Source organism: Anaerolineaceae bacterium oral taxon 439 (assembly GCA_001717545.1).
In the GTDB taxonomy this organism is placed as follows: domain Bacteria; phylum Chloroflexota; class Anaerolineae; order Anaerolineales; family Anaerolineaceae; genus Flexilinea.
Genome location: CP017039.1, coordinates 1,900,635 through 1,958,305 on the forward strand (window position 1 = coordinate 1,900,635; position 57,671 = coordinate 1,958,305).

Here is a 57,671-nt window from a genome sequence, read left to right on the forward strand (position 1 = left end):
TTTTTCCGCCGCCAGATTATCTTATGACTAACGGTCGCTCAGAGGATTTTCTTTATGAATAAGCCCCATCTGATAACAGCATACCTGAATTTTTGGGAGAATACTTGGGGACATACTCAAAACATCGATCCCATAATCCAGCCAGGCAGGAATCAGATCAATGCTTGACGCCGCCTCGCCGCAAATCCCGACCTCAATTCCGTGCCGGTGCGCAGCCTCCGCAATTGCCTTAATCAACTGCAAAACTGCCGGATTATCAGCCCGATAGAGATTTTGTACTTTTTCATTTAAACGGTCACAGGCCATTGTATACTGAATCAAATCATTCGTCCCAATACTGAAAAAATCGCAGTGTTTAGCGAATTCATCCGCCAATACAGCCGCGGCCGGAATTTCAACCATCATCCCTAATTTAATCTCTTCAGAGCAAGGAATTCCCTGATTTTTCAGCTCATGCATTGACGCATATACAATCGCTTTCGCCCGCTCAAGTTCTTCTACCGTGGATATCATTGGGAACATAATTCGGACTGGCAACCCCGCAGCCGCTCGCAAAATAGCTCGAATTTGCGTCTTGAACAGTTCAGGTTCAGCCAAAGCAATCCGTATCGCACGATAACCGAGGAATGGGTTCATCTCTTCAGGCAGGTTCAGACCAGGAACCTGTTTATCGCCGCCGATATCGAAGGTACGAAATGTAACGGGGAGATTCTTCATAGCCTGAAGAACATTCCGATAAATCTGATATTGCTGTTCTTCGTCAGGGAGAGAGGCTTGATTGTAATAGAGAAATTCCGTCCGGAAGAGGCCAATTCCCTGAGCGCCCGATTGGATCACGGAAGGAAGATCATCAGGCCCACTGATATTCGCTTCAAATCGGATACGCCTGTCATTCCTTGAACGCAGGGAGCATCCTTTTAAGGTATCAAACAGCCGCAGCGTTTCTTCGTTTCGCTTCATCTTCGCCTCAAACGAACGATAATCCTCGGCTTCCGGGTTAAGCGTTATCACGCCGTCATCCGCGTCCAGAATCAGTTCGGATCCATCTTCAATAGATTCTATTTCTTCGCCATGATCCAGAATCACCATAGGAATAGATTTAGATTTAGCCAGAATAGCAGAATGCGTTGTCCAGCTGCCATGCGCAACAATAATTCCGCAGTACTTTACAAAGTTGAAATGAATCACGTCGGAAGGATAAAGCACATTCTTAATCATAATACACTGATCCTGAATATCAGAAACAACCGGACCTTCCGCATAAAAACGAGAGGCGTGACAAACGCGCTGATCAGATTGAGCGTTTGCTAACGCCCCCATAAGCTGAGCTGATATATCACAAATATCCAATGCGCGCTCGCGTATGACTAAATTACCGGATTTTTCCAACATTCCGCATATCTTCTCCGTCTGAGATTTCAGAGCCCATTCGACACAGCAGCCCTCTTCCTCTATCATCTCGGAAACAGCTTCTATCAAAGCCGGATCCTCAAGAAGCGACAGATGAGCAGACAGAATTCCGGATTCGTCATTATTTAAAACTTCCAATGCCTTTGAATATTGCTCCTGCAAATGACTTTGAACATCCAGCACAGCCTTTTCCCAGCGGCGCTTTTCCAGGCAAACATCAGCAGCTGACTGTCTAAGAATCATCGCTGCTCGCTCTTCCATCTTAGCGGCAACACCTTTAACCAGACCGAATCCGTTCCCACGTCCACTTAGAATCCGTTTTTGAGTCCTCACGATTTCTCCCGCCAATCCAACTGATAATTTATCAGCGTTTCTTCAGCTTCACGCGCACAAGAAGTCAGCAATTTTGCTGATCGCCTCTTCTTCCCCATCGCCTTCGCAGATCAGCATAATTTGGTCGCCCTGATTTACGCCCAAAGAAAGTATCTCCAATAAACTTTTTGCGTTTGCCTGTTGCTCCTTAAACTGAATTTTTACCTTACATTTTTGCGCTTTGGCAAGCGACATTAAATCCGCGGCAGGTCGTGCATGGAGTCCGGACGCATGCTTTACAGTAACCACAACATTTTTCATGATCGGTTCTCTCTGCTTTTATTCAAATCATGGAAAGGCAGGCGACTACCTACCTTTCCATGATTTCTTTCGTATGAAAATTCCCTATCCCAGAATTCCAAGCGCCCCTAAAACAAAGGCGATAACAACGACGCCTAACATGATTTTCCATGTTTTGACGTTCCTGGTAGTCAGATAGTAGATCAGCACAGTCACAGCCAGCGGCAGAAGCGACGGCATCAATGCATCGAACAGGTTTTCCTGCAAATTAAACGGTACATTGCCAATAGTAAAAGCAAGCGCGCTTTTTACATTAACATAGTTGGGAATCAGCGCGCCCATTACCGTACAGCCAAGAATACCCGCCGCGCTGATCCAGGTTTTCATCCGACCATCAGCCAACATACCAGAAATAGCATTAGTGCCCAGCCGATAGCCGTACATCCAGGAATTATAGGCTATAACCATTAGAACGACCGGCAAAGCAATCAGGACAAAAAGAGAGCCGAATACATTGCCTTTCGTAGCCATACTGATACCGAGCGCAACCATAATCGGAATCACAACGCCCTGTACGATCGAATCGCCAATCCCTGCCATCGGGCCCATCATACCGGTTTTAAAGCTGTTAATAGCCTCATCCGTAAGCGGAGCGCCGTTCGCTCGCTGCTCTTCCATGGCAATCGTTCCGCCAAGGATGACCGCGCCAAAATTAGGATCAGTATTGAAAAATGTCAGATGGCGTTTCAAGCCAGCCGCTTTTTCGTCTGGGTCCGGATAGAGCTTTTTGATAATCGGAGCCATCGCCATAGCGACAGCCGTACCCTGCATTCTCTCATAGTTATAATTCGCGTGAGAAAAGAACTGCCAGAGCCAATATGATTTCTTTACATCTTTTTCATCCAGGCTTACGTCCTGAACTTTTCCTTCATTCTTGCTTTCCATCCTACCCTTCCTTAGCTTCTTTCAGCGACTTTTTCGTATTCGTCATAAAGACCATCGCACAAATAAGACCGATAATGCTAATTCCGATAATGGGAATATTGAAGTAAGCGGCTAAAACGAAACCCGCCAGTAAAAACGGCCACGTTTCCTGTTTCAAAATCGCCCTCAGGTTCAAGGCAATTCCAAGCGCAGGCAGTACGCCGCCCACAGCGGATAACCCTCTGAAAGCCCAGCTGCCAGCGATTGCATTCAGGAAACCGCCAACCGCTTCGCCACCCCACTTGCAGAACAAAGCGACAACAATCATTTTGAAAACAAACAGCATGATCTGTGCAGGCAGCCAGTTCATAAGCATGACGCCTCGTTCATCCCCTTTTTCAGCGTAATTATCCGCCCAATGCGCGAATATAGAGGAAATACTCATACGTCCAACCCAGACAACCGTACCGAGAATGCCAATCGGTAGAGCCAACGCCAAAGCGGCCTCCAGACTTGTATCCAAGGCCAGAGCAAAGGCTGTACCAACGTATCCAGCCAACGCCATGTCGCTCGGAATAGAACCGCCAACGCTCATATGCCCGAGGAAGATCAGGTTAATCGTTCCACCGATAATAGCCCCCTGCACAGGATTTCCCATTACCAAACCCACAAGAAATCCGCCGACTACCGGGCGCTGCAGAACATAATAGCCTTCCCCGAAGAAAAACGGAGCGTCCGCAAAGTAGTAAAGAAATGCAACAACAATTGCTTGCCACCAAGACATAATTTTCTCCTTTTAATTAATGGCCAATCAGAACTTCAAATTATCCAGATTGACAGCTTTTTCATCAGGGAACACTTGCAAATACACTCTTGTCCCCATTCTTTGAAGCTCTTTTAATTGATCCAACTCCTCCGGCGATACCTGAGTACTCCGCATAATCGGCTTACGATTCGCTCCCTGCCCCATATTCCCAACATTCAGTTCTTTAATTTCCACTCCGGATTTCGCTAAATTAAGCATCGTGCCCGGTGTTTTCGCCAAAACGATCGTCCTCGTACGCTCAGGCTCAGCTTTGATAGCTTGAATCGCATCTTCCATTGTTAGGATCTGAACTTCATAATCAGACGGAACGGCCATTTTCATAATAGAGCAAAGCATTTCATTTTTTGCAGTTTCATCATCAATACAAATAATATTTGTAGATTTGTACACCTTGCTCCATGCTGTCATGACCTGCCCATGGATCAACCGATCATCGATTCTATATAAGACTACCCCCATATCTGCCTCCTTTTTCACTAACACTCAAAACAAAACCTATTCCATTGACTTCGATTTTTGTATCCCGAACGAAACGTTGTCAACAATACCATCCTTACCGCTTTGGATTGCATTTTTAACAACTTCCGCGCTATCACACTCCTTTCTGGTCGATAATACTTCCAGCAACAGAGGCAAGTTAACACCGGAAATACAAGCTGAACCATATTTCACAACCGACATGAGCGCCGCATTAAAAGGAGTCCCATTTCGAAGATCGGTCAGAATAAGAACATTCTCCGCTTCTCCGGTCTCCTGAATAACTCGGCTGATTTTTTCGGTAAAGATTTCCAAAGACTCTCCTGGGTAGAGACCTAAGACATAAAGCTTTTCCTGATTCCCCAAGATCATTTCCGCCGCCTCGCGAAGGCCGGAGGCGTACGATCCGTGACTGGCTAAAAGCACGTGCATCATCTTGTCTTATCCCGCGCTGCCATTCAAATGAATCAGGACCCGGAACGTTTCCATGCTGAGCGCCCGGTTAAAAGCAGTTTCCGCATCAACCATATCATACTTTTCCGAAAGCAATGGATGCACGTCAATCAGCTTTTTACCCAGAAGCTGCGTTGCCTGCCAGAAAGCTTTAATAGTGGGGCTATAGGAACCGGTGATGACCTTCTCGCTGTAATGGATTCCGTTTGGACTGAATGGAATATCATTTCTGGGATGGAAAGACCCATAGTAAACAAGTCTTCCCCTGTCAGCAAGGATTTTAATATAGTCGCCAGCCAGATTTAAATTGTTTACCGTAAAAATAACCGCATGCGGTCCCCGCGATTCGGTCAACCTCCGAATTTCCGTCTCGGCGTCTTTCTCAACCGGGTTGAAAACATCATGAGCGCCTATCGATAAGGCAACTTCGCGCCTTCTTTCGTCAGGCTCAGCCAATATCACTCTTGCGCCAGACAGTTTTGCTAAAAGAACATGCAGCTGCCCCATAATTCCGCCGCCAACAATGACGACATCTTCTCCAAAACTCAACTTTGCCTGTTCCATACTATGCAGACAGCAGGCGAGCGGCTCTGCAAAAGCCGCGGCTTCAAGATCCACATGGCGCCCTGGAAGTTTAAAGATCCGATCGGACGATATCGCAATATACTCAGCCATTCCGCCCGAACCCGGAATTCCATCGTAAATTCGTTTCTTCTTTTTTCCTTTGCAAAGGTTATCCATCCCCCTGCGGCAATATTCGCATTGACCGCAGCTGTCAAACGTTTTCACAACACAGGGATCACCCACCTGAAGATCGCAGATCGTATTCTCCGGAATATAGGCGACTTCGCCCGATACTTCGTGACCGGGGACAAAAGGCAGCGGGACATCCTCCCCTTTAAAAATTCTCTGTTCCCAGGTACAAATCATACAATGGCGCAAACGAATTAATACCTCGCCGGCTTCCGGAACGGGCGCCGTCAGTTCACGAACCTCTGCGGCGCCTGCTTTCGGAATCACAATAGCTTTCATCTTATCAGGAATCATTTTCTTCTCCCAACCAGTCCAATCTCAAAGCTGAATCTCAGAGGCCTTTGCTCCATGATGAACAAGGTCTGCCAGGGCTTTTACAACCTTCTCTGGATTTTCATGGTTCCATACGTTCCGTCCAATCGCAACGCCCGCGGCTCCGACTGAACAGGCTTCTTCGATACAGGTAAAGAGACCACCTAATTCTTTGCTTTTAGCGCCGCCGAGGATAACGACCGGCGCATAAGCAGCCTTAATGATACGCGCATACTCTTCCGGAGTACCCGCGTAGCTCGTTTTAATAATATCGGCCCCATATTCACAGCCAGTCCTGGCAGAGAGCACCAGATTGTCAATATTCCACGGTATTTTTCCGCTGAAACCGCCGGGGAGCATTTCCGCCATAACCGGGAACCCCCATTCATGCGCGGAAGTCGTAATTTTCGCCAGATTTTTCAGGCTCTTCTCTTCTCCCGCTGAACCGGGGAAACCCATGCACGCAACGGCGTCCGCCCCAATCTTGATCGCGTCTTCAACTCTAAACAACAATTCAGGTTCGCATCCAGGGCCTAAACAGGAATTGCCGCCATCCAAGCGCACAATCAACGCAATATCCTGCAGAAGATCGGCATAACGTTTAGCGACGCCATAAGTCGTCAGGAGCGCATCCGCGCCGCCGCGCACAATTGCCGTTAGAATTTTTTCCATATTATCAAGAGCTGGATTAACCGGCAGCCCCATACCATGATCCATTGCAACAATAACAGTTTTCTTATCTTCTCTAAAGATACGATTCAAACGTTTCATATATCTGCTCCTTGGAAACCAAGTATTTGTTAACTTATAATACAAGAGTCCGCCCAGCAGGTCAACGTAAAAAAATAACAACAAACCCGCTTTTTTTTGTGAAACAACACTAAACAGATGTAATAAAAAGACTGGCTGAGCTATGCCTGATAATCTTCAGAAGATTTTCCAAAAAGCCGCTTTAATTCAAATGCAAGCCGAAGGTTGAATTGAGCCTCGCCGGAACGAATTGAAAAACCAAGAATCCTCTCAATTCGTTCCAGACGATAAGTAATCGTATTATAGTGAGTAAATAAAGCTTCCGCTGTTTCTTTAACGCTTGAGTTATTCATCAAATAAGTGTATAAAGTCTGGCATAATTGCGACCTCTGGTTCTTGTCATACTGGACAAGAGGGTCAAGAAACCGTTTCACATATCTGCCCGCGGTTTTACATTTTCTTAATGGGAATAGGATTGAAAGCGTACCAAGATCCTTTTCCTGAATCAGACTTCTCTGAATATCGCAAATACGCGAAATCTCAGCTATCGTCAGTGCCTGCTGATACAGTTCAGGAATATCCGAAAGATTTCCCGGATCTGAAACGCACATACGGAAGCGATCCGTGTTCAACGCTGTGGATAACTGCGCCTTCAAGCTGGCGAGAATAACCTGCGGAGGGAGCTCCGCCGCTTCATCAAATAAAATAATCGTCAACTTCCCTGCATAGGTCGTATAGAGCCAACGCTCTTGAATATTATCATGACCGTTGCTCAATTCCTCCGAAGAAAAAGATGAATACTGTAAATACTCCGAAGTCTCAAAATAATCGACTACAATAATCCAATATGTTTTATCTGTGGGCAAGTACAGATCATGCGTCCGGGCCGAGAAAGAAATATCCGAGCCGCTGCCGTATTTCCCAGTTAAGCAATTGATAATAAACTTGTCTTCATATTTCTTTTGAAGCCGCCTGATTTCCGTCATATTCTGATACTCAAGTGTCAGAATTCGTCCGACTCTTTCCAACGCAGAAATTTTTGACCAATTCAAAGGAATATCTTGAATGACTGCAATTGAATAAGCCTCTTCCTCCAGCCTGTAGACAGGCAACAGAATCATACGCATTCTCTGATCCTGGTATGGAATAATAAATCCATGGGAATCCGGATGAGAGCTTTGAAGATCTTCGGCCAAGCTATCCTCCGCTATCTTTTTTTTTCGCAGCAATTTTTCCATCTCTTTATAAATACGAGAACGGATCAGCTGAACGCCTCGATCACCGAATTGATCAAGAAAAAGACGCGTAGACTCACTGAAGTATAAGCCGTGCCCCTTATGAACAAATATTATTTTATGCTCAAGGATTCTTTCGATTCCTGCTAATTTTTCATCGATTTTACCAGGACGTTGGAGCGCTTCAATTAATTCTTCAGTACATAACTGAAGCTGTTTAAAATGATCCGCTTTTTTGCGCAAAAGCGTACTGGTAATATCATATATGATATTACTAAAAATTGACGATAGAGGCAGCTTGATAAGAGCGAAATTCTCCTGATTACAGAGATCAAGCACCTTTGGCGGAACTACGAAATTTTTACTCGTTTTGATACATAGCGCCGCAGCGTTTTGCTTCGCAAGGCTTTGAACCGCTGATAGAAGCGTCATAGGACCACCTCGAAAAGGGTAATCCGTCACAATTACGACTTCGTTTTCGCTCGCCCAGTTCCCTAAATCAGGCATATCAATCACTGTAGCGCCGTCAACCGGATGACTTAATCCGTCTTGTCCCGCTATTACGTAGCTTTCTTTCATTGAATCCAGCGCAAGAAGGCTTTCTACAGTTAGTCCTTCCAAATTATGCCCCTTTATTTGCAGGTTTTTTGCTGTTCCCAAAGTTCATGGCTCATCAATTTGAGTTGCTGCAATGTTGTCCGCCTCATTTGGTCGTTATTTTTATCGCTGTTATAGACCATATTTCCAGCAATAAAAACATGCTTTATGAACTCTTTCTTCCCATATACAACAATCTGATCATAAATATTATCCCTGGTGATCTCGGTTGGCCAAAGATCGGCCATGACGATAAAATCTGCCGCCGCGCCTTCATTCAACGTTCCGCCATGATATCCCATGCACCTGGCGCCCATCTCCGTCGCCATCTTGAAAACCAACCTGGCAGGCATGACGGTAGTTGATTCTAAATGCGCTTTATGAATCAGAAACGCAGCGCGCATAACGGAAAAGAAATCGTTTACATACCCATCGCTTCCCAGTCCAACGGGAATCCCTGCATCGAGCATTTTAGGAACAGGGGCTATACCGCCGCCCACCTCACAGTTACTGATCGGCATATGCGAAACGCAGGTATTCGTTTTCGCTAACAGTTCAATTTCCTTCTCGTTCACCTTGACGCATTGGGACGCCAGAGTCCGATCGTATAGTGCGCCCAACCGGCAGTAAAGCTCTGCGGGCAGGACCTGGCGCCGGGACTTCAGAACATCAGGCTCAAACGAGCTCTCTGAAAGGTGAAAATGGAAAATTGCGTCTTCCCCTTTCGCCGTCATCACAGCTTCTTCAATAAAAGAATCGCTGCAGCTAAAGGTCGTATGCGCGCTGACCGCGCCTCGAATCAGGCGGGAGTTTTCCTGAAAATAGCGGATCGCGCCCTTGTTTTCAGAAAGACATCTCCTCCCATTGTCCGACGAAATGCGTTCAGAAGACTCAAGCGAAACAATCGCTCTCATCCCCATTTTCTCAAGAACCTTACCCTGTTCGATGAGAACGCCCTCTTCAGCCAGCGGCGCTTCAAGAACATCGAAAATCGAAACCACGCCCGATTCCAATGATTCCATTGCTGTATAAAACGTCGTAGCCAACACATGTTTAAGTGACACTTTGTTTTCCATATCCGGCCACCAATAATCTTCAAGAAAAGATTCGAAATTCCGGATCGTTATCTTGGGCGTCATACCATGAGAAAGGACGCCATATTGATGCATATGCGAATTGACGAAACCAGGGCAAACGACCTGATCCCGATAATCGAAAATCTCGTATTGATTTTCCTTCGCCAGACGCAGGATTTCATCGTTCGGCAGAACCTGATTTATTTTTCCCCCAGCAAACAAAAAACCATGCTCGCTCTCCGCGCAAGCAGAATCAACCACAAGCCAGCCAGCCAACACCGCAAACATGATTTACCACTCCTCCTTTTATAATACCTCAGAGAAAAGCCGCACAGAATCTATATATTCTCCACTCATATGTATATGAGGCGTTTATGTGAGATTTGCTCATCCATATCCTCCATAAGCTATCGCGAAACCTCGTTCATAAGATCGAAGTCAGTTTTCGCCGCAGGTATTTCCCCCGCCTGCCATACTGGACGCCATTATTAATCACGAACGAACCGGATGCCATGACTTTTTCAATCTTAACCTGAACTTCCGTATCCTGATAAATCGATTGATCCTGATTCGAGTGATTGGGCAGCTTATACCGCGCGCACGAATCATCAAAAAAAACAAGATCTGCATCGCTATCGATTTGCAGGCTGCCCTTCTGAGGATAAAGGCCATGCAAAACAGCTGGATTTCTGGTATAGCGTTCGATGACTTCTTCACCAAATAGCTGATACATCAATATAAAAGAATGCTCTACGCCGCCTACACCCATCGGCATTTCAGATATTTTTTTATTCTTCTTTTCATATGTCATAAATGGACAATGATCGGTTGCAAAAACAGAAAGCAAACGCCAATTCTCCTTGAGTATTCTCTGCTCCGCTAATGATTTTAAAGGAGGCGTCATGCTATAGCGAAAAGCTTCTGAACCTTGATAGACAGAGTCATCAAAATAAAAGTAATGCGGAGCTGACTCAAGAAAAAGTCTCCTGTTCAGAATATCTCCATACTCAGCGGAAAGTCTTTGAATCGTCGTTCCGCTGCTGACATGGACAATATAAGCGTTTCCCTGATGTTTCCGGACAAATTCCGCAATCTTCAATACCTGCGCTACCTCAACCTCTGCTGGCCTTGCTTTACTTAGTTGCGCAATCTCTTGTAGATCAAAACGAATCAGATCGTCATCCTCCGCGTGACATAATATGCGAATATCGTTCTCAGCGGAGCGCCTGATCATTTTTTCAACAGTTTCGTCGGAAGAATAGGCGGCAGGTTTATACGTTGTATATAGCTTAATCGTAGGCGATCCAATCGTAAGCGCCGCGCTGGCAATATCCCCTGCCGTATCCTGCAGCTCACAGATCGCTGCGTGAAAACTATAATCGACGATGCTGTTTTGAGCTAATTTTCTTTTCCGCTCAAATTCCTTTTGAATCCCCTCGCCTGTCGGTCTTTCATCAAGGAAATCAATATAGGTCGTGACTCCACCCCAGGCGGCCGCTATACTGCCGCTATAAAAATCGTCAGCAGAAGTATACGGACCGCTTCCCATCGCAAGGTGAACATGCGGATCGATGATTCCGGGAATAATCTTGAGCCCATCTGCATCAACATGCTTCACCGCAGGAAGGAGCTCGTCGCTGATATTCGCAATCCGGCCAGCCGTAACATAAAGGTTCGTCTGCACCCATTGCCTATCGAGATATGCCTTTCCCCCGCAAATTCTTAAGTCGTACATTTTTCTCCTTCAGCCAATTTCTCATTATCGTTTTTCCTATGCGAATTTTCAACTTTCCCGAATCTCCCGATCAAAATCCGCGGACAAAGCTGCTTTCTTTCTCTCCCTGTCAGACTGCTCCGCCCAGGCTGCTGTAAGCGCACCGGTTGGGCATATATCAACGCACATACCGCAATCACGGCAGCGTTTTGAATCGACCTGCATCTGAGGGAAATCCAACTTGCGCGCGTCGTAGCAGCAGACCTGCTCGCAGCGTTTGCATTGAATACATTTGGGAGAACCGTCTGCTTTATAAGGTTCAAAGTGGAAGTCGTAATGCCTGATCCGCTCGGTTCCCGGAAAATTACTCAAAGCGGCCCGATATGCCGACTGAATATCGGGATATCCTAATACATCAAGCATTTTAATCAACTGATGATTCAGCTGACGGATGAATTCCACACCCTTAAGAATACCGGCTGAGCAGATTCCCGTGCCCATCGCGCCGGCCATGACATATTCCAAAGCGTTTTCAGCCGACATGATTCCCCCTGATCCATAGATATTCTTATAATCAGGGAAACGCATGGCGATCTCAGCTACAATCCTAAGAGCAATCGGTCGTATCGCTTCGCCCGTCAACCAGCCATAACCATCATTTCCAAACATAACTGGTCGCGCTTTACGAATGTCGATCTTCAGAACTGGGCCAATCGAATCGATCGCACAGATCCCATCCGCGCCATGCTCGATACACTTTTTAGCCGATTCAATCGGATCGTCCCAGTTCCCCGACAATTTGCAGATAACGGGAATGCTGACATGCGCCTTTGTAAAATCCAACATCGGAAGCAAAGTCTCTTCACGATAAGAAACCAGTTCGATCATATGCGAACCGGCTTTTTCGACCTCCCCAACAATGGCTTTTGCTTCCTTTAACGTATGCCCCACACTGGCAATAACTGTAGCGCCTGAAGCAACTGTCCGGGGAATTTCGACTTCACACCACTGTTCGGACGGAATATCAGCCCATTTCTCAGCATTCAGCAAACTATTTTGACCAAATCTGGCGATATGCCCTATCGGATTTATAGCAGGACTTAGCCGTATCGTCTTCGTAACGACAGCGCCCGCGCCAGCCTGATGCCCTTTGATCATTCCCTCGGCGCTGTAGCATAACGGTCCGGAAGTTAAAATAAAGGGACTTTGCAGCTTCCGCTTACAAAACTCGATCTCAATCCGATTTCCGTTAACTTCATTGTCCTTCATTTCCCTTCCCTCCAGAAAGTTCGCATACTTCAGGCTTACTAAAAGGTTCCCAAGGTAACGGCCTGCCGCCGGAATCGGAGACCATACCCCTATCCCTTCTCTCAGGCTCAGCTTGATTCGCATGCTGAGCTACATCATAGATAGCGTCTATGATTTGCTTATAACCCGTACAACGACAGAGATTCCCCGATAACGCAGTTTTGATCTCGTCGTAGGTCGGGTTGGGATTTTCCTTCAGCAGCGCGGTCGCGCTCATCACAAACCCTGGCGTACAAAATCCGCACTGAATCGCCTGATGCTCTATGATTGCCCGCTGCACAGGGCTTAGAGAGTCCGGAGAAGATATCCCTTCAATCGTCACCACTTCGCGCCCCTCACAGCTGCCGATCAACATCAGACAGGAAGTTACGGCTTTATTATCCACAATAACCGTACAAGCACCGCACTCGCCCACAGAACATCCTTCTTTAGTACCCGTCAGATGAAAATCATCACGCAGTACATCCAGAAGCCTTCGGTTAGCTTTTGTCAATACTGTCACGTCTTCACCGTTCAGCCGGAAACGAACTTCAATTTTTTCACTCATGATTGGTCCTCCGCGTCATAAACAGCCGCGCACAGCGCACGTTCAGCCAAAACAGTCAAGGCTGGCTCTTTATATGCAGAAGACCATCTCCTGCCATTCTCCTCCAGCATCTGCTCAGAGACCTGAGCTGCCGTCTTGCTGATCAGGGCTCTGGACGGCTTCTGCCCGCAAAGCAAGCGTTCCGCCCGCTGATAGCGCTTCACACGTCTCCCGACACACCCAGGAACAATCATGGCGTTTTGTATACTGCCGTCCCGTTGAAAATCAAGAACCACGGCTACGGAAAGTCTCGATATGGCGAGAGCTCTCCTTCTCCCCAGCTTCACGAATGACGATCTTTCGCTCGGCAATAATTTCCGGACTTCAACCGCTATTACAAACTCCCCTGCATCAAGTCTCGGGACACCCATATCATCGTAAAAATCAGAAAGGCGCATCCTTCGTTCACACTTATACCCATGAATCAGCAGTTCAGCATCCCCAGCCAGCAAAGGAGGCAGAGGATCGGATGCCGGCGATGCATTACAGATAGCACCGCCAACAGTTCCCATATTCCTGATCTGAGGAGATCCCACTAATGAGCAAGCTTTTGATAAAAAAGGAAAGTACTGACGAACAAGAGAAGAACACTCAATCATCGTATGCGTACATAAAGCGCCTATCCTTAATGCATTTCCAACGTCCTCAATTCGAGACAATTCCGCCTGAAAAGGATGCAGATCGACGACGGCTTCCAGCTCATCCCACCGCCTGTTTTTTTCATGCAGCTGAACCAAAAGATCCGTCCCGCCAGCGAGAATACAGGCATGTGGATGATGAACAAACAGCACCCGGCTGACCTCTTCCAAATTTTGAGCTTTGATAAAAGTGAAATCTTTCATTCTGGCCTGAGATTATTTAATGGGTTTCCTCAATTTCCGTCCTAACAGAATCGTCTCCAAATCACATGGATTCTCTCTGACCCGGCGGCCGGTAGCGTTGTAAACCGCATTGGCAATCGCCGCGGCAACCCCTTCCGTTGCGGGCTCGCCAACGCTCTTAGCCCCATAAGCGCCGTTCGGATCCTCGCATTCAAAAATATTAACCTTCATTTCCGGAATATCCATCGCGGTAGGGATCAGGTAAGTATCGAGATTTTCAGATGTAACTTTTCCGCGATCCAGCGTTACTTCTTCCATAACGCCATAGCCCTGACCCATTACAATACCACCAAAAACCTGTCCTTGAATTAATGCCGGATTGATAGCCGTACCGACATCATGGCTAGACGTTACTTTTTGAACCTCGACGTAACCCGTCCGCATATCCACTTCAACTTCCGCAACAATACAACCATAAGCAAAAGTCGGGAAAGCTTTCCCCTGTCCGGTTTCATGGTCCTGCGTCATATCATCCGGCTGAAACCAGTTATAAACTGAAAGCTGACGCCCTGCCCAAAGACAAGGGAGCGTTACCTCCTGAATATCAAATTTAACGCCCGGATATCGCGTAAAATAAAACATACTGTTTTGTAGTTCGATATCGTCAACTGTAAAATCCTGATATGTGAGCGAACAATGGGGAAGTCCTGTTTCTTCCTCAACTTTTCTTAAAGACAGGAGTTTCATATCGTATGCATGACGGATCAGGAGTTTTTTCATCTCCTGCCCCGCGCGTTTAACGGACTGAGAGCCCATTATTGTACCGCGAGAAGCAACGGTCATGCCGCAGTCCGGAATAGAATGGCTGTCAACTCCGTAAAAAGAAATACTATCAAATTTCAATCCGGATGCTTCTGCTGCAATTTGGACAAATGCGGTTTTTAATCCCTGACCATTTTCCGCCAACCCTGAATTAATCGTTGCGGAACCGTCTTCATTAACGATGAAAAAACAGCCGCCTGCGTCGGGCGATTCTCCGCCAAGGCCACAGCCCCGATGAGTAATCGCCATTCCGATTCCTTTTTTATATTCAGCGTCCGCTTCCTGCCGCATGTAAGCGTCGCGTTTTCTCCGATAATCCGTCTGACGCAGCGTATAATCCATCACTTCCTGTAAAATGACATGCTGAACCTGATCATTCGTTGCGGTAAAAGAACCGTCCTTCAAGCAGTTAACTCGCCTGAGCTCATCTTCCGGCATACCGAGTTCCTCAGCCAATTCATCGATCAGCTGCTCCTGGGCAAAAATAAGCGAAGGAGAGCTGTACCCGCGCATCGCTCCGGAATGAATGTTATTGGTAAACACGCCGAACGTATCCGTTTTTACATGTTCCACTTCATATGGACCAACCGAATGAACGTTCGCGCGCCAGTTCATAAACTGCGTTTGATTATTGTAAGCCCCTGAATTGTCAATTTGCTGACCTTCGAAAGCTACGATTTTCCCGCTTTTCTTCGCCCCGATTTTATATCTTAGGATAAAAGGATGCCTTTTAGCGCTTTCAAGCAGCGAATCCTCACGGCTAAAAACCATTTTAACGGGTTTATTTGTCAGACGCGCCAAGTATGCAGCTCTCGCTGCGACCAAACCAACCACTTCTTCTTTACCCCCGAAAGACCCGCCCAGGACGTCCTGAACCAGACGCACCCTGTTCAGCGGTATTTGCAGAATATCCGCTACGTATCGCCTGGTAAAGAAAGGATTCTGCGCAGACGCATGCACCGTCATGCGCCCTTCGTTTGCCTGATAGTACGCGACGGCCGCTTCCGGTTCCATATATGCATGTTCAACATATTGCGTTCGATATTCACGTTCGAGAATGACGTCTGCCTCCGCAAAGCCCTTTTCGATATTGCCCTTTCTGATATGAAAAACTGATTCCGAAAATATATTATCCTGATATTCTTCGTGAACAAGAGGCGCGCCAACTTCAAGCGCCTCCTCAACCGTAAAAACAGCTGGCAAAATCTCATAATCCACGCTGATCTTTTGCAGCGCAAGATCCACAATTTCTTGAGTATCCCCAGCGACCATGGCTACACAGTCGCCGACGTAACGTACGCGCTCCGTCAAATACATATAGTTAGACCAGCTCTTACATTTGGGCAGATCTCGAAACGTAACGACCGCCCTTACGCCGGGAATACGCTCAGCACGGCTCGAGTCAATCGACTTGACGCTTGCGCTGGGAAATGGACTTCTCAAAACACCGGCATAGATCATATCCGGGAGATATACGTCGGCGGCATATACAGCCCGACCGGTAACCTTTTCAACACCATCCTTTCTGGGCAGCGAGCGGTTTAGAACCTGATATTTTTTATCTCCTAATAAGGGCATGATCATCGTCTCCGAGTCATTACAGCCTGATTCCTACAATTTTTTACACTGCGCTGCCAGGAAAAGAGGAAAAGCGGAATAGAACTGAATCGCCTTAAAAAGTTCGGGCAGAGGTACTTGATCATCTGTCGTATGGCAAAGCGGTTCGTCGCCAGCGCCAAAACCAATCGCTGGAATTCCCATCCGACCGCAAAGATGCGTCCCATTCGTGCAGAAATCCCATTTCGTAACAACCGGTTCTTTCTCAAACAGAGCTCGATAAGTCTGGACCCCGGCCTGTACGATTGGCGCGTCCTCCTCCATTACCCAAGACGGGAAATAATCCGTACAATCAATTTTATAACCAGTATAAGTCTTGACCACTTCGTTATCGATCTCAACTTTAATTCCCTCAATCCCTGCGCAGAGAGAACTGACCTCGTCAATCAATTCCTGCTCGGTCTCGCCGCAGGAAATACGCCGGTCGCAGGTGATAACCGCTTCGCCTGGAATCGTATTGAGAGAAGGAGCTTTGCATTCAACATTCGTAACTTCTATAGTACCTTTTCCTAAAAAATCGTCATCAACAAAATCATCATGCTCATCAATTCTTTTGATAATCGGAAGTGCTTTCACCAGCGCGTTGTCACCGCGCCAGGCCGCCGACGCATGGGCGCATTTACCCGGAACAGTGATGCGGATCAAGGCCCTGCCTTTATGCCCGCGCATAATCCTTCCGTTGCTTGCTTCCGCGACCAGGATATAGTCCGGTTTAATATCCGGATTCTCTTTCATCATCGCTGATACGCAGGAACCTTCCACGTCCTCTTCTGAAATAGAGCCGGATATCCAGAGAGTAAAGTCTTTATCCAGTGCTAACTTTTTTAGGATTCGCCCCGCGTACGTAATTCCAATCAGGCAACTCTTATCGTCTACGGCGCCCCTCCCATATAAAACCTGATTCTCAATCGTCGCTGAAAGCGGTGGGAACCGCCAGTCTCCCGGATTGCCCAAGTCAACGGTGTCAATATGCGCGTCATACAATACAACCGTTTTACCAGACCCGATTCTCCCGAGAACATTTCCGACGGCGTCCACTCTTACCTCGTCAAAATCAAAGTTGCGCATTTTCGCAGATAGAAACTTGACCGCTTCGTCCTCGTTATAGGTAACGCTTTCAATTCGAACCAACTCTTGAAGATCGCGAACAATCTCGTCTTCCCAGTCTTTTACCTGTTTAACGATCGAAAGTAAGTTTGCAGACATGTTCATAGTTCCACCCCATTTCGATTTTTATTTTCTTGCAACAAACAATAAATCTGTCAATACACCGATTTCATTGCACACATCTTCGTAAGTGTACCACCGCCTTATTTTTACGAATTTTACAGCTGTCAATCAAGCGCAATCCTCGATCCGTTTTGCCGAGACAAGGCTTCCTGTCCCAAAACGCTGATAACAGCAGCTTTAGAGATCGCTTTAGCCAACCGATGAAGCGTTTCCAACCCAACAATATCTTCTATTGCGCCCTGAGATTTTTTATCCTGACTCCATATACTGCCACCCAGGTAGCAGCTGCCGCCACCGCCGGTTACAAGCATCCCATTCATCAAATAAAAACTGATCATCGGATACTTTGCCGTTTCCACTCCGCCATAACGAGTACCGCCTGTCGTGATGGCCGCGCCGACTTTATTTTCTAAAACACCCGAATGAACCATGTAAATCGGTCGCATCCGATTCAAAACAGCAGACAATTGCGCTGAAATATTCATGTCATAAACAGGAGAAGCCATAATTATCGCGTCAGCGGCAAGGATTTTCTGTTCAATTTCCTGATGATCGTCTTGAATAACACACATGGAACGAGCCCGGAGGCAAGCGTCGCAATGAACGCAGGGACTGATTTTTTTACCGGACACTGTCCAGAAATCTACCGTAAAGACATCTGAAACCGACAAAATATCGTCCAAAACGGTTCTAAGAGCAAGTTCAGTCGCTCCATCCCTGCGCGGACTTCCACAAATACCCAGTATCTTGATTTTTCTCATCTGCCCCATGCTCTCTTACAATAATAATGTTCGGTTATGCTCCTCTGCCTGCCATCCACAATCCGATTTGCTCGATATTCGCTTCTTTTGGGGTTGTTTCGGCGATCATCCTCCCTTCATACATAACGCCGAATCGATCCGATAAGGACATAATTTCCTCCAGCTCGGTTGAAATCAGTATAACAGCGCACCCTTGATCCCGATGGCAGATGAGATGTTTTCGGATCAATTCGCTTGCGCCAATGTCCACACCGCGTGTCGGATGTGCCGCGATGAGAAAGCGCGGTCTTTTATCCAGCTCTCGTGCTACAACTAATTTTTGCTGATTCCCTCCTGAAAGTGTCGCCAATGCGACATCTTCGCTGGGAGCTTTTACGTTATACTTTTTAATCAGCTCTCCGCTATACAGATGTTCCTTCTTCCAATTAATCGAATTTCTGGTAGAAGAGAATTCGTCCGTCTTGTAGTTGTAAAAAGAAGTATTTTCAAAAACAAAAAATTGACTGATGACCCCCATGTTTAAGCGATCTTCAGGAATATGCCCGATCGTTTTACGAAATATTTCATTCGTACTCGCATGAGTAATATCCTGACCGCAAAAAATAACCTGTCCAGAATCTTTGGGAATGATTGATAAAAGGGCTTTAACCATTTCAGACTGCCCATTGCCGTCAACACCCGCAATCCCATATATCTCGTTATTGAACACGGAAAAAGATAAGTCATTTACGACATTTTTCTTATAAGCCGTCGTCACACAAAGATTTCTAACCTCAATTATTTTTTTATCTCGACATGCGTTGTTTTCACTATGCGCAAATACGATATCTCTGCCGACCATGTGCCTTGCAAGTTCTTTCTCATTAGTATCCGCTTTTCTGGAACTCCAAACCGATTTACCACCTCTTAATACGGTAACTCGATCTGCAATTTCCATAATCTCATTCAATTTATGAGAAATGAAAACAACAGAGGTTCCAGCTTCATTTAGCTGGTGGATGATCTTGAAAAGTTCTTTTGTTTCCTGAGGCGTCAGTACAGCCGTCGGCTCGTCCAAGACCAGGATCTTACATGAATCATAGAGCGCCTTCAGAATCTCAACCCGCTGCTGCTGACCAACGGACAAGTCTTTCACAACAGCGGCAGGATTAACCTCCAAACCAAATTTCGCGGAAAGATTTTTGATTCTTTGGCTTGCTTTTCGCGTATTAATCAGCGGCGTCCGACAGGTGCATAGAATAATATTCTCGACGACAGTCAGAGCAGGAACTAACATGAAATGTTGATGAACCATACCAACCCCGAGAGCTCTCGCATCTCGGGGCTGTCGAATGTTAACTTGCTGCCCATCAAGAATAATTTGACCACTGTCCGGCTTTAAAACACCATACAGGATGTTCATCAGCGTGCTTTTTCCTGCCCCGTTTTCGCCAAGAATTGCATGCGTCTCACCTTTTTTAATATCGAGGCAAACATTATCGTTAGCAGTAAGTGTATTGAACTTTATCGTAATATTCTTTAGTTGCAATATAGGATCCATCTGAATTGTCCTTCTTGCGCCCATCCAAGCCTAAGATCGATAGGCAAGAATTATTATTTTATATTATTCAAGAACATACTTAACTTCAATTTCACCGTTTTTAATTTTGCCGATAACGTCCATCAGAAGGTCTTGAACATCCTGCGGCACATCCGAACTAAAGTCCGTGAGCCAAACTGAACCCTCTTTGACCCCAAACACATAGGCTTTAGCTTCCAGCCGCCCTTCAAACCCAAGCTCCGCAACTTGCTCAATAGCGCCTGGCAAATCAATAATTGCGCTGGTTAAAGTTTGATCAGGGGCTAAAGCCTTTTGATCGCCATAAACCCCGATAATTCGCAGGTCCTTATGCTCTTTTACGTATTCAAACGCGCCGATACCAGCCTGATCCGCATTCGGCGCAATAATATCAGCTCCCTGCTGGACCATTGCCGCGGTCAACTCTTTAAGCTGCGCTGTATCCGAAGAAGAACCCGTATAGCTGCTCAACACTTTGATTTCAGGATCAATGTACTCAACGCCCTGCCTAAAACCGGTCGCATAGCGAATAATTCCCGGAATTTCCAGTCCGCAAGGCACAGCTACTACTTTCGTTTTTGTCATTTTTGCGGCCAAAACACCGGCCAGAAATCCCGCGTCGCTGCTATTGGTATCCATCGCAAAAACGTTGGGGGCCTCATATTCAATCGTACTGGTTACCGCAAACATTGTTTTTGGGAAATCGGCCGCAACAGCTTTAGCCGGATCTAAAAATTCAAAACCATGTCCTATAATAAGGTCGTAACCTTTACCGGCATATCCTCGATAAACAGCCTCATAATCAGACGTTTTAACATTTTCAGAGTATGCGGTTTCAAAGCCAGCCTGCTTAATTAATTCCAGTCCCTGAAAAGCTGTCGCGTTCCATCCTTCATCGTTAATCGTACCAGGAAGAACCAAAGCAACTTTGTATTGGGAATGATCGGTCATCTCGATCGCTTCTCCCGGCTTTTCTTTGTCCGCCTCAGCCGTTTCACTATTATTCACTGACTGTCCGCACGCAGCTAAAAATAAAACACAGACGACCGCCAAAAGCACAAAAACGATTACATTCTTCTTTTTAAACATAGCACGACTCCTTTTTCTTTTGCTTTATACGTTCAATCCTATTTTTCGCGATTCTCAATTAACGATATCACAAGCAATACAGATTTGATTTACACATATATCCCACTGGCTGGAACATTTACCTAAGACCGCCTCCTCTTATAGTCTTAATATCATGCCAACACCACGCAGCGACAGAATATACAAAAAGGATCCAGTTACACGTATTTCGTCATAAGCCCCTCCTATCAGCGAGCAAAGCGAGCAAATTAACTAAATTTAACATATTTTTTACCCAAAGAGGAAGGATCCTTAGAGTTTGCTCCTGAAATAATAACCGCTATGATCGTAATAACGTAGGGAATAATGCGGATAATGGGCGCAGGAAATTTTGTAATACTTGCTTGTAAATTATACTGGAGTGCATTACTTGCACCAAACATTAAAGAAGCAAGAAGAACGCCTGCCGGTTTATACTGCCCCAATGAAACCGCTGCGAGCGCGATATAACCACGTCCGCCAGTCATTAATTCAGAAAAACTATTCATATGGGCCATCGAGAGCGAACAACCACCAAGACCAATAATCATTGAACCGATAAGAACAGCAATCAGCTGCACCCGGTAAACATCAATCCCCGCAATATCAACAGCGATTGGATATTCGCCCGCCGCACGGATCCGGAGACCAAGATTTGTATGATACAGAAAAAAGTAAAGGGCAAAAACGAGTATCAACGCAATAAAGGTCATGACGGAAACGCCTGAAAATACAGGACGAAACCCCTGAATTGAAGATTGCGACCCAGAGCCAAACGCTTGTCTCGATAAAGTAGTAGTCATTCCTTCAGCAAGAAGATTCAGAGCAACGCCAACAACAACCTGGTTGCCTTTCCAGTAAACCGTCATCAAGCCAAACAGAAGACCAAGAACAGCAAGAATAATAAGAGCTGCGAGGATTCCGAAGCCGGTATATCCGGTTAAGTAGGTTCCCAGAACACCAAAAAACGCGCCCACCAACATCATCCCCTCAGCCCCAATATTAATTACACCGCCTAACTGCATGATAAGAATCCCAAGTGCGACAAAAAGAATAGAAGTGCTGTCGCGAAATATGACGGTCATAAAATTCCACATGAATAAGCTCCTTCTAATTTTTTTGCTTTACTGGGAATACCTGAATCGTCATCATCAAAATGATAATGGCTTGAATAATCAGAACAACAGATGATGGAACATTTGAAAACATCTGTACCATATTTCCGCCTGTTTTCATTGCGCCAAAAAGGAACGATGAGAGAACGATACCAACCGGGCTGTTTTTACCCAGCAGCGCGACCGCAATTCCATCAAAACCATATCCTGCCGAGAAATTCTGAAGCAGCCTTTTTTGAATGCCTAATAGCTCCATACCGCCGACAAGACCGCCTAATGCGCCTGAAATAGCGAAAGCTATCATCCGATTTTGCTTGACATTGATGCCAATACTGTTCGCGACCGTAGGATTCTCGCCTACAATCCGCATTTCAAAGCCCTTTTTACTTTTTTGCCAATAGTAGCCATATATCGCAATGAGCAAAAGAGCAATGATAATTCCAATATTAACCCTTGTTCCAGGGATCAGGATAGGAAAACCAGCGGTCGATAACACTCTTGCTGATTGCGGGAATTCAGGCGCCTCGCGCATAGGCCCCGTCACCAGGTATTCGACAATAAATAACATGATGTAATTCATCATGACGGTCGTTATGACTTCGTTTGCACCGAAGCGATTTTTCAAATAAGCAATAAAGCAGCCCAAAAAAGTACCTGCCAGGATACCGGCAGTAACCGCGATGAATAAATGAAGGACGCCTGGCAAAAAAGTTATATTAACACCAACCCAGGTACTTAATATAGCGCCCGCCAGCATTTGGCCCTCAATCCCAATATTAAGCATCCCGCATCGGTACGCAAACGCATAACTGATACCTGCAATGATCAAGCTCGCTGTTTTGAGAACTGTTTCAGAGAGCGTTTGAGACGTACCTACAGATCCTTCGATCATTAACCGATATACTTCAATCGGGTTATTTCCGCCCCTCCAAATAATGAAGGCGCCGATCAGCATCGCAATCATAATCGCGAGAAAGGGATAAAGAAAGTATTGGCTGAATTTACGTCTGACCATGGATTTTTATGGGGCAGGAGGAGAAAATAATGGTTTGCTGCTCTTCCTGCCCCGTCCTTTCACAAGGCACTTAAAGAATCAGGAAAAATGAATTATCTTCTGTTAATATTTCCCATGGTAAGCGCCATGAGAGCCTTAATCGTATGCAGGCGGTTCTCAGCCTCATCATAAATCACAGATCGCGGACCGTCCAATACTTCGCTGGTGACTTCGATATCGCGATCCGCCGGCATGCAGTGCATATAAATCGCATCCTTCGAGCCGAGATCCATCTTACGCTGATCGACAAACCAATCAGGATGTTCATTGATCATCGCCAACCCTCGCGCTTCGTCATCACCGACCGTCATAATCGGCCCCCAGCCCTTGGCGTAAATAATATCGGCGCCTGTACAGGCTTCTTCCATATCGTGTACCAGTTCAAATTTCGATCCGGCAGCATCGGCATTCGCCCTCGCGATTTCCATAATCTTCGGATCCAGTTCAAAACCTTTCGGATGAGCCAGCGTAACGTCAAGGCCAAAACGAGGCATTAAGGTCACCAACGAGTTTGCCATGGAAAGAGGCCGCATATACTGTCCAGCGCATGTCCACGAAATGACAAACTTCCGACCGCGCAATTCGTCATGAAACTTTTCTTTAATTGTCATAATATCCGCAAGCGCCTGGGTGGGATGCCAGATATCACACTGCATATTCATAACCGGGATCCTGGCATACTTGGCTAAGTCTTCCATCCAGCAATGACCGTCTACAAGCGTATTCCGGACGCCGATACCATGCCCCATGCGTCCTAAAACTTCAATCGTATCTTTAGGGGATTCCCCATGTCCGACCTGCGTAGCTTTCGGGGTCAGATAGTTCGCGTGACCGCCCAGCTGCGTAATTCCGCATTCGAATGCGTTTCGAGTCCGCGTTGATTCTTCAAAAAACAATAAAAAAACGGTTTTGTTTTTTAAAATATCGGTTGGTAAATCAAGCGCATAACGCATTTTAAGTTCTTTTGCTACATACAATAACGTATCTAACTCTTCTCGGGTCCATTCCTGAGTTTTCAGTAAGTGCTTACCAACCATTCCAGTTTGCATTGAAAAAATCTCCTTTAGAAAATTTGACCAAATATGGGTCCAAAAGTATTACTGATTGTATGTGCTCTGTCTATTTCCGTCAAGGAAAAAAATGAAAAAGAAGGGGGAGAAAATGTGTTCGCATCGATTTATACGTTGCGTTTACAACGAGGTTTTCACAAACCTCTTCCAGCTATAATAATGAAGTTCCGCCTTGTATTTTACCTGCCGCTAAATTTTTCAAGCAGATAAATATAAAAAAAAGGTCCAAGTCATCACAGCGGTTAAAAATTATTTAAAAAGCGCTGTGAAAACCTGGATAACGCCCCCCCATGTATGTTTAGGAGGTGGGACGGATTGAATTTCACCTGAGATTAAGAAACGCCGACGCCTGATATCCTGATTTTTACCATCCCCTTCACCTCACCCGCCAGCGCATCGATCGATACAGTCCGCTGCGAACGGGCCGCCAGATTTTTCACCGTCGCCATCCCATTCGCCAGCTCGTCCGGTCCGCAGATAATCACCGCCGTCGCCCCGATCCGATCCGCGTACTTCAGCTGCTTATTCAGTTTCGCCGCCTCGGGATACAGGATCGTCGGAATGCCTGCCCCGCGCAGCCTCATCGCAAGCGCCGCCGACACCCCCAGACTCGCAGCGTCAAAAACGGTCACGACAACCTTCGCCGGCTGCGCGTCAAGCGCGGGGAGAATCCCCAATTTCTCCAGCACAGCCTTGATCATGACGTCCCCCATCGCGAACCCCACGCCCGGGAGCGGATCGCCGCCAACGTCGCCGACGAGATTTTCGTAACGCCCGCCGCCAAGAATGGATCGGCCGCCGTCGACGTCCTTCGCTTCGAAAACCATCCCCGTATAATAAAGCAGCCCGCGGATAATCTTCGCGTCAAATTCAAGATAGGCAGCCAGGCCCATCGCCTCAAGCAGCTCAAAAACCGCGGTTAATTCCTCCGACTCCCGCCAAAGCTCGCCGTCGTTCAGGATCGTTGTCAACCCGGCGACCGTCTCAGCCCCGACCCCCGATTCAGCCGCGAACGACTTCCATTCGCCCTCGCGCATCTTGTCGCGCCGATCGATCAGCCGGTAAATCAGCGCCTTTTCATCTTCCGGGACCCCGATTTCGGTCAGCTTTCGATCCATCAGGCGACGGTCATTCACATGGATCCGTACCTGGGCCTCCGTCAGGCCAAGCCGCTGAAAAAACGTCGCGCAAACGGCAATCAGCTCCGCGTCAGACTGCGCCCCGTTCGCTCCGATCATGTCGATATTCCACTGGAAAAATTCGCGGCTGCGGCCTTTCTGCGGCTGCTCATAGCGCCAGAACGGGCCAAACGACCAGAGCCGCAGCGGAAACGTCAGCGCCTGCCCCTTTTGCGCAACCATGCGCGCGAGCGTCGGCGTCAGCTCCGGGCGCAGGCATATTTCCCCGCCACCGCGATCCGTGAAAACGTAAGATTGCTCCTTGACCAGCTCCTCGCCCGACTTCGCCGCATACAGCTCCAGCTTTTCCAGATAAGGCCCTTCATACGCCTGATATCCGAAAAGCTCCGAAACTGCGCGAATCTGCTCCCCGAGCCAGTGATGAAGGATCATGTCCTCAGGATAAAAATCCCGCGTCCCTTTTACTTTTTGAACGATCTCTTTCATCATCAGCCCCTTTTCATACATAATTTCAGGTTCCGTTCGGGATCCGAACGGCTTTTATTATAGCCTGAATCGATCAGGCTCCCGCCGCTTCCAAAAGTTCGAACGCAATAGAAAAAGAGGGCGCCTGAATCAGTCCAGCCAGAACAACAGCGAACCGGCGCCAGGAAGTCCCCCAAACAGAATAGTACCCGAGTCGGCGCATCTCATTTCTTCTGAAACGCCGCTCTCGAATCACGGCAAGGACATTCAATATTCAAACCGCAATTTCAGACCGCTTTCCGCGGAGCGGTCGATTCCATATCCGCGCCTGCGTTCGACGGATCGGCCGGATTCGCAGGATTCGCCGGATTCCCATACGGCGGAACGACGCCTGACGGGAAGCCCTGCGGCGGGACGGGAGCGCCCGGATAAGGCGCCTGCGCCGGAGCCTGCCCATACTGCGGCGGGACTTGAGGCCAGGGATGAGGCGGATAGTATGCCTGCGATTGCTGAGCATACGGCGAAAATGGCGGAACCGCCTGCTGCTGTGAGAACGGATACCCCGGAGCGCCCTGAGCTGGATACGGCTGTCCTGGAACGGGGCCGGGAGAGGGATAATAAGAGAACCCGGCCGCTCTGGGGTCGACCTGACTCGAAATTCCCGGACTCATGCCGGGCTGAAATGGCGCCTGCGGCTGAGCGAAGTTTGGAGCCGGCGGATACGCTGACGGCTGTCCGGGCTGAACGCTTCGAGAAACCGGGACATCTCCATATCCCGCCGACGGAGCCGGATAAGCCGACTGCCCCTTGGACGGAACGGCGCCCCCCTTCGAAAGCGGCGTCGAAAACGTCGGCGCAGGGCCAAAATCAGGCGCCTGCCCAAAGTCCGGAACTGGTTGAGAATATCCCGCGGCGCCCGGCGCGGCGGGCGCGTTTCTGAAGAAGGGCGCCTGCTGCGGTTCGCGCGGAGGAACCGGAGGGAACTGATACTCGTCTCCCGTCGAAAAACCCTGCTGACTGTAAAGATCGGCGACAGGATCCGTCGGCGTCGGCGCGACCGTTTCGTCCGGGATCGCGCGGTCATTCGCCGCCGGTTCCGGCGAGACTGTACGCGAAACCGGCGCCGAAGACGGCGGAGCGTACCCCGAAATCGGTTCGGTTCGCGGCTGAGACGATTTCTGTTCATTGGCCTTCGCCAAAAGCGCCTCTTCCGCTTCCATATCAGAAAACGGAACGTACGAATCCTCGGGCTCCTCGGGAAGCGGCGGCAAGTCCGGGACCGCTTTCGTCAACTGATCCAAATGTTCCCGAAGCGCGGTTTCCGCGTCGCGGTTAAATTCCTGCGCCCGGACCTGCGAAACGATATCGGGTTCAGGTTCCGGCGCGGCCTCTATCACTTCATCGGTCCGTTCATGCGCTGCCGGGGTTTCGTCCGGCGCGTTTTCCGCTTTCTCGCGGATAATATTTCCGGTCAGGTTCGCCAACTCAAACTCAGGATTCTCAAAAATATTGGGGATAATATCTTCCAGAATCCGCGTTTCCGCTTCCGCGCGGAAATTTTCTTTCAGTCGGATCCGCGCCACCGCGAAAAGGGCCCGAAGCAGGCTGCGCTTGACTTCCAGCGGCGCGTAGGAACATAAATCAAATACGTCGCCGCTCGCTTCTGGATCGGTCAACTTCAGGATCACCGATTTCGCCAGCGTCCCCGCTTCCCTCTTCGTCATCGTCAGCCAGGACCGGGTCGCAATCACCTCAAAGAATACCGGTAAAATCTCTTCTTCGCGGATCGTCGCGCTCTTGGCGTTATACACGATAATAATCATTCCGATAATGCCCAGCGAAATCGCTTTCCGATCCAATCCGTTCTCGTTTTCAATATCAAACGAAAAGCCTTCCGGCGATATCGGATAAATCGGCGCTTTCCCTTTCCAGCTCCAGGCGTCGGCAGAAAAATCAACCAGCTCGCTGCTGCCTGCCTGATTTATGGGTCTTTTTGGGTTCGGATTATTTCTCGCCATGTTCCCTCCGTCTCTTTCGCAAAACCGAAAAACCTGATTTCAGTTTCCAAAAATCAAGTTTATTTTATCAAACTTTCCCGGTCCGCGCGACCGCGCTTCGCATCACGACGCGGACACCGCCTATTCCCGGAGCGCCTCGACCTGAATTCGAATTTTCCCCGCGATCGATTCGCCCGGATCAAGAATGATCAGGTGCGCCGCGTCCTGGTGCCCGTCCTGATATAAACGAACCGCGTCGGTCGCGTTCGTCTGATTTTCGAGGCAGAAAAAACCCTGCGCCGCGGGCGTATACGTAACCGCGTGAGTAAAAATATCGGAAGCGAAGATCGATACCTTCCGCTTAATCGACTCATAATAAATTTCCATCGGCTTCAGCGGCTCCATCCCCCACCATAAATCGTCTAAATCCAGCTTATCCAGCGGCGTCAGCCCGCGTAAATCCGCCGGTCCTTCCTCCATTGAGACGATCTTCCCCGTCGGAATAAGCCGATTCGCCGGCATATACCCCTTCGCGGGAACCCGAATCAGGATATCCTTCTTCATCCCCAGCGCATTGAAATACGGATGAATCCCGAAACCGAACGGGAGCCGCTTCGTCGAGTCGAGATTCATGATTTTCGCCTGGATCGTCAGGCTCCCGCTCTCCAGCGTCGTCGTCAGTTCGAGCCGGTTCGCGATCGGAAAAACCGCGTACAGCGGATGCCCCGGATCGATCGTCAGCGACGTCTTGATCGATATGGATTCATCCGTCAGGACCGGCGTCTCGAACGTAAACGGCGCGGCCGAGATCAGGCCGTGCAGCGTGCGCCCGTTATCCGTATCCGGAAGCCGGTACGTCTCGCCGTTGAATTCGACCTTACAGCCGTCAATCCGATTCGGGAACGGATACATCATCGGAATCCCAAAGAACTTCATCCCGGCGACGTCGCTGAATCCTTGATGAAGATATTCAATCCCGTCAACAATAAAGGAACAGATATCAGAACCATACTCGGGAACCAGCCGGACCTCGGCGCTGCGAAATCGGTCCAGCTCCGACCAAAGACAAATCATCGGTAAATTCAAAACAGGATGGCGCGCTACGTTATATCCGAACATAATTACAATCTCCTTTACCTCAGCATAGCGGACCGGCCGCATCAGCGCCTCGAACGGAATTTCGATCAGGTTTCATGCCTTCCGCTCCGCGCTGGTATAATTATACTTATGCATATGGAAAAAGAGCGACTGATCAATCCGGGCACGATTTCAACCGATGAGCGCGCCGATTTTGCGTTACGGCCCAAATACCTGAACGATATTATCGGCCAGGACCTGATCCGCGAAAACCTTTCGATCCTTCTGACCGCCGCCCGGCAACGAAACGAGCCGCTCGATCATCTCCTTTTTTACGGTCCGCCCGGGCTGGGGAAGACCACACTGGCGCATTGCATGGCCAATGAGACCGGCGTCAGTATCAAAATCACCTCCGGCCCAACGATCGAACGATCGGGCGATCTGGCGGCGATTCTTTCCAACCTCCAGGAAGGCGATATCCTTTTCATCGATGAAATTCATCGGCTGAACCGCTCTGTCGAAGAAATCCTTTATCCGGCGATGGAAGATTCCGCGCTGGATATCATGGTCGGGAAAGGCCCGTCGGCTCGTTCGATTCGCCTGAAGCTTCCGCGCTTTACCGTAATCGGGGCAACGACCCGCCTTTCCATGGTCAGTTCGCCGCTGCGCGGACGCTTCGGCGCGATATACCGGCTGAATTATTACGAAATCGGCGCAATGGAACGAATTATCGCCAACGCGGTCGGAAAACTCGGCGTCGATTGTGAAGCGGACGGATTAACCGAAATTGCCCGCCGCTCTCGCGGAACGCCGCGAATCGGGCTGCGGCTGCTGCGCCGTGTCCGCGACTTCGCGCAGGTCCGCACCGGCGGCGTGATCACCGGCGCGTCTGCCCGCGACGCCTTAGAGCTATTGGGAATCGATCCGTATGGCCTGGACGAAATGGATCGCAGGCTGCTGCTGACGATTATCGAAAAATTCAACGGCGGGCCGGTCGGGCTGAATACGATCGCCGCTTCGCTAAGCGAGGAAACCGACACGATCATGGAAGTCGTCGAACCCTTTCTCCTCCAGCTCGGTTTTATCAACCGCACGCCGCAAGGGCGCAGCGCCACCCGCAGCGCCTATGAACACCTGGATATCCCGTGGAATAAAGACGAACCAGCCCGATCATCCGTCGACGATTCGCCTGATCAGGAACCGCTCTTCTGAAATCCGCCGGAGCAATCTGATCTCCCTTATAAGGAGCCGAACCGAATTGAAAACCGCTGACTTTAATTACCCGCTGCCGCCGGAACGCATCGCGCAGACGCCGATCGAACCGCGCGACAGCTCCCGCCTTTTCGTTTATAACCGGAAAACTGACCGCGTCGAGCATCGCCATTTTCGCGACATCGGCGATTACCTGAATCCCGGCGACCTTCTCGTCCGAAACCAGACGAAAGTCCTTCCGGCGCGAATTTACGGAAAAAAAGAATCCGGTGGAAAAGTTGAGCTTCTCCTGCTGCGGAAACGGACCGACTCCGAATGGGAATGCCTGATCGGGGGAAAAAAGATCCGCGAAGGCGCGAAAATCGTTCTCTCCGACAATCTTTTCGCACTCGTCCTGACCAACGCGGACAGTCCGCGCCGGGTCGTGCGTTTCGAAGGGGACCTGAACGCGTACCTTTCCGCCAATGGACAGATGCCTCTGCCGCCCTATATTCACGAGAAGCTCTCCGACCAGACGCGATACCAGACGGTATACGCCAACCCGGCGTTCACCGGTTCAGCCGCCGCGCCGACCGCCGGCCTCCATTTCACCAACGAACTCATCGCCTCGCTCGAAAAGAGCGGCGTTGAATTCGCCGACGTCACGCTTCACGTCGGACTCGACACGTTCCAGCCCGTTTCGGAAGACGACCCCGCCGCCCACACGATCCATAAAGAATGGTGCGAAGTCGATCCGGCCTCCGCCGCGCGGATCAACCGGACAAAAGCTTCGGGCCGCCGCGTGATCGCCGTCGGGACGACGAGCGCGCGAACGCTCGAAACCGCCGCGCAGGCCGCGATCGAGCAGGGATTGAACGAACCGGTCGCGCCGATTCGCGGCGATACCGGAATCTTCATCCTGCCCGGCTTCGCGTTCCGTGCCGTCGACGCGCTGATCACCAATTTCCACCTGCCAAAGTCAACGCTGATCATGATGATCAGCGCGTTCATCGGCAGGGGAAAAACGATCGAGCTCTACGAGCTGGCGATTCGCGAAGAATACCGGTTTTTCTCGTTCGGCGACGCCATGCTGATCCTCTGACCACGCGCCAGGCAGTCGCCGGCACGCCCAATTTACCGAAAACGACAGGGTACCGGAAGATCATCTGACGATCGCTGCGCCTTGAACCGGTTTTTCTCTCCCACGTTCGGCGCTCTGTTTTTCCAATCGACAGCCTTACAGTCTGACCTGATAATCACCCTGAATGACCCATTTATACGTCGTCAGCTCGCGCATCGCCATCGGGCCACGCGCATGCAGCGGCTGGGTCGATATCGCGATTTCCGCCCCTAACCCCAGCTGCGATCCGTCTGTAAAGCGCGTGCTCGCGTTAACGTAGACACACGCAGAATTAACCCGATTCGTAAAAACGCGGGCATTCTCCAGCTCCCCGGTTAAGATCCCGTCGGAATGACCGGTGCTATGCACTTGGATATGCGAAATCGCGCTGTCCAGGTCGTCGACTACGCGAACGCTCAGGACCAACGACAGCCATTCCGTATCATAATCATCCGGCCCTGCGGGCTGAATCCGAGCGGGATTGATCCCGGCGTCAAGAAGAATCTGACGCGCTTTATTGTCTACGCGAAATTCCACGCCCCGGCCTGTCAAATCACGGCAGACTTCTGGTAAGAACTCGCTTGCGATCGCGCGGTGAACCAGCAGCGTTTCCAACGCATTGCAAACAGTCGGCCGCTGAACCTTCGCGTTGCGAACAACCGCGGCCGCTTTCGGCAAATCCGCGCTCGCGTCGACAAATAAATGACAGACGCCGATCCCTCCAGTGATCACCGGAATCCGACTGTTCTCCCGGCAGAACCGATGCAACCCGCTTCCGCCTCGTGGGATCACGATATCGACGAACGCGTCCTGATGAAGAAGCTCCAACATCAGCGCGCGATCAGGCGAATCAATGAACTGAACGCTGTCTTCCGTCAATCCTGTCTCGCGAAGCGCCCGATGAATCAGCTCGATGAGAATCCGATTGGTCCGGATCGTTTCCTTCCCGCCGCGCAGGATCACCGCGTTCCCTGCCTTGATCATCAGGCTCGCCGCGTCGACCGTCACGTTCGGACGCGATTCATACAGCACCGCCGCCACGCCGATCGGGACCCGCCGCTTCTCGATTCGCAGCCCGTTCGGATGAACGCGTTTTTCGAAAACCTCGCCGACCGGATCCGGAAGCGAAACGACCGCGCGAACGTCCGCCGCGATCGACCGGATCCGATCCTCGTTCAGCGTCAGCCGATCGACCATTGCCTCCGTCAGCGCCAGCTTCCCGTCGGCAGCGTCAGCCGCGTTGACCGCGACGATATCCGCGCAGTTTTCCTCCAATAGCGCCGCCAGCCGCGCCAGGCAGGCGTTCTTCGCATCCGTTGACGCGCCCGCCAGAGCGGCCGACGCCAGGCGCGCCCGCTCGCCAATCCGACTAATTTCCATTTTCACACTCCCTGCTTCGAGAATCGATCATGAAATCACGATGAATCATCTCATCCGCAAACGAATACCCCAATATTTCTTCAATCTCATCGGCATGGCGGCCGACAAGCCTCGCCACGTCCTGCGCCCCGTAGTTCGTCGTTCCAACCGCCAGCTCGGCTCCTGCGTCATCCAGAATTCGGATCGTATCGCCACGATCGAACTCGCCCACAACCGCTCGAACGCCGGCGGGAAGCAAGCTCTTCCCCTGCGCCAACGCCTCCGCCGCGCCACGATCCACGATAACGGCCGCCCCGTCCGCGCGATACCCGGACAGGAGATAACGCTTCCGGCTCTCGCGCACCGAACGGGTCGGTATAAACGTCGTTCCGAAGTCCTCGCCGTCCGCAACTTTCAACAGGCAGTCCGGAACTGCCCCATTGACGATCCTGACCGTCGTTCCCATCCGGCGGGCAATATCCGCGGCGCGCACCTTCGTCAGCATTCCGCCGGTCCCCAGCCCGGAGCGGCTCCCGCCGGCGGCCGCCCAAATCCGATCCGGAATCTCCGCCTCGACGACCCGCCGAACCAGTGACGCGGCCGGGTTCTTTCCCGGATCGTCGTCAAAAAGGCCGTCCTGATCGGTCATCAGGACTAATATTTCAGCGCCGACGAGTCCCGCGATATGCGCCGACAGCGTATCATTATCGCCCAGGCGAATTTCGTCCGTCGCGATTGCGTCATTCTCGTTCACAATCGGAATCACTCCGTTCTCCAGCAGCAAGCCCATCGTCCCGCGCGCGTTCAGGTATCCGGTCCGATGGATCAGGTCGCTGCGCGTCAGCAGAACCTGCGCCGTAAGCTCGCCGTAAATCGAAAACAGCTCATGGTAAATCGCCATCAGCCGCGGCTGCCCAATCGCGGACAGCATCTGCTTCGCCGGAACATGCTTTGGGAAAACCGAACCCTGGAGCGCCTCCCGCCCTGCCGCAACCGCGCCGGAACTGACAAGGATCACTTCGAAACCGCGTTTTCGCAGCGTACTGAGCTGTCGGACTAAATCGACCAAATTGGGCCGATTAATTTCCTTCGTGCCGCCGGTAACCGTCGACGTCCCGATTTTAAGAACGATTCTGCGCCTCGTCATAGATTTCATAAACTCCCTGCTCCGCTGAAACTCTTTTTTATAGAAAATCCTGCGCATGATTATATCAATCATCCCCGCTCCGCGCGCAGAACCGAACGATTCATGCGCAGGGTTCATTCCGCCGAATACATCTTCTGAATAAAAATAAACAGCAGCCTACGGGTAAAGGCTGCTGCTTTTTCCGGAGATTGATGTTTTCAGAAAATCGTTTATCCGGCTTTGGTATTTAAGGTGCGAGCTAAGATATCCGCCTGTTCCGACGAAATGCCGCTCTTTTTCCGATCCGTTTTGTTTCGGGACTTCGCTTTTTCCATTGCCTCGCGCAGCGCAATTTCCATCGCGGTCTGCTCGATTTCACCCTCAGCCGTCGACGAGAACATCAGGTCGATCCCCTCGCTGTTGAGTTCGGCCCGTTTCCTCGACGTGCGTTTCGGTTTTCGCGTCCGGTCGCCCTGATACGCGTTATCGCCGGCGAAATTAGCCGCTTTGAGCTGCTGCGCCCGCGCGGAAAGCGGACGGGGAACAACGGTTCCGCCGACTTCCGACAGGTCGATATCGCCAAGCTTTTCAGCATTGCGGCCATAGGAAACGTGCTCGCTTGCTTCCGGAGCCGGCAAGAGCGCCTTCATGCTTAGCTTAATCTGTTTCTTACGGCGATTGACTTCGAGGACCTGAGCTTCGATTTCCTGCCCGATTGAAAGAACGTCGGACGGCTGCTTGACATAGTTATGCGCCAGCTCGCTGATATGGACCAAGCCGGGTCGTTCTGCGCCGATTTCAACGAAAACGCCGAACGGCTCCATTCGGACGACCGAACCCTTGACGACCATGTCCTTCTTAATCTCACGCCATTCAAGATCGAACGGCTTGATCATCGTCAATTCAACGCGATTATCCTTGACGCGGCGAACCCATACCGTAATCTCCTGCCCCACTGTCAACAGGTCGGACAGATTCTTCGGCGCGTTGTCGCCCTCAGGTCGCGGGATCTGCGTAATATGAATCACAGAGGGGATATCCAGCCCGATATCGACGAGCGCCGCCGCCAGGCTCATCTTAACAACCTTGCCGGTAAACTGCGTCTTGACCTTCGGGCCGCCGTCTTCTTCTTCGTTTCCGTTTCCCTCGCCGGGCGTGCCGCTAACGGCGTCCCCGACCGGTTCCGCGGGCGCAGCGGCCTCATCAACAGCTTCCACGACAGGCTCGACGGTCGCAGAAGCGTCCTGAACAGCTTCGACGACCGCCTCCTTCACATCTTCCGATTTCGTTTCCAATTCCTGATTTACTTCTTGTTCCATTTTTTATACCAATCTCCAATTTGTTTTTGTCACATAAAAAATTATACCTTACCCGTTGGCTCGCGCCAACGATTCAGGTATAAATGTGATACTCTGTAAAGCATAATTACGTTCTCCATGGTAACAAGAAAGATTTTACCATAAAAACCACAAAAAATTGCAACTGATGACGCTATTTACGGCGTTGTGTGAGTAAATGCGAATGAGAATCAAAGGTTCGGGAAGCTTGATACTTAGAATATATTCGTTAGCGCCATTCTTGCACGTTGGATACCAAAGTCGGGAACCATACGCGATTCCCACTCTTCTGCGTTTCCTGATCCCGGAGCGACGGAAAAGGAACCGAATAGATTTTCTAAGCCCTCCGGAAAAACATCCTGATACGCCGCCGGCAGCGCGGACCGTTCCTGCCGGGCATGATATAATTAACAAGATATGGACGAAAAAAGAAACGTAAGCACGACGGGGAAATCGTTGTTTGAAGCGTTAATGGACGACCTTCACGCCGGTTTTCTCTTTATTTCGACGCAACCGTTTTACCTGATTCTTCCGGTCATAATTGACCTGATCGTCTGGTTCGGGCCGCGCCTCCGGGTTCAGAACGCGCTCGGCGCTCCGCTCGAACTCTACTTCAGACGCGTCCTGTTTCAACTCCCGGCTTCGTTTCGCTTTCAATATGCCGCCGCGATCCGGACGGTTTTGGACGGGTTGGATTCGTCGAACCTGATCGGCGCGCTTTCGTTTTTCCCCGGAAGCGTCCCGTTTCATTTCGCCGGTTTCCTCCCGGGCTCGTCTCCAATCGGCAGCGCAGCCTCAGTCGAGGTCCCCGGAATCGGCGCACTCGTCGGAATCTTCGCCGCGTTAGCGGTCCTCGGATTTCTCCTCGGGATCGCCTTTTACGCCATGATCACAAATCGGATTTTATTCCCATCCGAACGGCTGACATTTCGGGCCTTCTGGACGATAGCAGCACGATTCACGCTCATAATTCTGGTCGGGATCCTTGCCTTGGCGGTCTTCGCTTTCCCGCTGAGCTTCGCCCTGGTTTTACTATTTCCACTGGGCGAGATTGCGCTCGCGATTTTCATTCTCGCGGCTGCGCTCGGTTTAATCCTGATCATCTTCCCGTTTCTTTTCGTTCCCGCGGGAATCCTCGCGGGGCTGTCAATCCGCGAGGCAATCCTCGCGAGCCGGAATCTGGCCGCGAACGACGTTATCGGGAACGTCAACTTCTTCGTCGTCAGCTTCGTTATCTCGCTCGGACTGAGGAACATCTGGCAAATTCCGGCCGCCGACTCCTGGATGACGCTCGTCAGTATCCTTGGCTCCGCTTTTATCACCGTCTCGCTTTTCGCCGCATACCTGGTTCGCTTCCGAACCCAGCTGCATAACACGCGCAAAGTTTCACAGTTCTTAGCCAGATTTACGACAGAGGAAGATACGAATGGAAAATAATCAAACGAATACGAATTACGACGCAGCGCAGATTCAGGTTCTTGAAGGATTGACCGCGGTTCGGAAACGACCCGGGATGTACGTCGGCGGGACCGATACGAAAGCGCTTCATCATCTCGTTTTCGAAGTCGTCGACAACGCAATCGACGAAGCGTTAGCGGGATTCTGTGACGAGATTACCGTCACCCTCCATCCGGACGCCAGTATTACGATTTCAGATAACGGCCGCGGGATTCCGATCGACATTCATCCGACCAAAGGGATTTCCGCGCTGGAAGTCGTGCTAACGACGCTTCATGCCGGCGGTAAATTCGGCGGCGGGTCCTATAAAGTTTCCGGCGGTCTTCATGGCGTCGGGTCCTCCGCCGTTAACGCGCTCTCTGAATGGATGGAAGCGCGGGTTTACCGCGGCGGGAAAATCTATTATCAGCGCTACGCGCAGGGCGTTCCGCAAGAACGCGTCAAAGTGATCGGCGACTGCCCTGAGGAAAAGACCGGAACCGAAATTACGTTCCGTTTCGATCCGACGATCTTTGCCGATGACGCCGGGTACAAATACGAAATCCTTTTCAGTCGCTTCCGCGAAATGGCGTTCGTCACCAAGCAGACGAAAATCCGCCTCGTCGACGAAGCAAGCGGACGGAACGATACCTTCTATTTCCAGGGCGGGATCTCCTCCTTCGTTCACTATCTCAATCGGAACGTCGACACGCTGCATCCGGTCGTCGCGGCCGACAAGACGATCAACGGGATCGGAATCGAAGTCGCGTTCCAATATCGCGAAGACTATACCGAAACGATTTTCACCTTCGCGAATACGATTAATACTCATGACGGCGGGACACACCTCACCGGCCTCCGGACCGGGATCACCCGCGTCATCAACGACTACGCTCGCTCCGCGAATCTTCTCAAGGACGGAGACAGCAATTTCACCGGCGAGGACACGCGCGAAGGGCTGACCGCGGTGATTAACGTCAAACATCCCGATCCGCAGTTCGAAAGCCAAACCAAGGTTAAGCTGATGAATACTGAAGTCGCTACCTACGCGCAGCAAGTCATCGTCGAAGTATTCAAGGATTACCTTGAGCATAATCCATCCGTCGGAAAGGCCATCGTCGCCAAATGCCAGGTGAGCACGCGGGCGCGCGAGGCGGCCAAGAAAGCGCGCGAAACGATTATCAAGAAATCCGTCTTAGAGTCGCTGACGCTGCCGGGAAAATTAGCCGACTGTTCGAGCCGCGACGCGAGCAAAACTGAACTCTTTATCGTCGAAGGCGATTCCGCCGGCGGCTCCGCGAAACAGGGCCGCGACCGCAGCTTCCAGGCAATTCTCCCGCTGCGTGGGAAAATCCTCAATATCGAACGGTCGACGCTCGACAAGATTTTAGGCAACAACGAAATCAAATCGCTTATCTCGGCGATCGGGACCGGAATTAATGAAAACTTCAATCTCGGCGGCCTTCGGTACGGAAAAATTATTATTATGACCGATGCGGACGTTGACGGGAGCCATATCCGAACGCTGCTGCTGACGTTCTTCTTCCGCTTCATGCCGGAGATTATTGACGAGGGCCACCTGTTCATCGCGCAGCCGCCGCTCTTCCGGATCAGCCTGAACAAAAACGCGATCCATTACGCCTACTCCGACGCGCAGCGCGACCAGATTCTCGCTGATATGGGGAAATCGGCCGCTAACGCGACGATTACGCGCTATAAAGGGTTGGGCGAAATGAACGCCTCTCTGCTTTGGGAGACAACGATGGATCCGGCGATCCGGACGTTATTCCGCGTCAAGGTCGAGGATTCGGTCAATGCCTCGAAAACCTTTGACATGCTAATGGGCGCCGAAGTTCCCCCGCGAACCCGCTTTATCCAGACCCACGCGCACGAGGTCCGAAACCTCGATATCTGACCGCGCAGGGTGTCATATCCTTCCGGAAAACGGAAGAAACGTCTGTATAATTCAGGGAAACGCAGATAAGAACGCAACGAACGGGACAACGCGTTCCCACAGCCGCACAGAGAGATCCTGCGTAGCGCTGAAACAGGATCCGGTATGAAGAACGAAAACCACCCGCGAGCAGACGTCGAACCAGAAGACGCCCGAGTCGCTCCCGATAAAGAGCTAACGAGCGGGCCGCCGATCGCGCGGCGGTCAAGCTGGGTGGAACCACGAGAATCAAGCTCGTCCCGGTATTCGGGACGAGCTTTTTTTAATCAGTCGCCGCGCGGCAGCCGCGCGGGGATCAATGGAGGAAATATGGCGCTGAAAGTAAAAGAGAATTACGCGGAATCGGAAATCTATAAAATCCGGCATTCCACCGCGCACGTCATGGCTGAAGCCGTGCTGCGCAAGTTTCCCAAAGCCAAAATCGCGATCGGGCCGCCGATCGCCGAAGGCTTCTATTATGATTTCGACCTTCCGCGGACGCTGACCCCCGAAGATCTTGAAGAGATCGAATCTGACATGAAGAAAATCATCGCGGAAAAACATCCGTTCCTCCGCGAAGAACGCAGCGCGGAAGAAGCCAAGCGCATATTCGCCGATCAGCCGTATAAAATCGAGCTGATCGAAGGACTCGAAAAGGGCGGCGTCGACGAATACGGCGAGCCGAGCGACGAAAAACCGATCATCTCAACGTATCAGGTCGATCAGTTCGTCGACCTCTGCCGCGGCCCGCATGTCGCCAATACAAGCGATATCAATCCAAAAGCGATAAAACTACTGAACGTCTCCGGCGCTTACTGGCGCGGCGATGAAAAACGCCCGATGCTCCAGCGAATCTACGGGACAGCCTGGAAAACCAGGGAAGAGCTCGACGATTACCTGAACCGGAGAGAAGAAGCTAAACGCCGCGACCACCGCAAGCTCGGGAAAGAGCTCGACCTGTTCAGCATTAACGAGGAAATCGGCGCAGGGCTCATCCTCTGGCATCCCAAAGGCGCAAAAATCCGCAAGCTCATCGAAAATTTCTGGTCCGAGGAACACGAAAAATCCGGTTACGATTTCGTCGTCACGCCGCATATCGGCAAGGCACACCTCTGGGAGACATCGGGACATCTCGGTTTCTATAATGAAAACATGTACTCCCCTATCGATATCGACGGAACGCAATATTATATCAAACCGATGAACTGCCCGTTCCATACATATATCTACAAAACCGCGCTCAGATCCTACCGCGATCTTCCGATCCGCTACGCTGAGGAAGGGACCGTCTACCGCTATGAGCGCTCCGGCGTGCTGCACGGCCTGACGCGGGTCCGTGGATTCACGCAGGACGACGCGCACCATTTCTGCCGCCCGGACCAGATGCCCGACGAGATCGATTTCGTGATCGACTTCTCGATCCGGATTTTACGTGCGTTCGGATTCAACGAATTCAAAGCTTTCTTATCAACGAAGCCAAAGAAATCGGTCGGCGACCCGGAACGCTGGAAAGCCGCGGAAGAGGCGCTCCGCGAATCGCTCGAGCGCCATCATCTCGACTACGAAATCGACGAGGGCGGCGGCGCGTTTTACGGGCCGAAAATCGACTTCAAGATCAGCGACGCGATCGGACGCGAATGGCAGCTGACGACGATACAGTTCGATTTCAACCTCCCGGAACGCTTTGATATCACGTATGTCGCCGAAGACGGTCAGCCGACCCGACCATACATGATCCATCGCGCGCTTCTCGGCTCGCTCGAACGCTTCTTCGGCATCCTGATCGAGCATTACGCCGGCGCGTTCCCCGCCTGGCTTGCGCCGGTTCAGGCAGAAATCATCCCGATCGCCGATCGTCATATTGAAGCCGGAAATAAAATTGCCGCCGAATTGCGCGAGGCCGGGCTGCGGGTGCATGTCGACGCTCGCTCGGACCGCATGAACGCGAAGATCCGCGACGCTCAGCGCCAGAAAATTCCCTACATGCTCGTTCTCGGCGATAAGGAAATCGAAAGCCATTCGGTTGCGCTCCGCAAGCGCAGCGGTGAAAACCTCGGCGCGATCCCTCTCGATCAGTTCATCGCTTTAGCGAAAAAAGAAATCGCCGAAAAAATCTGATTTAACGAGAAAAGAGTCCGGTAGTGCCGGATTCTTTTCTTTCCTATACCGCAGGGACAGAGCCTACCTCGAATCGCGGGCTTATTGCCAGGCAAATATATTTCTCATTTTTGCTTTGAGCTAAGCCTTTTCTTATGCTCAAGGCTCAGATGATTATATACAATTGCTAAAATCAAAACAGCCCCCCATATTATCGAACGATAAAAATTACTTATTTCCGGGAACATATTGAATCCGGAAGAGAGCACTTGCAGAATTAATATTGCCACAACAATGCCGCCTACTTTGCCAAATCCACCTTTTGGGTTTGTGCCGCCCAACACAGCAATAATAATCGCTTGCATCACATACGATGAACCATAATCCGCTCTCGCCGAATTTGCTCTGCTGATTAACAAAATTCCAGCCATTGCAGATAACATTCCACTGCCAACATATGTCTTATAAATAATATCTACGTTATTGATTCCAGAAAATTTAGAAGCTATTGGATTCGAACCAAACATTTTTATCCGAACACCCAAGGGAGTTTTTTCCAGAATCAAGGATAATAATCCGGCGCAGATAACAAAAACTACCACAGTCGTCGGCAAAAATCCCATAAGGACTTTATTTCCGAAAACAGATACTATTTCAGGAATATTTTTAACTACAGAGCCTTTTGTCAGAATTAGTGATAATCCCATTATCAGATCAGCCCCGCCAAGCGTTGCCAACATTGCAGGAACACCAAGCCTCGATATGAAGAAACCAATGAATCCCCCACAAAGTCCACCGATCAATATCGCTATGATCAAGCTTATGATAAAATAACTCACCGTAACAAAATTAACGCCTACCGCAGGACAAATCCATATCAGAAATTTCACAGACAGGATTCCAGCAAAATTAGCAGTTGCTACAACGCTTAAATCAATTCCTCCACTAATCATCGTGAGCATCATCGCAAGAGCAAGCAATCCGTATTCAGGAAAAAGAAACATCATCGAAACGATGTACTTTTTCTTCAGAAAAATTGCCGGTTCCAATACAGACATAGTAACAAAGGAAATTACGAAAATAATCAGTAAGCGAAACAGGTTCGAATCACCAATCTTTTTGTTTATAGCCAGATTCTGGTTCATTCTAAAAATCCTTCCGCAATCTATAGAGTTGAAACGGCGTTTAATTTACTTTTTCTTTTCAGAGCTTGATAGGATGACATGCTGATTCCCAGGAAAATAAAAATACCTGTAAAAAACTTAGAACTGTATGTCGGGATTCCCAACAATATCAAATTATTGTTCACCAGCATAAGGAGAATGACGCCTAATACAGCCCCTGATACCGATCCTACGCCTCCAGAAAGGCGGGTGCCCCCTAATACTGCAGCAGCAATGCAAAGCATTTCATATCCTTCTAAGGTCGTAGGCTGACAGGACCCAGTAAGAATAGTACGAGTTAATCCTCCGATACCGGAAAGAATGCCCATAAAGGCAAATACAAAATATTGGACGAATGTTGTATTTATGCCTATTCTTTGTGCTGAGACTTGATCACCGCCAAAAGCAAAAATACTGCGTCCCAATACTGTATAATTCATAAACAAACATACAAACAAGACAACAAACACCATTAATAAAAACAGAGTAGGCAGAGGGCTCGTTAACCCCGTTTTTTCGTTGATGCCAACATATAAATAAGATTTTCCAAGTTCTTCCAATGGTTCCGCCATGACAGCGATAACTCTGCATCGCAAGACCCCCTGCAATATTCCCATAAATATACTAGAAGTGGCCAGCGTGATGATCAAGGTAGGAAGTTTTAACCATGCAGCTAATATTCCATTCAGCGACCCTAAAAGAAATCCGATAATAGCCGCGAATAAAAATAAGAAAATGACCGGACCTGTATATTGGTGTTTCGTTGCTAAATTAGTAACAACATACATAGAAAGCATTGCAATCGCGGGAAAAGACACATCTATACTTGAGGCGACCAGCTGAATCATCACACCTACTGTTAATATACACGGTATGATGCAGGATCTTGCTAAATCTACCAAATTATTTGATGTAAAGAATTGGCCGCTTTTCAGCTGAATAAGTACAACCAAACCAATAATCATCAACGCAACATAAAACTCGTTTTTTCGCAATATATTTTTCATTCCCTATCAGCCTTTCAACCTGCCAAAATTTCTGTTAATTTATCTTCGTCCACTGATTTACCCACCAATTCTGTAGCAATTCTGCCATTTTTCATTACCAGAATCCGATTGCAATTTTGAACAATTTCAGACAGATCAGCAGAGATGATAATGACCCCTGTTGAACAATCTTTAACAAGCTCACGTATTAAATAATATACATCAAATTTTGCACCAATATCCACCCCGACCGTAGGTCCATTTAATATTAATATGTCAGGTTCAGTCTCCAACCATTTTGCAATAACTACCTTTTGCTGATTACCGCCAGACAACGTATCGATAGAGTTATAGATACTTCCCATTGCGACAGACAATCTGTCTGTCCATCTGATAGCGGCATGATAAATTCTCGCCAAGTCCAATAAACCAAAAGAATCACACTTTTTATCCAGACTCGTTACCACCAGGTTATTCATAATTGAATGAGATAAAAACAATCCCTCAGTCAATCGATCTTCCGGGATATAGGTGATCTTCTGTTTTAACGCATCGACAGGAGAATTAATGATTACATCCCTTCCTTTTATTCTAATTTTCCCTTTTTCAGCAGGATAAATTCCAAACAAAGACAAAGCTAATTCATTTTTACCGGATCCAAGCAAACCAGTAATACCCAGGATCTCCCCAGGCAGAACTTCAAATGAAATATCTTCGAACCCATTCATTAAAGAAAGATTCTGAACTTGGAAAATAGGTTTAAGCGATCCAGCCGAGGCATACAAAAATCGATCGTCGATGATCCTTCGACCAGTCATGTAATAGACCATTTTTTTATGATCCACATTTTTTACAACATCCGTAATTACATTCTTACCGTTGCGTAAAACCGTGAATCGATCAGCAATCTCGAAAACTTCATCCAATTTATGACTTACAAAGAGAATCGAAACGCCTTGAGACTGGAGGGATCTGATAATTATAAAAAGTTTGTCGATTTCTTTCCGTGTAAGAGAAGTCATCGGCTCATCCAGTATTAATAGTTTCGCTTTATAGTAAATAGCCCGAGCGATAGCCACAATTTGTTTATTCGCGACAGATAAATCCTCTAATCTTTCTTCAAGCGGCAAAGAAATACCTATTTTCTCAAATGCTCTCTTTGCAATTTGATATATTTCTCTCCGATTGAGGATTTTCCTGTTCAATGTTTTATAAACAGGTAAAGCTATATTTTCTGCTACCGTAAGGTTTGGAAAAATCGAAAGATCTTGATATATTACTTGAATACCTTCGTTTATCGCTGAAATCGTATCAAAACGATCACGATTTTTTCCATCAACTTGAACCTCGCCTGCATCTGGTACATAAAAACCTGAAATGATCTTAATCAGAGTCGATTTTCCGCTTCCATTTTCTCCAATCAGACAATGAATTTCTCCCTTTTCTATTTCCAGACTAACCGAGTCCAATGCACACACGCCACCAAATTTCTTGTTAACAGCAGAAATTCTCAAAAATGAATCAGCCATAAAATGCCTCAAACACGCTCTACAGAAATAGATTTAGTTGACAGTTCTATTCTTCTAATCAGGAGCGCCCATTATTTGAAGGGCGCTCCTGATCGTTCCAAAAGAAATCTGTGTTAGAAATCGTAGTCGTACATATTTTCTTTATTTATAACAATCCATCCATCACCATTTAAGTATTTACCGTTTGCTGTAATTGATTCAAATCCTTTCAATCCCAGATCTAATCCTGTTGTAATATCATCTTTTCGGCCTTCCAAAACCATTACAGCTAATTCATTCATAGCGTATCCCGCAATCGCTGGATCCCAGCACAGCACAGCTTGCGTCGAGCCTTCAGCGAGTTGATCGGCTGCGCATGACGTGACAGATGTCCCAACCGAATAAACTTTTCCAATCAATCCAAGTTCGCTGATTGCCTTCCCAGCGCCAGGAGCATCGTAACTCGACGTACCGAGAAATCCCTTCAGATTCGGATATGTTTTTAGTAATTCCTTCGCCTTTTCGTAGGCGATTTCCATACTGTCTTCGGTTTCTACCCGTTCAACTTCAATAAGCGTCATTTCAGGGTACTTTTCCTTTTGCCGCGCCACAGCGGCATCCGCCCATTCATTTTGCGATGCAGATGTAAGAAAACCTACCATTGTTACATATTCACCTTCTTCACCCATAACCTTCGCCAATTCATCCATCATATAAGCGCCATAACCAATATTGTCGAATGCTTCAATGTTGAAGTCACAATTTTTCTGAGAAGGCGATTCATGCGTAATCACAACAATCCCATTATCCATCGCTTTCTTCAAAACAGTTTCACAGGCATCTGGATCAATAGGAACAACACATATTGCATCAATATCCTGAGCAATAAGTTCCTCAATAATTTGGATCTGTTGCGCAGAATCGTAGGCTGCCGGCCCTTTTTGAAATGCGTTATTTCCAGTAGTTTCCGCGAATTCCCTGACACCTTCTTCCATGCGAATAAACCATGGATCAGAACTCTCTTTTACGACAGTAGCAATTTTCCAATCCCCATCAGCATAAACAACTCCGCATAATGAAAACAGAACAATCAATAACGACAGAACAGCGAACGAAAAACCTTTTTTATTCATGATGTATTCTCCTTCTTAATTTATTTTCAGAACTATCCGCAGGATAACTTCTGAATCTCACTTAACCTGGCAAAAATTGATGATGCTCGTCCTAAACTATCATGCAAACACGAATACACATCAAACAATTTTTCATAAATTGATACAGCTCTTGGGTCTGGGGAATAGGTTAAAAGATCATAATCAACTAATCTTTTTCCTTCCGCCTCAAAGGCAGATCGAGTTCCAATGGGATTCTTTAGCGCGACTGAAGCGCAAATACATGCACCTGATGATGACGTATTCGATATGATAGGAATATATATTTCCCTGTTCAATATATCTGAGTAAATTTGCATCATCATTTTATTTTTAAGTGGGATTCCACCAACGGCATAGGTTTTCACAATATCCATACCTGCTTCAAGGTGACTATTAAAAATTTTTTTGGCTCCAAACGCCATTGCTTCGACAAATGCTCTAAAAATTTGCTGCGGTGTAGTATCTAGCGATAATCCAGCAATTAGCCCCCGCAATGAATAATCCATCAAAATACTGCGATTCCCATTAAACCAGTCAAGCGATACCAGACCGCATTCTCCTGGCTTCATCGCCTGAGCCAGACCAGTAATATATTCAAGACTGCTTATATTCTGCTGTTCAGCTTCTATAAAATAGGACGCAGGCAGCATATTCTCTGAAAACCAGCTTAAAGTATCGCCTGTAGAAGGTTGTCCCGACTCAAACGCGAACAATCCAGGAATCATGCCGCCATGAATCTTGCTTACACCTCGTATTCGCGCATCAGAGTTTGTAAGTACTTGAAAACAGGTCGAGGTTCCCATTACCATGATCATCGACTCAGGAGCGGTTATACCCAAGCCGGCAGCTGTGATTTCAGAATCTCCATGCCCCACTGCGACAACAACATCTTGCCGTAGACCTGTCAAACCCGCAATCTCTTTCGATACATAGCCAGCCCGACTGCCAACAGGCAGGATCTTTCCTCTCATTTTGTGGAAGATTGACTTTCCCCATCCGGGAGATATACTATTAAAAAAATCTTCTGAAGGGAAACCCTTTCGTGGGTTATAAAATGCATTCAGTCCAAGCGTCGCCTCATTTCTGACTAAATTTCCTGTCAGGAAATATGTAATATAATCTGCGGCCTCTAAGAATAAATCTGTATGCGCGTAAACATCAGGCGCCTCTTCAAAGATTTGCAGCACCTTTGGAAAAAGCCATTCGCTGGATACAACTTGCCCACAATCACAATACAGTTCATAATCAAATAATCCTAATGCTCTTTCAATTCTTTCAGCATATGGTTGCGCTGCATGATGTTTCCAAAGTTTCGTCCATGCATAAGGATTATTCTGGAATTCGTCCATGGAAGACAACGGCCTTCCATCTGCACCCAAAGATACCAAGGTACAATTTGTAAAACCGATTCCTATGGCAATGATTTCACTTGCATTTACCTTTTGGGTTGCTGCTCGTATCAAATTAAACAAAGTTTTTATATAATCATCCGCATCTTGCAAATTCCAGCCTGCATTGAGCTCAGTTTCACCATCGGGAAGCACATCGGATATCACGCCATGCAAATATTTATCCTCACATTCCAAAATAATCTCACCGGAAGCCGCATTTATAGCTGTCAATCGGCAACTTAGAGTTCCAAAATCAAATCCCAGTAAAACGGCTCTTTTCATGCAGATACCTTTTTAACGAAGTGTATTTCTAAAATTCATAACCTTAGACATAAATGCCTTTACGCGAGTTGGATCAACAGCATTTTCGAAAATTCCGTCATACTTGAACGTAGTAGCGACAATTGCGCCATCTGCAATACTCAAGATTGATTCGATTGTCTCTACTTTACAACCGGTATTAGCGAAAACGACAGTATCGCCTGCAGCGCCTTTTGCGCGGGATAAAATTTCCGGATCTGTTGCGCTTCCCGCAGTCGCTCCGGAAACACATAACGCGTCGGGAAGACAGTTAAAACGTGTTGTCTTTGTAATTGATTCAATATCTCGACATCCCAAGTGGGAAGCCGCTTCAGGATATATATTATAGAATAGCTTTACTTTTTCAGCGCCAATTGCATGCTTATGGCGCACTGTCTCACCGCTGCTCGTGTTCCACAATCCGAAGTCGCTTGCATAAACACCCGAAATTATTTCGCGAATAAACTGAGCGTCTACTGCTGCGGCTAAATCTAAGGAAGCAATCGGATCCCATAATACATTTACGCCATATGGAATATGTATGTCGTTTATAAGTTCTCCGATGACTCTTGCCATAGCTGCAGTTGTTTCTGTTCTGACCCTCGTCAAGTAGGGGAGGCTAAACTCATTTGAAAACATTACACCATCTACACCACCTTCCTGTAAAGCTATCAAATCTCGCCTTGCGCATTCTACTACTGCCTTCATTCCACCAACTTTATCGAATCCGGGATCGCCTGGCAATGCTCTCAGATGACACATTGCAATAATCGGTTTTTCACAATTAAAAACTTCGCTCAGCCAATTTTTCATATTTACTCCGTTTTTATTTTTATAATATTTACATTATTTTCTTCAAGCATAGCAATACTGCTTTGCTTAATATTTGTATCCGTTATGACTATGTCAATATCAGATACATTACAAACCTTCATAAATCCTACTCGCTTGAATTTGCTTGAATCGGCCAGTAATATGATCTGTCGACCAGCTCTGATCATCGCCTGCTTCAAAGGTACTTCCTGCATGTTCGTATTAAAAATTTGCCCATTTGAATGGACTGCGTCCGCACCTAAAAAAATCCGGTCAAAATGACATGTTTTGAGGAATTCCTCAGATAAATCGCCTACCACTGAATAGACTTGATTTGTAACATTCCCGCCGAGCATGTAAGTTAATATATGAGGAAACTTTGCTAAATATGCCGCAATCAACAAGTCATTCGTAACAACCATTAACTTTTCTTTATAAGGAAGTAATTGTGCTAATGCGAATGTGATTGAGCCAGAATCTAAGAGGATTGAATCATTATCCTGAATTAAATCGAAAGCCTCCTTCGCTATAGCTTTTTTTACCTCTTTGTTCGTATTAATTTTTTCATCATAAGGGATTTCTAATCTTGAATTCCGGAACAATGGTATAGCGCCGCCTCTTTTCCTCGAACATTCCCCATTCTTTTCTAAATACTGCAAGTCTCTCCGGATTGTAGCGTCAGAAACATTAAGGCTTTCCACTAATTGAGCTATATCAACATATCCCTCATCACGAAGTAAATCACGAATAATTTGCAGCCTTTTTTCGGTTTTTTGTGAGTTCTCCTGCATATTTCCTCTGCCAGAATTATTTTGTTTATTATACGACACTAATAGAAAAACAAATGTAACATTTCCGATATGCGCATCGTCATCTTGTGCATTTCAAAACCTTTTATGAATTATTCCAAACATTTTGCGACCGTATTATCAGGCTTCTGCTAAAAACGGATCGCTTCAACGCCGCTGATCGGCATGTACGCGACGACGAGAATAGTCTCACGCACAATCGGGCTGCCCGGACGTAACGCGATGGCTGCCAGCGTCGCGTTGCGCGAAAATCAACAGATTTTTCAGCACAATACATTCCGCCATTGCATAACGAAAATTCGATTCAGGTCCTCCTGGTTCTGCAGCGAATATCGTCCATAGAACCATTCATTCGACATCGCTCCTCGGCTCGCTCGAACGCTTCTTCGGCATCCTGATCGAGCACTACGCCGGCGCGTTCCCCGCCTGGCTCGCCCCGATCCAGGCCGAAATCATCCCGATCGCCGATCGCCATATCGAGGCCGGAAATAAAATCGCCGCCGAGCTGCGCGAGGCCGGGCTGCGGGTGCATGTCGACGCTCGTTCGGACCGCATGAACGCGAAGATCCGCGACGCGCAGCGCCAGAAAATTCCGTATATGCTCGTCCTCGGCGATAAGGAAATCGATTGCCATTCCGTCGCGCTCCGCAAGCGCAGCGGGGAAAACCTCGGCGCAATCCCGCTCCATCAGTTCATCGATTTAGCGAAAAAAGAAATCGCCGAAAAAATCTGAACGCTGATAAACAGGCTATAAATCGCCAAAGACAGATTAAGCGGATTCCACAGCGCTGCGCAGCGCCGGAGTCCGCTTAATCCATTCATTCAGACGCCAGTATCAGGTTCAATCGGCAGCCCGTCGCTCCTCGCGGGCCGGTTCAGGCAGCGTCTGACCCTGATACCGGCTCACGCGCATCGAATAATCCCGCTCCGGATCATCGTTAAGCAGGCTGAATTGAAGCTGCACGACGCGCGCGCCGAACGGGAGCAGCACATCATGCTTCCCTTCATTCTTAAATTCCAGCGTAATCGTTCCAGCAAAACCGGCGTCGATAACCCCGGCCATCATGTGGTTAATAAAAACGCGCCCCAGGCTCGACTTGGTATACACCTGTCCGCAGACATTTTTCGGCATGACGATATACTCGCGCGACGAGCCTAAAAAAACGTCGCCGGGACGCAGCAGGATCCCCGCTTCGGATATCTCGCGAAGCTCCCAAAACAGATCGGAATGATGTTTTTTTCCAAAAATAATCGGCTGATCGCAATCAAGCGGCAGCCGCGCGTAACGCCCGAGAGTTAAATCCAGCGTATTCGGATTGACCTGGGCCCGAACGGTTTCCGGATCGGTATCCGACTTCGTAAAGTCGATCATCCCGGCGCAGATCATTTCCCAAATCTTCGTATCGTTCAAAACACTCATGATCCTCTTTCCCTCGCCTTTTCGGCGAGCCGCCGCTCATAGTAGCCGCAGCTGGTAAACTCGTAGCAGCCGCCGCGGTAGACACAGTCCGGATTCAGGAAGTCCCGATAAATCGGATCGCAGGCGCAGACCGCGGCCTTCACCGCCTCCATCGTCCTTCGCGTAACCGGATCAGCGTGAAAACATAATCGTTTCCGAGCCATATTCATCAGCGCCTGCAAATTCAGGTCCATGACGTGATTGACCGGCGCGTCCTGCCGGACGGACGCCCGGTCTGGATTCGAACGCTGACTTTTAACATAGTGCTCAACGCCGAACTTATGCCGGACGAGATGGACGCTGACGAAATACGGAACGTTCCAAAGCGCAATCGTGAACATTAAAGTCCGCGCGGGAGAATGTTCCGATGCGATCAGTTTTCGTCGCCAGCTTTCCGAAGGGACCGCGAACTTTTCCGATCCCTGCGTAATTCGCGCTAAAAACAGGCAGCGCGTCCAGTCTCCCTCGTTTGGGTAGCGAATAACTTCAACTTCCACCGAACCCTCTTCTCCATACCTCGCGAATCGATCCTTCACCCGAAACCCAACCTGACCCTGCCGCAAACGCCGCCGGTCGGAATCGAATCGGATACTATTATAGCCCTGATTCACGTCAGTTTTGAACGGGCGCGGAAAGCCGTTTAATCCTGATAAACCGCAAACGCAGCGGACGAACGCCGCGCCGCCGCTTATAATTGAACAAGATTTACGGGAACCCGAATTTGAGAGCTACATGAATCCAGCGACCGAGACAAAACCTGACGAAATCCCCGTTTCAAAGCAGCTTGCGGACATGTTTTCGCTGCTGAAGCCATATCGTTTTAAATACGGATTCGCATTATTCCTGCGATTAATGGCGAACGTTTTTTATACTGCGCTCGTTCTGAACATCGGGCAATTCGTTGACAGCCTCATGAACCCTGCCGCGGAGCTCCGAGTCGGGTATTTCGTCCTACGCCTGCTCGCGCTGATCGCGCTGCAGGCGCTCTGCACCTGTTTCGGGACAATCCAAGGAGCGATCGTCGGCGAAAAAATCGACCGCTCGCTCCGCGATCTTTTTTTCGACCGGACGCAGCGGCTGACGATGGCCTTTCATTCAGAATCGAATACCGGCGACCTGATTCAGCGGGCGACGTCGGACGTCGACGAAGGCCGGCGCTTCTTCTCGGATCATCTTCCCGGTATCGCCCGCGTCCTTTTTCAGTATTCGACCAACCTCTACGCGCTCTGGCGGATCGATCCAACGATCGCGCTCATATCTCTGATTATCGGACCGATGATTCTCTGGTTCGCGCTTTTCACGTTACAGAAGGTCGGCAGGGTTTACGAAGATTATCAGAACCGCGAAAGCCGGATCACGTCGGACGTTCAGGAAAACCTGACCGGGATCCGCGTAATCAAGGCGTTCAATCAGCAGAATTACGAATACGCGAAATTCGATAAACTCCTTGAAGAAAAGTATCAGTCCGGCAAAGGCGTACTGGCCGCCGAAAACCTTTTCTGGGGAGGGACCGATATTCTTTGCAGCGTCCAAATCCTCGTCAGCCTGGTCTTCAGCGCCTGCCTCACGGTCGGCGGCAAGATCAGCGTCGGCGACTTCATCGCCGCAATGGCCTGCGTTAACCTGATCGTCTGGCCGATTCGAACCATGGGCCAGCTGATCGTCCGCGCTTCCCGGGCCATGGTCAGCATGCAGCGCGTCATCATGATCATCGCTGAAACCGAAGAGCCTCTCGACACGGGCGATCAGCTCCCCGCCACGACGCCGCCACGCGGGAAAATCGAGTTCCGGAACGTGACTTTCGCCTATCCCGGGAGCAAACCGACGCTGAAAAACGTCTCGTTTACCGTCGAGCCCGGCCAAACGGTCGGGATTTTAGGGCTGACCGGCTCCGGTAAAACAACCTTATTCAACCTGCTGCTCCGGTATTATGACTGCCAGCAGGGTCAGATCTTTTTAGACGACATCGAGCTGGCGCGAATTCCGCGGACTTACCTTCGCCGCGAAATCGCCGTCGTCGATCAGGAGCCTTTTCTTTTCGGCCGCACCATCGCCGAAAATATCGCGCTCGGGGCCGACCGCCCGATCGCCCGGGACGAAATCGAAGCCGCCGCGAAAATTGCCGCGATTCATGACGTCATCGTCGGATTCGAGAATGGATACGAAACGACGGTCGGCGAACGCGGCGTAACGCTCTCCGGCGGCCAGAAGCAGCGGATGACGATCGCCCGCGCGCTTCTCCGCGATCCGCAGGTTATCCTGTTCGACGACGCAACTTCCGCGATCGACGCCGCGACAGAAAACCGGATCAACGAAGCGCTGGCCCGATCCACCAGGCGGAAAACAATTCTCAGCGTGACCCATCGCGTCCAATCCGTCCTGACCGCGGACCTGATTCTCGTCATGAAGAACGGCAGCCTGGTCCAGCTGGGGACGCACCAGACTTTATCGCATGAGCCGGGACTTTACCGCGAGATGCTCAACGTACAAGCGCAGATAGAAAACGAGCTCGAAGATGAGCTGAACAGGGAAACAGAAGCATGAGCGAAACCATTAAGGTCCGATCCGACGTCGTCAACGAAGATTCCAGGAACGTCCTCGGGCGGATCCTCCTGATCGTCAGGCCGTACTGGGGATTGCTGACGCTGTCGGTCGCGCTGAATCTCCTGGCGTCGGTTTTCGACAACCTGATCACGTTTTTACATCAGAAAATCACGGATCAGGCCGTCATTCCCGGCGATATCGACATGCTCTGGCATTTCTTTACGCTCCTCGTCGGCGTGATTGTCATCCTGATCGTGGTAAACCTCCTTTCGGTCATCCTGACCGGGAAATGTTCGCTGGATATGGAAAAAGCGCTGCGTGCCTCCGCCTTCCGGCACCTGCACACGCTGCAATTATCCTATTTTTCTCGGACGCCGGCCGGTTGGATCCTCTCGCGAATCACGTCTGACACGACAAGAATCACGGACGTCCTGACCTGGGGTCTCTTCGACGGCTCGTTCGCGATCATTCACGTTATCGTCATCCTTGGCTTCATGACCGCCGTCAATTGGAAACTGGCGCTGATCGCGCTGACGATGATCCCCGTTCAGGTCTGGGTCGGATGGGAAATCCGGAAACGGATCCTCAGGGACCAGCGCGAAGCCCGGAAACAGAACTCGCTCATGACGGCGTCGCTCAACGAAAACCTGACCGGGATCCGCGTCGTCAAGGCGCTTCGCCGCGAAGAGCGGAATTTACATGATTTCGAAAAAATAACCGAAGCCAGATTTCACGCTTCCTACTCCGCGACGCGATGGAACGCGATTCTGAATCCGCTAATCCAGTTCCTCCTGTTTTTCACGCTGACGCTCGTCCTTTGGGGAAGTAAGACCCAGTTCAAAATCGGCGGACTCACGATCGGAGGGATCAAATCCTTTATCTCGTATTTCACGATGCTCCAATGGCCCATACAGGAGCTCACGCGCGTTCTCGGCGAGGCGCAGCAGGCGATCGCATCCGGAGAACGTTACCTGTCGCTCATGGATACCGAAGCGACGATCGCCGACCGCCCTGACGCGAAACCGATCGACTCGCTTAAGAAAGAAATCGAATTCCGGAACGTATCGTTCCGTTATGACGACGGGGATCGGACGCTCGTCCTGAAAAACGTCAGCCTGACGGTCCAGCCCGGCGAAGTCATCGCGCTCGTCGGCTCGACCGGCGGCGGAAAAACGACGCTCGTCAATCTCCTCGCGCGCTTCTACGAACCGACGGAAGGAGAAATCGCGGTCGGAGGGAACGATTACCGCGAATTTGAACTTTCCTCGTATCAATCCAGGCTCGGGATCGTGCTGCAAACGCCGCATCTCTTCTCTGGGACGATCCGCGACAATATCCGCTACGGGAAACTCAACGCAACGGATGAAGAAATCGTGACCGCCGCGGTTCAGGCAGGCGCCGACGATTTTATCCGTTCGTTCCCGAACGGGTACGACGAGCAGGTCGGAGAAGACGGCGCGCTGCTTTCCGTCGGCCAGAAGCAGCTGATCAGTATTGCCCGCGCAATCCTGAAGGATCCACAGCTGTTCATCCTCGACGAGGCGACGAGCTCCGTCGATACGATCACGGAAAAGATGATCACCGCCAGTCTGGAAACGTTAATGACCGGGAGGACGTCGTTTATCATCGCGCACCGTCTTTCGACGATCAAGCGCGCCGACCGGATCCTGGTTATCGAAAACGGCGAAATCGCGGAATCGGGGACACATTCCGAGCTGCTGCGGCTGCGCGGACGTTACTACGAACTCTATTCACAGCAGTTCCGATTGGAACGGGAAATCCCATTGATGAGGCAGCTTGGAACTTAATGATATAATTTGTAGATGTATCTGGTCCTCAGTTAAGAAAGCCAGCCAGTATGAAAACCGACCGAAACTCTTTGCAACCTCCTGTAAATACCGAATTTCTTTATAATATGCTCCTGAAAGCGGGAGATATTTCTTCATTCGTCAAAGAGCATTCTGATTTATTTCAATCAACGGATCTATCGATTTATTTAGCCTATCTTTGCGCGAAATACGAATTGAAAAACGCTAAAGTCATTGAGGATTCCGGAATTAACGGAGACTACTTTTATCAGATTCTTTCCGGGAAACGAAAACCGTCGAGAGATAAAACGATCCGTCTCGCGTTCGGAATGAAACTTGATATAAAGGAAACGCAGAGGCTCCTGAATTGCAGCGGCGCGAGCGAGCTTTATCCTCGCAACCGGCGCGACGCAATTATTCTATTCGCTCTCGAACATCGTATTTCAATTTACGAAACGAATGATTTTCTGTATGAACTATCGGAGCCATTACTATGAAGAAAGCCTCTTCCGCAATCCTGCTCGGCGTTCTCTGCGCATTGATCCTTCTGGGATTCGGGTCCTCCGGATTTTACTTCAGCCAAAAACTGTTTCAGATTTCCCAAAAGAGCAGGCAAACGAATTTCATAAATGCGGCAGGGGAAACCACGCAGAGCTCCGAACTCCGACAAATTGAAATCCGGCTGACTTCGTCGGGCGCCCCTGTTTCAGGATTCAGCGGTTCAGCCGACGGGACGAACTGGGTATCTGCCGATAACGAAGTGTTAACCCTTGCTTCGACGAAGTTCGACACAGTTACCGTCGTTAAAGGGAACCGTCAGGTTCAAAGAACGCTCACGCCGAAAGAGGTATCCGACGGGAACCTGACGATCGACCTCGACGCCGCGCCGGAAGCTCCCGAAATCCTGATCGTTAACGGAACCGACCTTCGAGACAGAACTACGCTGCTTTACCCCGTCTCAAACGCGGACGAAGCCGCTTTCGAATCCGAATTCTCCGGAGCCGAGATTACCGAGGAAAACGGCGAATTCCTGATCCGTCTCCCGAAAGATCATCATCAGAAATTCTTTCATTATTTTAAGCTTCGGGCCGCCAATCCGGCGGGATCGGCTGAGACGACGATCGGTATTCTTAACCTTCCGGAGCGGGAACCCACCCCGATTTACACTTTTGAGGATTTCGACGGAATGCGCCGGAATCTCTCGGGATCGTATCGCCTGATGAATGATCTCGATCTGAGCTCAATTGAAAACTGGACGCCGATCGGAACGGATCAATATCCCTGGAAAGGCTTTTTTGATGGCGGCGGATTCGCGATCCGAGGCTTCGCGATAACAAAAACCGAATTGGAGAAAAACGAAAACGGGGTCTCCTTTTTCGGCGCCACGCAAAACGCAGTCATTCGCAACCTGAGGATTATCGAACCGAAAATCAGGATCCTCAACAGCGACCCGCGAAAAACGCTCGCAGCCGCGATTGTTGTCCGCGCGGCCACCGACACGCTGATCGAAAATATCGGCGTCTTCGGCGGGGAAATTACATCGGTCAACGCTGGTGCTTCAGGAATCATCGCAGGAATGAACCGTTCCGTACTCAGCAATCTTTTTAATAGCGCAACGGTTACGACCGACTGGGATCAGCCAGTTTTATATAATACCGCCGGGATTCTCGGGATCGGCGTCGGATATATCCGGAACTGCGCTAACGAAGGCGCTATTTACGGACGCCACCTGACCGGCGGAATTACCGCGTTGGCGAACGCGACGATCTCGCGAACGATTAACAGCGGAAGAATTTACGGACTGCCGCTCGTCGGCGAATACCCGCCCGGCGGCATCTTCCAGACTTCCGATTCGGGCCATATCTACGATTCGCTCTTTACGCTCGGAAGCGCGGTCCACGGCGGAGCGATCTTCAGCGGCGGGGTTATCGACAACGTCCGAGCCATCGGCAAAGCCGATTTGACCGACCCGGCGATGCTCGCAGTTTTAGGATCTTTCAGCGGGTCCGATCCTGATTGGATCTTTAACAGCAGCCTCGCGAACGGCCCGATTCCTGCGGCAATTTTCTCCGGAAAGGAGATACGATAATGAACGGACATATCCCCGAATCATTCGCACAATTCGAAGACGATTTCAAGAGAAAGATGGAGAACGTCCTTCCGGAACCGTTCGAGAACGAATATGAATGCCTTTCGGTTTTAGCCGAAAATCCGGAGAGGAGCGTTTTCATTGTCCGCGAAAAAAACACCGGGCTGAAACGGATCTTTAAAGTAACTTCCGAGACCACCGGTAACAGCGCCAAATCCGAATATAAATTTCTCTCCCGCCTCGGCCATCCGGCCATCCCGAAAGCGATCCGCTTCGAAAAAATCGAGGACAAAGGCGTCCTGATCCGCGAATATGTCGAAGGAGAAACGCTGGCCGAAAGAGTCAGCCGCAACGGTCCGTTTTCCGTTCGGGAAACGCTGGATTTGGCGCGGCAGGTTTGCGACGTTCTATCCTTTCTTCACCTTCAATCTCCGCCGATTATCTATAAAGATATCAAACCGCAGAATATTATTCTTTCGCCCGACGTTAAAATCCATCTGATCGATTTCGGGATCTCCCGGGAATACGATCCGACGAAAACGACCGACACGAAAATCATCGGCAGTTTCCAATATGCCTCGCCGGAGCATCTCGGATTCCGGTCAACCGATACCCGCAGCGACATTTTTTCTCTGGGCCGACTGATAAATTTTCTCGCGACCGGAGACGCTTTTACTTTCCCGGGTGATCCCGCCCTGGTTCGGATTGCCTCCCGCTGCACCGACGTTTCGCCGGACAAACGCTTCCCATCCGCTATCGCGCTATCCAAAGAGATCACCCGCTTGCTGAATCCGATTCCAAAAAAAGAAAAAATCCGTTTTGCGGCAGCGTTTATCGGCGCGTTCCTCCTCGGAACGCTGATCCTGCTGAAATTCATCCTTCCGCGGCCGGACCTCCGGGAACGCGTCGACCCAGCCGCCCAAACGCTCGCGGTCGTCGAGGCAGCCGAAATTTCGATCCGCGTTCAGGCGCTCGAAAACGGAAAACCCATCCAGAATGCCGCTGTTTCAGCAGATTATCATCACTGGTATATACCGGATTCGTCCGGGAAAGCAACGTTATCTCTCCCGGCATTCCAGAAATATACGATCGTCGTCGCGAAAGGAAACCAGACCGTTCGAAAAACGGTCGGCGCCGAATCGGCGGAAGCGCGATCGTTGAATCAGATCGATTTAAACGCG

48 protein-coding genes (1 of these 48 only partly in view) are annotated in these 57,671 nt (G+C 49.4%); 10 read left to right on the top strand and 38 right to left on the bottom strand.

All coding sequences use genetic code 11. The annotated features are described in order from the left end of the window. Positions 1–27 precede the first annotated feature (27 nt). The 25 genes from BEQ56_08540 to BEQ56_08660 form a co-directional block, all read right to left on the bottom strand. Complete coding sequence (locus tag BEQ56_08540; protein ID AOH43519.1) at positions 28–1,758, bottom strand: phosphoenolpyruvate--protein phosphotransferase; 1,731 nt, start codon at positions 1,756–1,758, stop codon at positions 28–30. Between the two features lie 33 nt (positions 1,759–1,791). Then, positions 1,792–2,043, bottom strand: coding sequence for a hypothetical protein (locus tag BEQ56_08545; protein ID AOH43520.1), 252 nt, complete (start codon positions 2,041–2,043; stop codon positions 1,792–1,794). An 84-nt stretch (positions 2,044–2,127) separates the two neighbouring features. Continuing rightward, entirely contained in the window at positions 2,128–2,967 is an 840-nt protein-coding gene (locus tag BEQ56_08550) for a hypothetical protein (GenBank protein ID AOH43521.1), read from the bottom strand. Between the two features lies 1 nt (position 2,968). Next, positions 2,969–3,730: a PTS N-acetylgalactosamine transporter subunit IID gene (locus BEQ56_08555; protein AOH43522.1), complete on the bottom strand. Its 762-nt coding sequence runs from the start codon at positions 3,728–3,730 to the stop codon at positions 2,969–2,971. 27 nt (positions 3,731–3,757) lie between these two features. Continuing rightward, positions 3,758–4,231: a hypothetical protein gene (locus tag BEQ56_08560; GenBank protein ID AOH43523.1), complete on the bottom strand. Its 474-nt coding sequence runs from the start codon at positions 4,229–4,231 to the stop codon at positions 3,758–3,760. A gap of 36 nt (positions 4,232–4,267) precedes the next feature. Beyond that, a complete protein-coding gene (locus BEQ56_08565; GenBank protein ID AOH43524.1) occupies positions 4,268–4,684 on the bottom strand; it encodes a hypothetical protein in 417 nt (138 codons plus the stop codon). 6 nt (positions 4,685–4,690) lie between these two features. After that, on the bottom strand, positions 4,691–5,734 hold the full coding sequence (locus tag BEQ56_08570; GenBank protein AOH44472.1) for a hypothetical protein: 1,044 nt from the start codon (positions 5,732–5,734) through the stop codon (positions 4,691–4,693). A 39-nt stretch (positions 5,735–5,773) separates the two neighbouring features. After that, positions 5,774–6,538: a fructose-bisphosphate aldolase gene (locus BEQ56_08575; GenBank protein AOH43525.1), complete on the bottom strand. Its 765-nt coding sequence runs from the start codon at positions 6,536–6,538 to the stop codon at positions 5,774–5,776. 140 nt (positions 6,539–6,678) lie between these two features. Beyond that, entirely contained in the window at positions 6,679–8,331 is a 1,653-nt protein-coding gene (locus BEQ56_08580) for a hypothetical protein (protein ID AOH43526.1), read from the bottom strand. A gap of 53 nt (positions 8,332–8,384) precedes the next feature. After that, entirely contained in the window at positions 8,385–9,713 is a 1,329-nt protein-coding gene (locus BEQ56_08585) for a hypothetical protein (protein ID AOH43527.1), read from the bottom strand. A 136-nt stretch (positions 9,714–9,849) separates the two neighbouring features. Beyond that, positions 9,850–11,160 carry a hypothetical protein gene (locus BEQ56_08590; GenBank protein ID AOH43528.1) on the bottom strand — a complete coding sequence of 437 codons (1,311 nt, stop codon included), beginning with the start codon at positions 11,158–11,160 and terminating at the stop codon, positions 9,850–9,852. 48 nt (positions 11,161–11,208) lie between these two features. After that, positions 11,209–12,408 carry a hypothetical protein gene (locus BEQ56_08595; protein AOH43529.1) on the bottom strand — a complete coding sequence of 400 codons (1,200 nt, stop codon included), beginning with the start codon at positions 12,406–12,408 and terminating at the stop codon, positions 11,209–11,211. Next, positions 12,395–12,994: a hypothetical protein gene (locus BEQ56_08600; protein ID AOH43530.1), complete on the bottom strand. Its 600-nt coding sequence runs from the start codon at positions 12,992–12,994 to the stop codon at positions 12,395–12,397. Before BEQ56_08600 ends, BEQ56_08595 begins: the two co-directional genes overlap by 14 nt. Then, positions 12,991–13,875, bottom strand: coding sequence for a hypothetical protein (locus BEQ56_08605; GenBank protein AOH43531.1), 885 nt, complete (start codon positions 13,873–13,875; stop codon positions 12,991–12,993). The genes BEQ56_08600 and BEQ56_08605 overlap by 4 nt, the downstream gene beginning before the upstream one ends. Positions 13,876–13,887: 12 nt before the next feature. After that, positions 13,888–16,254 (bottom strand): carbon monoxide dehydrogenase, encoded by a 2,367-nt coding sequence (locus BEQ56_08610; protein AOH44473.1) that lies wholly within the window; start codon positions 16,252–16,254, stop codon positions 13,888–13,890. 33 nt (positions 16,255–16,287) lie between these two features. Then, a complete protein-coding gene (locus BEQ56_08615) occupies positions 16,288–17,499 on the bottom strand; it encodes a peptidase (GenBank protein AOH44474.1) in 1,212 nt (403 codons plus the stop codon). A 128-nt stretch (positions 17,500–17,627) separates the two neighbouring features. Continuing rightward, entirely contained in the window at positions 17,628–18,293 is a 666-nt protein-coding gene (locus tag BEQ56_08620) for an NAD(FAD)-dependent dehydrogenase (protein AOH43532.1), read from the bottom strand. A 25-nt stretch (positions 18,294–18,318) separates the two neighbouring features. Next, positions 18,319–19,824, bottom strand: coding sequence for a hypothetical protein (locus BEQ56_08625; GenBank protein ID AOH43533.1), 1,506 nt, complete (start codon positions 19,822–19,824; stop codon positions 18,319–18,321). 63 nt (positions 19,825–19,887) lie between these two features. Then, the gene (locus BEQ56_08630; protein AOH43534.1) at positions 19,888–20,931 is read right to left on the bottom strand and encodes a hypothetical protein; all 1,044 of its coding nucleotides are present in this window, start codon (positions 20,929–20,931) and stop codon (positions 19,888–19,890) included. Between the two features lie 248 nt (positions 20,932–21,179). Continuing rightward, a complete protein-coding gene (locus BEQ56_08635; GenBank protein AOH43535.1) occupies positions 21,180–22,046 on the bottom strand; it encodes a hypothetical protein in 867 nt (288 codons plus the stop codon). Positions 22,047–22,059: 13 nt separating this feature from the next. Continuing rightward, positions 22,060–23,079 carry a hypothetical protein gene (locus tag BEQ56_08640; GenBank protein AOH43536.1) on the bottom strand — a complete coding sequence of 340 codons (1,020 nt, stop codon included), beginning with the start codon at positions 23,077–23,079 and terminating at the stop codon, positions 22,060–22,062. A gap of 92 nt (positions 23,080–23,171) precedes the next feature. Continuing rightward, positions 23,172–24,167 carry an ornithine carbamoyltransferase gene (locus BEQ56_08645; protein AOH43537.1) on the bottom strand — a complete coding sequence of 332 codons (996 nt, stop codon included), beginning with the start codon at positions 24,165–24,167 and terminating at the stop codon, positions 23,172–23,174. Positions 24,168–24,520: 353 nt separating this feature from the next. Further along, positions 24,521–25,834 (bottom strand): histidine--tRNA ligase, encoded by a 1,314-nt coding sequence (locus BEQ56_08650; GenBank protein ID AOH43538.1) that lies wholly within the window; start codon positions 25,832–25,834, stop codon positions 24,521–24,523. A 245-nt stretch (positions 25,835–26,079) separates the two neighbouring features. Beyond that, positions 26,080–27,810 carry a hypothetical protein gene (locus BEQ56_08655; protein ID AOH43539.1) on the bottom strand — a complete coding sequence of 577 codons (1,731 nt, stop codon included), beginning with the start codon at positions 27,808–27,810 and terminating at the stop codon, positions 26,080–26,082. A 120-nt stretch (positions 27,811–27,930) separates the two neighbouring features. Beyond that, complete coding sequence (locus tag BEQ56_08660) at positions 27,931–28,908, bottom strand: hypothetical protein (GenBank protein ID AOH43540.1); 978 nt, start codon at positions 28,906–28,908, stop codon at positions 27,931–27,933. Between the two features lie 108 nt (positions 28,909–29,016). Here BEQ56_08660 and BEQ56_08665 point away from each other — a divergent pair, with 108 nt between their 5' ends. Then, complete coding sequence (locus BEQ56_08665; GenBank protein AOH44475.1) at positions 29,017–30,078, top strand: Holliday junction DNA helicase RuvB; 1,062 nt, start codon at positions 29,017–29,019, stop codon at positions 30,076–30,078. A 46-nt stretch (positions 30,079–30,124) separates the two neighbouring features. Further along, entirely contained in the window at positions 30,125–31,159 is a 1,035-nt protein-coding gene (locus BEQ56_08670) for a tRNA preQ1(34) S-adenosylmethionine ribosyltransferase-isomerase QueA (protein ID AOH43541.1), read from the top strand. A gap of 135 nt (positions 31,160–31,294) precedes the next feature. On the opposite strand, the gene BEQ56_08675 is transcribed toward BEQ56_08670, so the two are convergent. From BEQ56_08675 to BEQ56_08685, 3 genes are all read right to left on the bottom strand, one after another. After that, the gene (locus BEQ56_08675) at positions 31,295–32,557 is read right to left on the bottom strand and encodes a glutamate-5-semialdehyde dehydrogenase (GenBank protein ID AOH43542.1); all 1,263 of its coding nucleotides are present in this window, start codon (positions 32,555–32,557) and stop codon (positions 31,295–31,297) included. Further along, entirely contained in the window at positions 32,547–33,692 is a 1,146-nt protein-coding gene (locus tag BEQ56_08680) for a glutamate 5-kinase (GenBank protein AOH44476.1), read from the bottom strand. The genes BEQ56_08675 and BEQ56_08680 overlap by 11 nt, the downstream gene beginning before the upstream one ends. Positions 33,693–33,892: 200 nt before the next feature. Next, positions 33,893–34,957, bottom strand: a complete 1,065-nt coding sequence (locus tag BEQ56_08685) for a hypothetical protein (GenBank protein ID AOH43543.1) — start codon at positions 34,955–34,957, stop codon at positions 33,893–33,895. 459 nt (positions 34,958–35,416) lie between these two features. Between BEQ56_08685 and BEQ56_08690 the strand changes: the two genes are divergently transcribed. The 3 genes from BEQ56_08690 (at position 35,417) to BEQ56_08700 (ending at position 40,487) form a co-directional block, all read left to right on the top strand. Further along, positions 35,417–36,436, top strand: coding sequence for a hypothetical protein (locus BEQ56_08690; GenBank protein AOH43544.1), 1,020 nt, complete (start codon positions 35,417–35,419; stop codon positions 36,434–36,436). After that, entirely contained in the window at positions 36,426–38,351 is a 1,926-nt protein-coding gene (locus BEQ56_08695) for a DNA gyrase subunit B (protein ID AOH43545.1), read from the top strand. Before BEQ56_08690 ends, BEQ56_08695 begins: the two co-directional genes overlap by 11 nt. Positions 38,352–38,699: 348 nt before the next feature. Continuing rightward, positions 38,700–40,487, top strand: coding sequence for a threonine--tRNA ligase (locus BEQ56_08700; protein ID AOH44477.1), 1,788 nt, complete (start codon positions 38,700–38,702; stop codon positions 40,485–40,487). A 104-nt stretch (positions 40,488–40,591) separates the two neighbouring features. Here the strand turns inward: BEQ56_08700 and BEQ56_08705 are convergent, their stop codons facing one another. From BEQ56_08705 to BEQ56_08750, 10 genes are all read right to left on the bottom strand, one after another. Further along, entirely contained in the window at positions 40,592–41,611 is a 1,020-nt protein-coding gene (locus BEQ56_08705) for a hypothetical protein (protein AOH43546.1), read from the bottom strand. Positions 41,612–41,631: 20 nt separating this feature from the next. Next, the gene (locus BEQ56_08710; GenBank protein ID AOH43547.1) at positions 41,632–42,636 is read right to left on the bottom strand and encodes a hypothetical protein; all 1,005 of its coding nucleotides are present in this window, start codon (positions 42,634–42,636) and stop codon (positions 41,632–41,634) included. A 14-nt stretch (positions 42,637–42,650) separates the two neighbouring features. Then, a complete protein-coding gene (locus BEQ56_08715; protein ID AOH43548.1) occupies positions 42,651–44,144 on the bottom strand; it encodes a lipase in 1,494 nt (497 codons plus the stop codon). Between the two features lie 113 nt (positions 44,145–44,257). Further along, positions 44,258–45,259, bottom strand: coding sequence for a hypothetical protein (locus BEQ56_08720; GenBank protein ID AOH43549.1), 1,002 nt, complete (start codon positions 45,257–45,259; stop codon positions 44,258–44,260). Between the two features lie 29 nt (positions 45,260–45,288). Further along, complete coding sequence (locus BEQ56_08725) at positions 45,289–46,950, bottom strand: hypothetical protein (protein AOH43550.1); 1,662 nt, start codon at positions 46,948–46,950, stop codon at positions 45,289–45,291. A 12-nt stretch (positions 46,951–46,962) separates the two neighbouring features. Further along, positions 46,963–47,781 (bottom strand): SgcQ protein, encoded by an 819-nt coding sequence (locus tag BEQ56_08730; protein AOH43551.1) that lies wholly within the window; start codon positions 47,779–47,781, stop codon positions 46,963–46,965. 2 nt (positions 47,782–47,783) lie between these two features. Further along, the gene (locus BEQ56_08735; protein AOH43552.1) at positions 47,784–48,572 is read right to left on the bottom strand and encodes a hypothetical protein; all 789 of its coding nucleotides are present in this window, start codon (positions 48,570–48,572) and stop codon (positions 47,784–47,786) included. A gap of 322 nt (positions 48,573–48,894) precedes the next feature. After that, on the bottom strand, positions 48,895–49,224 hold the full coding sequence (locus BEQ56_08740) for a hypothetical protein (GenBank protein AOH43553.1): 330 nt from the start codon (positions 49,222–49,224) through the stop codon (positions 48,895–48,897). Positions 49,225–49,431: 207 nt separating this feature from the next. Beyond that, positions 49,432–50,010: a dCTP deaminase gene (locus BEQ56_08745; GenBank protein AOH43554.1), complete on the bottom strand. Its 579-nt coding sequence runs from the start codon at positions 50,008–50,010 to the stop codon at positions 49,432–49,434. Next, on the bottom strand, positions 50,007–50,660 hold the full coding sequence (locus tag BEQ56_08750; GenBank protein AOH43555.1) for a hypothetical protein: 654 nt from the start codon (positions 50,658–50,660) through the stop codon (positions 50,007–50,009). Before BEQ56_08750 ends, BEQ56_08745 begins: the two co-directional genes overlap by 4 nt. 7 nt (positions 50,661–50,667) lie before the next feature. On the opposite strand from BEQ56_08750, the gene BEQ56_08755 reads away from it, so the two are divergent. The 5 genes in view from BEQ56_08755 to BEQ56_08775 are tightly spaced (at most 50 nt apart) and all read left to right on the top strand, a layout consistent with a single transcriptional unit that may run on beyond the window. Next, complete coding sequence (locus BEQ56_08755) at positions 50,668–52,593, top strand: hypothetical protein (GenBank protein AOH43556.1); 1,926 nt, start codon at positions 50,668–50,670, stop codon at positions 52,591–52,593. After that, positions 52,590–54,401, top strand: a complete 1,812-nt coding sequence (locus BEQ56_08760) for a hypothetical protein (GenBank protein AOH43557.1) — start codon at positions 52,590–52,592, stop codon at positions 54,399–54,401. The genes BEQ56_08755 and BEQ56_08760 overlap by 4 nt, the downstream gene beginning before the upstream one ends. Before the next feature lie 50 nt (positions 54,402–54,451). Continuing rightward, positions 54,452–54,898 carry a hypothetical protein gene (locus tag BEQ56_08765; protein ID AOH43558.1) on the top strand — a complete coding sequence of 149 codons (447 nt, stop codon included), beginning with the start codon at positions 54,452–54,454 and terminating at the stop codon, positions 54,896–54,898. Further along, positions 54,895–56,490: a hypothetical protein gene (locus tag BEQ56_08770; protein ID AOH43559.1), complete on the top strand. Its 1,596-nt coding sequence runs from the start codon at positions 54,895–54,897 to the stop codon at positions 56,488–56,490. Before BEQ56_08765 ends, BEQ56_08770 begins: the two co-directional genes overlap by 4 nt. Beyond that, a protein-coding gene (locus BEQ56_08775; GenBank protein AOH43560.1) for a hypothetical protein crosses the window boundary here: on the top strand, positions 56,490–57,671 show its beginning. Its footprint extends 1,245 nt past the window's final position; 1,182 of the gene's 2,427 nt are visible here — the first part of the coding sequence; it begins with the start codon at positions 56,490–56,492; the stop codon falls past the right edge of the window. Before BEQ56_08770 ends, BEQ56_08775 begins: the two co-directional genes overlap by 1 nt.

What these genes read in the sequence shown, in the direction of transcription:
- BEQ56_08545 (AOH43520.1), bottom strand. Translation starts at nt 2,043, where the DNA reads ATGAAAAATGTTGTGGTTACTGTAAAGCATGCGTCCGGACTCCATGCA.
- BEQ56_08550 (AOH43521.1), bottom strand. Translation starts at nt 2,967, where the DNA reads ATGGAAAGCAAGAATGAAGGAAAAGTTCAGGACGTAAGCCTGGATGAA.
- BEQ56_08555 (AOH43522.1), bottom strand. Translation starts at nt 3,730, where the DNA reads ATGTCTTGGTGGCAAGCAATTGTTGTTGCATTTCTTTACTACTTTGCG.
- BEQ56_08560 (AOH43523.1), bottom strand. Translation starts at nt 4,231, where the DNA reads ATGGGGGTAGTCTTATATAGAATCGATGATCGGTTGATCCATGGGCAG.
- BEQ56_08565 (AOH43524.1), bottom strand. Translation starts at nt 4,684, where the DNA reads ATGATGCACGTGCTTTTAGCCAGTCACGGATCGTACGCCTCCGGCCTT.
- BEQ56_08570 (AOH44472.1), bottom strand. Translation starts at nt 5,734, where the DNA reads ATGAAAGCTATTGTGATTCCGAAAGCAGGCGCCGCAGAGGTTCGTGAA.
- BEQ56_08575 (AOH43525.1), bottom strand. Translation starts at nt 6,538, where the DNA reads ATGAAACGTTTGAATCGTATCTTTAGAGAAGATAAGAAAACTGTTATT.
- BEQ56_08580 (AOH43526.1), bottom strand. Translation starts at nt 8,331, where the DNA reads ATGAAAGAAAGCTACGTAATAGCGGGACAAGACGGATTAAGTCATCCG.
- BEQ56_08585 (AOH43527.1), bottom strand. Translation starts at nt 9,713, where the DNA reads ATGTTTGCGGTGTTGGCTGGCTGGCTTGTGGTTGATTCTGCTTGCGCG.
- BEQ56_08590 (AOH43528.1), bottom strand. Translation starts at nt 11,160, where the DNA reads ATGTACGACTTAAGAATTTGCGGGGGAAAGGCATATCTCGATAGGCAA.
- BEQ56_08595 (AOH43529.1), bottom strand. Translation starts at nt 12,408, where the DNA reads ATGAAGGACAATGAAGTTAACGGAAATCGGATTGAGATCGAGTTTTGT.
- BEQ56_08600 (AOH43530.1), bottom strand. Translation starts at nt 12,994, where the DNA reads ATGAGTGAAAAAATTGAAGTTCGTTTCCGGCTGAACGGTGAAGACGTG.
- BEQ56_08605 (AOH43531.1), bottom strand. Translation starts at nt 13,875, where the DNA reads ATGAAAGATTTCACTTTTATCAAAGCTCAAAATTTGGAAGAGGTCAGC.
- BEQ56_08610 (AOH44473.1), bottom strand. Translation starts at nt 16,254, where the DNA reads ATGCCCTTATTAGGAGATAAAAAATATCAGGTTCTAAACCGCTCGCTG.
- BEQ56_08615 (AOH44474.1), bottom strand. Translation starts at nt 17,499, where the DNA reads ATGTCTGCAAACTTACTTTCGATCGTTAAACAGGTAAAAGACTGGGAA.
- BEQ56_08620 (AOH43532.1), bottom strand. Translation starts at nt 18,293, where the DNA reads ATGGGGCAGATGAGAAAAATCAAGATACTGGGTATTTGTGGAAGTCCG.
- BEQ56_08625 (AOH43533.1), bottom strand. Translation starts at nt 19,824, where the DNA reads ATGGATCCTATATTGCAACTAAAGAATATTACGATAAAGTTCAATACA.
- BEQ56_08630 (AOH43534.1), bottom strand. Translation starts at nt 20,931, where the DNA reads ATGTTTAAAAAGAAGAATGTAATCGTTTTTGTGCTTTTGGCGGTCGTC.
- BEQ56_08635 (AOH43535.1), bottom strand. Translation starts at nt 22,046, where the DNA reads ATGTGGAATTTTATGACCGTCATATTTCGCGACAGCACTTCTATTCTT.
- BEQ56_08640 (AOH43536.1), bottom strand. Translation starts at nt 23,079, where the DNA reads ATGGTCAGACGTAAATTCAGCCAATACTTTCTTTATCCCTTTCTCGCG.
- BEQ56_08645 (AOH43537.1), bottom strand. Translation starts at nt 24,167, where the DNA reads ATGCAAACTGGAATGGTTGGTAAGCACTTACTGAAAACTCAGGAATGG.
- BEQ56_08650 (AOH43538.1), bottom strand. Translation starts at nt 25,834, where the DNA reads ATGTATGAAAAGGGGCTGATGATGAAAGAGATCGTTCAAAAAGTAAAA.
- BEQ56_08655 (AOH43539.1), bottom strand. Translation starts at nt 27,810, where the DNA reads ATGGCGAGAAATAATCCGAACCCAAAAAGACCCATAAATCAGGCAGGC.
- BEQ56_08660 (AOH43540.1), bottom strand. Translation starts at nt 28,908, where the DNA reads ATGTTCGGATATAACGTAGCGCGCCATCCTGTTTTGAATTTACCGATG.
- BEQ56_08665 (AOH44475.1), top strand. Translation starts at nt 29,017, where the DNA reads ATGCATATGGAAAAAGAGCGACTGATCAATCCGGGCACGATTTCAACC.
- BEQ56_08675 (AOH43542.1), bottom strand. Translation starts at nt 32,557, where the DNA reads ATGGAAATTAGTCGGATTGGCGAGCGGGCGCGCCTGGCGTCGGCCGCT.
- BEQ56_08680 (AOH44476.1), bottom strand. Translation starts at nt 33,692, where the DNA reads ATGAAATCTATGACGAGGCGCAGAATCGTTCTTAAAATCGGGACGTCG.
- BEQ56_08690 (AOH43544.1), top strand. Translation starts at nt 35,417, where the DNA reads ATGGACGAAAAAAGAAACGTAAGCACGACGGGGAAATCGTTGTTTGAA.
- BEQ56_08695 (AOH43545.1), top strand. Translation starts at nt 36,426, where the DNA reads ATGGAAAATAATCAAACGAATACGAATTACGACGCAGCGCAGATTCAG.
- BEQ56_08700 (AOH44477.1), top strand. Translation starts at nt 38,700, where the DNA reads ATGGCGCTGAAAGTAAAAGAGAATTACGCGGAATCGGAAATCTATAAA.
- BEQ56_08705 (AOH43546.1), bottom strand. Translation starts at nt 41,611, where the DNA reads ATGAACCAGAATCTGGCTATAAACAAAAAGATTGGTGATTCGAACCTG.
- BEQ56_08710 (AOH43547.1), bottom strand. Translation starts at nt 42,636, where the DNA reads ATGAAAAATATATTGCGAAAAAACGAGTTTTATGTTGCGTTGATGATT.
- BEQ56_08715 (AOH43548.1), bottom strand. Translation starts at nt 44,144, where the DNA reads ATGGCTGATTCATTTTTGAGAATTTCTGCTGTTAACAAGAAATTTGGT.
- BEQ56_08725 (AOH43550.1), bottom strand. Translation starts at nt 46,950, where the DNA reads ATGAAAAGAGCCGTTTTACTGGGATTTGATTTTGGAACTCTAAGTTGC.
- BEQ56_08730 (AOH43551.1), bottom strand. Translation starts at nt 47,781, where the DNA reads ATGAAAAATTGGCTGAGCGAAGTTTTTAATTGTGAAAAACCGATTATT.
- BEQ56_08735 (AOH43552.1), bottom strand. Translation starts at nt 48,572, where the DNA reads ATGCAGGAGAACTCACAAAAAACCGAAAAAAGGCTGCAAATTATTCGT.
- BEQ56_08740 (AOH43553.1), bottom strand. Translation starts at nt 49,224, where the DNA reads ATGGCAATCGATTTCCTTATCGCCGAGGACGAGCATATACGGAATTTT.
- BEQ56_08745 (AOH43554.1), bottom strand. Translation starts at nt 50,010, where the DNA reads ATGAGTGTTTTGAACGATACGAAGATTTGGGAAATGATCTGCGCCGGG.
- BEQ56_08760 (AOH43557.1), top strand. Translation starts at nt 52,590, where the DNA reads ATGAGCGAAACCATTAAGGTCCGATCCGACGTCGTCAACGAAGATTCC.
- BEQ56_08765 (AOH43558.1), top strand. Translation starts at nt 54,452, where the DNA reads ATGAAAACCGACCGAAACTCTTTGCAACCTCCTGTAAATACCGAATTT.
- BEQ56_08770 (AOH43559.1), top strand. Translation starts at nt 54,895, where the DNA reads ATGAAGAAAGCCTCTTCCGCAATCCTGCTCGGCGTTCTCTGCGCATTG.